Genomic DNA, 55782 nt, shown 5'->3' with positions numbered 1-55782 from the left:
CGAGGATTACCTGCCCGACGTGCATGCGCGGCTGATCCTCTACAAACGCATCGCCAACGCCGCCGACGAAGATGGCCTGAAAGAGCTGCAAGTGGAGATGATCGACCGCTTCGGCCTGCTGCCGGATGCAAGCAAGAACCTGATACGCATCACCCTGATGAAATTGCAGGCGGAAAAGCTCGGGATCAAAAAGGTCGATGCCGGCCCACAAGGCGGGCGTATCGAGTTTACTGCTGACACCTGCGTAGATCCGCTGACCCTGATCAAGCTGATCCAGGGCGCGCCAAACCGTTACAAATTCGAAGGCGCGACGATGTTTAAAATCCAGGTGCCCATGGAGCGCCCGGAAGAACGCTTCAATACCTTAGAGGCGCTGTTCGAGCGCCTGACTCCCTCTACCTAAAGGACTGACCCATGCGCGCATTCCGCAACCTGGCTCTACTGCCGCTAATCCTGCTGGGCCTGCTCAGCAGCACTGCCGCCCTGGCTGATCGCCTGTACCAGGTTGAAGTCATCGTATTCCGCCAGGCCGCCACGCCAATTTCCGCCGGCCAGCTGCCGCCCGACAACTGGGCACAGAACGCACTGCCGGTGGATGGCAGCAACAGCCGCAGCACCGCACTGAATGCCGAAGCCGGCAAACTCAGCCCTTCCAGCGGTTATCAGGTATTGCTGCACAAGGCCTGGTCGCAGAGCCTGGGCGAGTCGAACAGCAGCGTCGCCATCAGCACTGGCAATGAGCAGTTCGGCCACTACCCCGTCGAAGGCACCCTCAGCCTCAAGGCCGGCCGTGTGATCGAGCTGGACAGCGACATCTGGGTCAACCAGATCGACGCCAGCGGCATCATCACGGACAGCGAACGCATCAAGCAGAACAGCCGCCTGAAAAGCGGCGAGCTGACCTTTGTCGATAATGGCAGCCTCGGCATGCTGATTCGCGTCAGCCCACTCTAAAAACACAGACACAAAAAAAGGCCGCGTAATGCGGCCCTTTTTTTGTTGCTGCACTGCCCCACTCAGCTAGCCAGCACCCGCGCCAATACGGCCTTAACCGTGCCCATGCCTTCTTCCAAAGCGCGTTCGATTTCCGCCATGGTGATCAGCGCGCGGGACTTGCCTGCAGCCGGGTTTACCACCAGCGCCAGGCAGGCGTAGGGCAAGGCCAGCTCACGGGCCAACACTGCCTCCGGCATACCGGTCATGCCGACGATGTCGCAACCATCGCGCTCCATCCGTGCGATTTCGGCGGCGGTTTCCAGACGTGGCCCCTGGGTGCAGCCATAAACCCCATGATTGCTGAATGCACAGTGTTCGGCAGCCAGGGCATTGACCAGCTTGGTGCGCAGCCCGGCGTCATAGGGATGGCTGAAATCCACATGGGTGACATGCTCCAGCTCACCCTCGAAATAGGTGTGCTCACGCCCGTAGGTGTAATCGATAATCTGGTGCGGCAAGCAGAAGTGCCCGGTGCCCATGGCCGCGTGAATTCCGCCCACCGCGTTCACGGCGATAATCGCTTTGGCGCCCGCCTCACGCAGCGCCCAGAGGTTGGCGCGGTAGTTGACCTGATGCGGTGGAATGCGATGCGGATGCCCGTGACGCGCGAGAAACAACACCTCACGGCCGGCATAATCACCTTTGAGTACCGCAGCCGAGGGAGCGCCATAGGGCGTATCGATATGCAGTGCCGCCTTAATGGTCAGGCCGTCCAGCTTGGTCAGACCGGTACCACCAATAATCGCGTAAACCGTCATCCCTTACTCCTAGTCGATTAATTGCGCATCGCGCAGGCTGCCAAGTGCTGCCAGCCAGCGCGGGCTCTGTCGATACTCAATACCGGGGAAGGCTTGCCGACGCATGCGCGCCAGCCCTTGCGGCGGTTCAACCTTGAGACGCTGCAAGGCGCTCAAGGCCAGCTCAGCCGCTGCCCGGTCATTACACACCAGGCCCATGTCACAACCCGCAGCCAGCGCCGCTTCGATGCGGCAGGCCGCATCGCCGACCACATGGGCGCCGGCCATGGACAGATCGTCGCTGAAAATCACCCCATCAAAGGCCAGCTCGCCGCGCAGGATGTCCTGCAACCAGCGCCGGGAAAAACCCGCAGGCTGGCTGTCAACCTGAGGGTAGATCACATGTGCGGGCATCACCGCAGCCAACTGTCGACTCAATTGAGCAAAGGGCTGTAAATCGACTGCGCGAATCTGCTCCAGACTGCGCTCATCCACCGGGATGGCCACATGAGAATCTGCCTCAGCCCAGCCATGACCGGGGAAATGCTTGCCCGTGGCGGCCATACCCGCAGCGTTCATCCCACGGATAAACACGCCGGCCAGTAAAGTGGCGCGCGGCGCATCACTTTCAAAAGAACGGCTGCCAACCACCGCGCTGCGCTGATGATCGAGATCCAGCACTGGGGCAAAACTCAGGTCCAAACCAGCAGCCAACACTTCGGTGGCCATGACCCAGCCGCACTGCTCGGCCAGATGCTCGGCATTGGCGTTATCGGCCAACGCACGCATCGCCGGCAAGCGCACAAAGCCCTGGCGCAAACGTTGCACCCGCCCGCCTTCCTGATCCACCGCCAGCAGCAAGTCCGGCCGAACCGCGCGAATCGCAGCAGACAGCTCGCGCACTTGGCGCGGATCTTCGATATTGCGCGCGAACAGAATCAAACCAGCCACCTGAGGTTGACGCAGGATCTGACGATCCTCCGCTGTCAACCAGGTACCGGCGATATCCAGCATCAATGAACCTTGCATGGGTGCACTCACAACTCGTCCTTAAATAAGAGGCGCAACCGCCCACTCGGGGCAGGCCGCTTCGTCAATCTGTACCGCACAGTGAACCGGGACGCGCGCAAAGAGTTCCAGCAGATCGCTGTTGCGCAGGCGCACACAGCCATGCGACAGCGCCACGCCCATGGGCTCGCTGTCCGGCGTACCGTGTAGGTAGATATAGCGGCGAAAGGTATCGACTGCACCCAGACGGTTGCGTCCAGGCTCACACCCACTCAGCCAGAGAATGCGCGTAAGAATCCAGTCACGCCCAGGAAATTGCGCATGCAACTCGCTCGACCAGACCTCGCCGGTCCAGCGCCGTCCACGCAGCACGGCAGCATTTGGCAAACCCTCGCCAATCTTCGCCCGCACCTTGTGCAAACCACGCGGCGTACAGCCGGAACCATTGCGCTCACCAGCGCCATTCAGCGCGGTGGAAATACTCAGGCGCATCTGCAGCTGCCCGTTGGCAAAGCCATACAGGCACTGATCGGCGAGGGAAATATGCAGAAAATCGAGAGTAACCATGGGCGGCTAGCTTAGCGGATAGCATCCACCAAGCCCACCCGCCGAGATCAAACTTTGCTGGGGACAGCGGGGGTTTTGCTGCGCGGTTTGAGCTGGGCGCTGGCCAGGTCTTCATCGGTCAAACCGGTTTCAGAACGCATGCCTGCAGCCAAAAATGGCACCATCAGGCGCATCACCTGCTCAATCGAGGTGTTCACCCCGAAATCGGTTTCCGACATCGCTCGGAGGGCCTTGATCCCAGACATGCTGAACGCTGCGGCGCCCAGCATAAAGTGCACGCGCCAGAACAGCTCCAGCGGTGGGATACGCGGTGCGGCTTCGTGTACCAATTGCATATAGCGGCGGAACACCTTGCCGTATACCTCTTCTAGGTACTTACGCAGGTGACCCTGGCTCTGGCTGAAGGCCAGCCCCAGCAGACGCATAAAGATGGAAAGATCGTTGCCACTACGCGGCTTTACTGCCAGTGCCTGCTCGACCAACAACTCAAGCAGCTCTTCGAGGCTGACCTTGGTTTCCGACTTGGCCTGACGACGATCCAATTCACGCTCAAGGCTTACGCAAAAAGGCCCGAGAAAACGCGAGAATACCGCCTGAATCAAGGCCTTCTTCGAGCCGAAGTGATAATTCACCGCAGCCAGGTTCACCCCTGCTTTGCTGGTGATCAAACGCAGAGAGGTTTCTGCGAAACCTTTCTCCGCAAAAAGCTGCTCTGCCGCATCGAGAATGCGTTCAACGGTTTCCGACTGGGCCATGACTCTTTTCATCTGAACAAACACTTGTTTTAAACATACGTTTCAGCCGCCCGCCTTGTCAAGCCGGGCAAACCATCTTATGGCCGGGTGGTCACAGACACCCGCTAAAGGTAGAGGCCAACCCTTGCTGCGGATTCCGCGCTGACTCGGACACCCATTCCACGCACATCCGGACAGTGATTCCACGCTGATCCGGACACCCATTCCACGAGCATCCGGACACTGATTCCACAGCCATCCGGACACTTTCTGGCAGGCAGCTACGCAGGATTTATTCACTACCATTGGCCTCTTTTTCGAAGCAGAGAGGTCGTCGTGGAGCGTTTATCCATGCGTAAAATCCGTGAAGTGTTGCGCCTCAAGTTCGATTGCGGGCTGTCTGTCCGTAAGATCTCCCGCAGTCTGGGCATAGGTCACAGCAGTGCCGGTGATTACCTTTGCCGATTCACGGCCTGCGGCCTCTCCTGGCCGCTCCCTGCTGAGTTGTCCGACGCAGAGCTGGAGCGGCGCCTGTTCCCGCCACCGCCGGAGATCCCCTCTGAGCAACGACCAACTCCCGACTGGGCCTGGGTGCATGCCGAGCTGCGCCGACCAGGCGTGACCCTGGCGCTGCTCTGGCAGGAGTATCGGCTGGGCCAGCCACAGGGCTTCCAGTACAGCTGGTTCTGCGAGCACTACCGGGCCTGGGCCGGCAAGGTCGATGTGGTGATGCGCCAGGAGCACCGCGTCGGCGAAAAGCTGTTCGTCGACTACGCAGGTCAGACGATGCCGGTGATCGACCGTCACAGCGGCGAGATCCGCCAGGCGCAGGTATTCGTCGCGGTACTCGGTGCCTCCAGCTACACCTTCGCCGAGGCCACCTGGTCGCAGCAGTTGCCGGACTGGCTGGGCTCCCATGCCCGTTGCTTCGCCTTCCTCGGCGGGGTGCCGGAGATCGTGGTGCCGGACAACCTGCGCAGTGCGGTGAGCAAGGCCCATCGCTACGAACCGGACATCAACCCCAGCTACCGCGACTTGGCCGAGCACTATGGCGTGGCGGTGGTGCCGGCGCGGGCGCGTAAGCCCCGCGACAAGGCCAAGGCCGAGGTCGGCGTGCAGGTGGTCGAGCGCTGGATCCTCGCCGCCTTGCGCCATCGCCAGTTCTTCTCCCTGGACGAGCTCAACACGGCCATCGCCGTGCTGCTGGAGCGGCTCAACCAACGGCCGTTCAAGAAGCTGCCGGGCTCCCGGCAGTCGGCCTTCGCCAGCCTGGATCGCCCGGCTCTGCGCCCGTTGCCGGAGCAGCCCTACGTCTATGCCGAGTGGAAGAAGGCGCGGGTGCACATCGACTACCACGTCGAGGTCGATGGGCATTACTACTCGGTGCCCTACCAGCTGGTGAAGAAGCAGCTGGAGGTGCGCCTGACGGCCCGCACCGTGGAGTGCTTCCACGCCAACCAGCGGGTGGCCAGCCACGTACGCTCCCTGCACAAAGGCCGGCACAGCACGCAGACCGAGCACATGCCCAAGAGCCATCGCGAGCATGCCGAGTGGACGCCTCAACGGCTTATCCGCTGGGCCGAGCAGACCGGCCCGAACACCGCCGGCGTAATCAGCCACATCCTCGAACGGCGCGTGCATCCGCAGCATGGCTACCGCGCTTGCCTGGGCATCCTGCGCCTGGGCAAGCACCACGGCGAAGAACGGCTGGAAGCCGCCTGCCAGCGCGCCCTAAGCCTCGGTGCCTGTAGCTACAAAAGCCTCGAATCGATTCTGCGCCAAGGCCTGGAAAACCTGCCGCTGGCTCAACAGAACCTACCCCTACTACCGGACGACCACGCCAACCTGCGCGGCCCCGGCTACTACCACTGAACAAAGGAATCCCACCATGCTGCCTCACCCGACCCTGGACAAGCTGCAAACCCTGCGCCTGCACGGCATGCTCAAAGCCCTCGCCGAGCAACTGAAAACACCCGACATCGACAGCCTGAGCTTCGAAGAACGCCTCGGCCTGTTGGTCGATCGCGAGCTGACCGAGCGCGACGACAAGCGCCTGAGCAACCGCCTACGCCAGGCCCGGCTCAAGCACAACGCCTGCCTCGAAGACATCGACTACCGCGCCCCGCGCGGGCTGGACAAGGCGCTGATCCTGCAACTGCGCAGCGGCCAGTGGCTGCGCGACGGCCTCAACCTGATCATCGGCGGCCCCACCGGCGTCGGCAAAACCTGGCTGGCCTGCGCCCTGGCCCACCAGGCCTGCCGGGACGGCTGCAGCGTGCGCTATCTGCGCCTGCCACGGCTGCTGGAAGAACTGGGCCTGGCACATGGCGACGGCCGCTTCGTCAAGCTGATGAGCAGCTACGCCAAGACCGACCTGCTGATCCTCGATGACTGGGGCCTGGCACCGTTCACCACCGAACAGCGCCGCGACATGCTGGAGCTGCTGGACGACCGCTACGGCCAACGCTCAACCATCGTGACCAGTCAGATGCCGGTGGACAACTGGCACGAACTGATCGGCGATCCGACCCTGGCCGACGCCATCCTCGACCGCCTGGTGCACAACGCCTACCGGATCAACCTGAAGGGAGAGTCGATGCGCAGGCGGGCGAAGAAATTGACGACGCCGGGCACCTCAGACTAACAATGCATATCCTGCGTCGCTGCGCTCCGACTGCCTGTCCGGATGACCGTGGAACAGGTGTCCGGATCAGCGTGGGCTGAGTGTCCGAATGGCGTGGAATCCGCACCCTTGCTAGACGCCCCGTGAACAGCCTGAGTAACAGTGCGCTGCAACAGACGATATGAAGGACAATTGAGCAGAGATCAGAACACAAGGATTGCCAAGCGCCGATCACTGTATATAATCCCAGTCACTGTACAAAAAAACAGAGCCGACCATGTTAAAACTGACGCCGCGCCAAGCTGAAATTCTCGCCTTCATCAAGCAATGCCTTGAAGACAACGGCTACCCGCCTACCCGAGCGGAAATTGCCTTGAAACTGGGTTTTAAATCACCCAACGCAGCGGAAGAGCACCTTAAAGCCCTGGCCCGAAAAGGTGCAATTGAAATGACCCCGGGGGCTTCGCGCGGTATTCGCATCCCAGGCTTCGAACCCAATGCCGAGGAAGACGAGGGCTTGCCGGTGATTGGCCGCGTTGCCGCAGGCGCGCCGATTCTGGCACAGCAACATATCGAAGAGTCCTGCAAGATCAATCCAGATTTCTTCCACCCCAAGGCCGACTACCTGCTGCGCGTACGCGGCATGAGCATGAAAGACATCGGCATTTTCGATGGCGATCTGCTGGCCGTACACACCACCCGAGAAGCTCGTAACGGTCAGGTGGTAGTAGCGCGCCTGGACGATGAAGTGACCGTCAAGCGATTCAAGCGTGAAGGCAACAAGGTCTGGCTGATTGCCGAGAACCCAGAGTTCGCGCCAATCGAAGTAAACCTGGAAGAACAGGATCTGATTATTGAAGGTTTGAGCGTCGGCGTTATCCGCCGCTAGTGGAGGATCTATGCAGTTCCCGCATTCAGTGAACCGTACACAACTGCCTTTGTTCGATGCGTTCCTGGCATCGACGGTGACGCCATTACTTGCCGACAGCGCTGAGCTGCCCTGGCAGGATGATGAGACAGAGGCGTTCAGTGAACTGTCGCTGCGTGGTGCAGCAGGGCACTGCCTGAATCTTCTAGCGCCAGTTCTGCGTGAGCTTAGCGATAACCTCGACGAACGTTGGCTGACCCTGATCGCCCCGCCCTCAAGCCTGACCCAAGCCTGGCTACGCGAGGCCGGCCTCAACCGTGAACGCATCCTGCTGCTGCACCCACGCGGCGCACAAAGCGCGCTGGAATTGGCGCAACAAGCTTTGACGCTGGGCCGCAGTCATACCGTAGTCAGCTGGCTGCATCCACTTGAACGCCAGGCGCGACAACAACTTGAGCAAGCGGCCCGTCAGGGCAAGGCGCAAAGCCTGAATATAAGCCTGGGGTAGTTGGCCAGACGTCACGCACAATAAATGTGCGTGTCAGCCAGTGAACCTTAATGCAAGAAACGGCTAAGGCGAGCAGAACGCTCTAGCTCAGAGCCCTAAAGAACTCTGCACTCAATGCAGAACCCGTGGCTCCTCTTCATTCTGAAAGTTGTTTTCCGCCAAACGCCCCGCCATCTGCACTCCGACATTGAGCATGGCCTTGGCTACCTCGACATGCTGCCCCTGCAGAAAGGCTTTGGCATCGGCAGAGAAATCCAGCACCACCAGTGATTCTTCATCCTCTGCGCGACGCAGGGCAATGCGTCCGTCGGGCAATTCAACAATTTCCAGGAATGATGTAGGCATTGGCTTAGCTCTCCACGAAAGGCCGACAGTGTAACAGCCGACCCGGACTCGCCCTAGTCCGCCGGTCCAATCAGCCCCTTACCACTCGCTCAGGGTTTGCCGAAAGCGCTGCGCCAGAGCCTTCAGCTGCTGACGCCAGGCCTCAAGCGTCTCCTGCGCCAAGGGCACGACTTGCTCATCTAGACTGACCGCTGTGATCAGCGGCGTAGCGGGATCGAGCTTGGCCTTCTTGCCGGCCTGCGGCGGCTGAAACAGCTCGGCATAGGCTTTGAGCAGTTGCGCGACCCAGCTATCGGACGCCTGCGCCAACTCGACCAACTCACCCAGTTCCTGGCTTGGCGCCGCCTGCAACACGTCTTCAGTGAGGAAGCGCTCGGCACGCGGCGCGGCGCTGTCCGGCAAACGGTAATAACCGGCAATCTCATGACATAGGCCCAGCAAGGCACCGTACAGGTGAAATAACGCCGCCTCACGCTCAGCCTGGATCAAAGCCAAGGCATTCATGCTCTGGCCCTGTTCAGCTTTGCGCCAGGACTCCAGCGCCAGGCCGGCATAGAAAATTTTCTGATTGGTGCGGGTATAGAGTTCATTGGCCATTGCGGCGCCCTCCATAACGGATTGGATAAGCATACGCGCGCCAGCCAGCGGCGGGCGCGCGTTGTGCTCAATCAGCGGTTGATCAACTCTTGTCTTCGACTTTCCACTTGCCGCCATCAAAGAACGCACGCCAGCCGGTCGGCTTGCCGTCGACTTCGGTCTGCACGTACTGCTCCTTGGTCTTGCGGCTGTAGCGGATTACCGCAGCACGGCCTTGCGGGTCTTTCTTCGGCGCGTCGCAGAGGAAGTGGTACTTGGGATCGATCTCATCCTTGTGCGGGATCAGTTCCAACACCAGCGGTGCGCGGGTTTCGCGGTTTTTCGGGAACTGGCTGGCCGCCAGGAACAGACCGGAAGCGCCATCGCGCAAGATGTAGGTGTCGTTGACCTTCTCGCACTTGAGCTCCGGCATCTTCACCGGGTCCATTTTCGGCGGCGCCGCCTCACCGCTTTTCAGCAGCTTGCGGGTGTTCTTGCATTCGCTATTGGTACAGCCAAAGAACTTGCCGAAACGACCGGTTTTCAGCTGCATCTGGCTGCCGCACTTGTCGCACTCCAGGCTCGGGCCTTCATAGCCCTTGATGCGGTACTGGCCCTGCTCCACCTCATAACCCGCGCAATCGGGGTTATTACCGCAGATATGCAACTTGCGGGTTTCATCGAGCAGGTAGGCATCCATCGCGGTCGAGCAGATCGGGCAGCGGTGCTTGCCGAGCAGCACGCGTGACTCCGACTCACCCTCGTCGTCCGCAGCAATTTCATCGCCCGGCACCAGGTTGACGGTGGCCTTGCAGCGCTCTTTGGGCGGCAGTGCATAGCCGGAGCAACCAAGGAATACCCCCGTTGATGCGGTACGAATGGTCATCGGCCGGCCGCAATCGCGGCAGGCGATATTAGTAAGCGTAGGCTGGTTGGCACGCATGCCGCCCTCGCCTGCTTCAGCCACTTCGAGCTTTTTCTTGAAGTCGCCGTAGAACTCATCGAGCACATGCTTCCACTCGCGCTCGCCCTGGGCTACATCATCCAGATGCTCTTCCATGCCGGCGGTAAAGCCATAGTCCATCAGGTTGGCGAAGCTTTCGGACAAACGCTCAGTGACGATGTCACCCATCTTCTCCGAGTAGAAACGGCGGTTGTGCAATGCCACGTAGCCACGGTCCTGGATGGTGCCGATGATCGCGGCATAGGTCGACGGGCGACCGATACCGCGCTTTTCCATCTCCTTGACCAGGCTGGCTTCCGAGTAACGCGCCGGCGGCTTGGTGAAGTGCTGGCTGGGGTCGAGTTTGACCAGTTTGAGCACTTCGCCCTGATTCATTTCCGGCAGTACATCGTCATCGCCCGGCTTACTCAGCTGCGGCAATGCGCGGGTATAGCCGTCAAATTTGAGGATACGGCCCTTGGCGCGCAGCTCGAACTGCGCTGCTGTGACGGTCACGGTGGTCGACAGGTATTCGGCCGGCGGCATCTGGCAGGCTACAAACTGGCGCCAGATCAGCTCATACAGGCGCTCGGCGTCACGCTCCATGCCCGACAGCTGGGTCGGCTTGAGGTTGACGTCGGAAGGACGAATCGCTTCGTGAGCCTCCTGGGCCCCTTCCTTGCTGCTGTAGGCAATCGGGTTGGCGGGCAGGTACTTCTTGCCGAACTCGCCTTCGATAAAGTCCCGCACCATGCTCACAGCATCGGCCGAGAGGTTGGTCGAGTCGGTACGCATATAGGTGATGTAGCCGGCCTCATACAGACGCTGGGCCATCATCATGGTCTTCTTCACCCCGAAGCCCAGGCGGTTGCTCGCGGCCTGCTGCAGTGTGGAAGTGATAAACGGCGCCGAAGGCTTGCTGCTGGTCGGTTTGTCTTCGCGCTTGCTGATGCTGTAGCTGGAGGCTTTCAGCGTCGCCAGGGCCGCCATGGCCTGGGCCTCATTCAGCGGCTTGAAGGCTGCGCCGTTCTCACGAGCCACTTCAAAGCGCACATTGGCACCTTTGGCGGTGCCCAGATCGGCGTGCACTTCCCAGTATTCTTCGGGAACAAACGCGCGGATTTCTTTCTCGCGCTCGACCACCAGCTTCACCGCCACCGACTGCACACGGCCGGCGGACAGGCCGCGAGCGATCTTGGCCCACAGCAGGGGCGAAACCATATAGCCCACAACGCGGTCGAGGAAGCGCCGCGCCTGCTGGGCGTTGACTCGATTGATATCCAGCTCACCCGGCTTGGAAAACGCTTCCTGGATGGCTTTCTTGGTGATTTCGTTGAACACCACGCGCTTGTAGCGGCTGTCGTCACCACCGATGGATTCGCGCAGGTGCCAGGCAATGGCTTCCCCCTCGCGGTCCAAGTCGGTTGCGAGGTAGATGGTGTCAGCATCCTTGGCCAAACGGCGCAATTCCTCGACGACCTTCTCTTTGCCTGGAAGGATCTCGTACTTGGCTTTCCAGCCGTGTTCGGGATCAACCCCCATACGCGCAAACAGCTGACGCTTGGCTTTTTCCTTGGGCGACAGCGCCGGTACTTCACCTGCAGCGGCTTTGCCACGCTTGACCGGCTCTTTGGCGGTACTCGCCGAACCACTGGTGGGTAGGTCACGGATGTGGCCGATGCTCGACTTCACCACGTACTCGTTACCCAAGTACTTGTTGATGGTCTTGGCCTTGGCCGGGGATTCCACGATGACCAGCGATTTGCCCATGGATTGGAAAATTCCTGAAATTCGATAAATAAATGCGGGAGGCGCTGTACTGCCTGCTAGCGCGGCACCGCTATATATAGTGGTGGTCCGCCCGAGGTCAAGCGCAGCAATGGCCCGATGTCAGCTCAAGGCCGAGTAAACAGTGCGGTTTCAGCCTGAATCAAAGCAAAGCGTGGAACCGTCTCGCCGTCCACCTCGACGCTTTCGCAGAACATCTCCAACGGTCGCACCCACAGGCCAAACTCGCCGTACAGCGCCTGATAGACCACCATCGCCTGCTCCGTTTCCGAATGCTGGGCTACGCCAAACACACGGTATTCAGGGCCTTTGTAATGACGGTAGAGGCCAGGCTGTAGCTGCATGAGTGAATTCCTTGAAGATTTTTTGCGGAGAAACAAAAACCGGGGCACTTGGCCCCGGTTTTTCCATCTCTTACACCCAGTAAAGCTTAGAGGCGTTCGAAGACGGTGGTGATGCCTTGGCCGAGACCTACGCACATGGTCGACACACCGAAGGTGCCGCCATTCTGCTTCATCACGTTCAGCAGGGTACCGGAGATACGCGCGCCGGAACAACCGAACGGGTGACCCAGAGCGATAGCGCCGCCGTGCAGGTTGACCTTCTCTTCCATCTTGTCGAGCACTTTCAGGTCCTTCAGCACAGGCAGAGCCTGGGCGGCGAAGGCTTCGTTGAGCTCGAAGAAGTCGATGTCATTGATGGTCAGGCCAGCACGCTTGAGGGCTTTCTGGGTCGACGGTACTGGACCGTAACCCATGATCGCTGGATCAACACCAGCCACCGCCATGGCGCGAACCACGGCCATTGGCTGAATGCCGAGGTCTTGGGCGCGTTGGGCGCTCATGACGATCATGCAGGAAGCGCCGTCAGTGATCTGCGAGGACGTACCTGCAGTCACGGTGCCGCCTTTCGGGTTGAACGCAGGCTTCAGCGCCGCCAAGCTTGCCAGGGTGGTTTCCGGACGAATGGTTTCGTCGTAGTCGAACACCTTGAGGAAGCCGTTCTCATCAAAGCCTTGCATCGGGATGATTTCATCCTTGAACTTGCCTTCGACGGTGGCCTTGTGCGCCAGGCGGTGCGAACGCTCACCGAACGCGTCCTGCGCCTCACGGCTGATGCCATGCATCTTGCCGAGCATTTCTGCAGTCAGGCCCATCATGCCCGAGGCCTTGGCCGCGTACAGCGACAGGTGCGGGTTTGGATCAACGCCGTGCATCATGCCAACGTGGCCCATGTGCTCCACACCGCCGATGACGAACACGTCACCGTTGCCGGTCTGGATCGCCTGCACAGCAGTGTGCAGAGCGCTCATGGACGAACCGCACAGGCGGCTCACAGTCTGGCCAGCAGCAGTGTGCGGGATCTGGGTCATCAGCGACGCCATGCGCGCGATGTTCCAGCCCTGCTCCAGGGTCTGGTTAACGCAGCCCCAGATCACGTCTTCCACTTCAGCTGGATCCAGCTTGGTGTTACGTGCCAGCACGCCGCTGATCAGGTTGGCCGACATGGTTTCGGCACGGGTGTTGCGATGCATGCCGCCCTTGGAACGACCCATCGGGGTACGACCGAAGTCGACGATGACTGCATCTCTAGGATTCAGGCTCATAAATTCACTCTCGCTCTAGTCTGACCGCGATTAACCGAAAAACTTCTGGCCGTTAGCGGCCATTTCGCGAAGCTTGGCAGTCGGGGTGTACAGCGCGCCCAGCTCGGCGTATTTGTCGGCCAGGGCAACGAACTCGGCTACACCGACGGAATCGATGTAACGCAGCGCACCACCGCGGAACGGAGGGAAGCCAATGCCGTAGATCAGGCCCATATCGGCCTCAGCTGCGGTATCAACGATGCCGTCTTCCAGACAACGCACGGTTTCCATGCACAGAGGAATCATCATGAAGTTGATGATGTCTTCATCAGTCACTTCACGCTGCTCGGTGACGATGGACTTGAGCAGGTCATAGGCAACCGGATCGGAGACCTTCTTCGGCTTGCCGCGTTTGTCCATTTCGTAGGAGTAGAAGCCTTTGCCGTTCTTCTGGCCCAGGCGATCTGCTTCATACATCACGTCAACCGCAGTACGGCCTTCAACGGCCATGCGATCCGGGAAGCCTTCAGCCATTACGTCGCGGCCGTGGTGACCGGTGTCGATACCTACCACGTCGGACAGGTACGCCGGGCCCATCGGCCAGCCGAACTTCTCCATGACTTTGTCGATACGCACGAAGTCCACACCGAAACCGAGCAGCTTGGAGAAGCCGCCGAAGTACGGGAACAGCACGCGGTTGACCAAAAAGCCTGGGCAGTCGTTGACCACAATCGGGGTCTTACCCATTTTCTTGGCGTAAGCAACGGTAGTTGCAACAGCTACATCGCTGGACTTCTCGCCACGAATCACTTCAACCAGCGGCATCATGTGCACCGGGTTGAAGAAGTGCATGCCGACGAAGTTTTCCGGACGCTTGAGGGCCTTGGCCAGCAAGTTGATGGAAATGGTCGAAGTGTTCGATGCGAGGATTGCGTCTTCTTTGACCACGCCTTCCACTTCAGCCAGCACGATCTGCTTGACCTTAGGGTTCTCGACGACTGCTTCGACAACGATATCGACAGCACCGAAATCGCCATAGGACATGGTCGGACGAATAGCGGTGAGGGCTTCAGCCATCTGCGCCGGGGTCATACGACCCTTGGCAACACGGCCACCGAGCAGCTTGGAAGCCTCAGCCAGCCCCATCTGAATACCCTCTTCACGGATATCCTTCATCAAAATCGGGGTGCCCTTGGACGCAGACTGGTAGGCGATACCGCCACCCATGATGCCCGCGCCGAGCACGGCAGCCAGCTTCACGTCTTTGGCGATTTCGTCGTGCTGCTTAGACTTCTTCTTCAGTTCCTGATCATTCAGGAACAGGCCGATCAAGCTAGCAGCAACTGGCGTTTTAGCCAGTTTGACAAAGCCAGCAGCTTCCACTTCCAGCGCTTTGTCGCGACCGAAGTTGGCGGCTTTCTGAATGGTTTTGATCGCTTCAACCGGCGCCGGATAGTTCGGCCCGGCCTGGCCTGCGACGAAACCTTTGGCAGTTTCGAAGCACATCATCTGCTCAATCGCGTTGAGCTTGAGCTTTTCCAGCTTCGGCTGACGCTTGGCCTTGTAATCCAGCTCGCCGGAAATGGCGCGATTGATCAGGTCCAGGGCAGCGGCTTGCAGCTTGTCAGCAGCAACCACGGCATCCACTGCGCCCATTTTCAGGGCATCAGCAGCTTTATTTTCTTTACCACCGGCAATCCACTCAACGGCGTTATCGGTACCGATAACCCGCGGCAGACGCACGGTACCGCCGAAGCCTGGGTAGATGCCCAGCTTGACTTCCGGCAGGCCAACTTTGGCACTTTCGGCCATGACGCGGTAATCCGCAGCCAGGCACATCTCAAAACCACCGCCTAAAGCGATGCCGTTGATTGCGACAACAGTCGGAACATTGAGGTCTTCAAAGTCACTGAAGATCTTGTTGGCTTCGAGGTTGCCAGCCACCAGTTCTTCGTCCGGCAGCTTGAAGTTGTCGACGAACTCGGTGATGTCAGCGCCGACGATAAATACGTCTTTGCCACTGGTGACAATCACGCCCTTGATCGAACCATCAGCCTTGATCGCATCAACGGATTGACGCAGTTCATTGAGGGTAAGACGGTTGAATTTGTTGACGGATTCACCCTTGAGGTCGAATTTCAATTCGACGATGCCACTCTCAAGAGCCTTAACCGTGATGGCTTTACCTTCGTAAATCATCAACTGATCTCCACGGTATGGAAGCTGAACGGTACACATCGGAGCCAACCAGCAAGCTACTCCACGGCGTTGCCGCCTCAGAGTAGCCCCAATCAGCCTGGTACACCCACCGACGCGATAATCGGGCTGTAAAGGCGGTGCCTTTGCAGGCAAACGCTCAATTCATACGCCCGTTTGATTTGGGTGCGCACACCTTCAAGGAAAAGCCCCTACTTGTCAATTGGCCTGTGGAGGCGGCAAAGGCGTACAAAAAATTACGTTCAGGCCTACGCCAACGCACTTTCACCTCTGCAGCGAACAGGCGGTCATCTGCTGCGATATACGGTTACTTGGCCAACCCTGAAAACAAAAGTGTGATCCAGCGCATACCTAGCAAAATGATTTAGCTGCAGGTACAGTCGTCTCAATACGGTCGTTTTAGACAGCCCGTAGCCAAAACAAAAACAATTAGAGCCCAATCAAGGGCGCACGGAGTTCCCCCCATGTCGAGCCGCATGCTTGCCATTGTTTTGAGCACCCTGCTCACTATCACTCTCCCCCTTTTTAGCGCCGCGACCCAAGCTGCAGATACCGCCACCAGCCTGCTGAAACTGCACCAGCTGCGCCTGGCTGCACAAAAATCCCTTGGCGATTTTTATATGTTCAATGGCATGGAGGGTGACCAACGCTACGCGCGGATGATCAACGACTCGCTGAGCGAGGTGAATAGCCACCTGACGGCGCTGACTGAGATGCCCGGCGAAGGCGCGAAAGCGCTGCGCTCGCAGCTTGATCGGCAATGGAAGGATTATCAGATCGGTATCAACAACCTAATCAGTGCACTGAAGAGCCAGGGCTACACCGACCTGCAGCCGATAGCCGATCTGGCAGCCCGCAACCAGCAACTGATGGCCCTGAGCCAGGAGCTGTACACCAAAATCCAGCAAGAAGGCAGCTACAGCGTGCCCGCACTAACCCAGCGCAGCCGCGAGCAGAGCATTCTGATGCAGGGCATTGCCGTGGATTACGCCTCACGCAGCGCCTCGGTAGGCGCCACTTTTATAGGCGGCGGCGATGCACGCCCGATTGAGGAGCTGGTCAGTGAGTTCGCCGGCAAGATGGCGGCGCTGGAGAAAGACCCCAAGAATACGCCGCAGCTCAAGCAATCCTGGAAAGGGGTCACCACCAAATGGCGCTATATTGAAAAGTCGCTGATCAACTACAACGAAAATAGCGTGCCCTTTCTGGTCAACAAGTATTCCAACACCATCATCCAGGGCATTGAACAGATTTCCAGTCAGTACGCGGCCACCAATCTCTGATCGTCACCGCCGCCATCCGCATTCGCTTTACCGGCCTGCCTGGCCGTACTCCGGCCCAGTGCTTGCACTGGGCTTTCTTTTATTTACGCTTTGGCCTGGAGAAACGCGACAATTTTCTCCAGCGCTGCGCTAGCGCCTCGTTCGCCCCAGCATATTGCGAGCATCTGATCGGTTGCTTCGACCTTGAACGCATCGGCAGGCAGCGCCTGCAATTGCACCAGCAATGCCTGATCAGTGCAGGGCTCGCGCCATTTGTTGAGCCACTGCCCCGGTTCCATCTGCCAATAGCACCAACTGTCGACCTGGCCGCGTCGGCGCGCACGGTAATACTGCGGGCAAGTACCTGGCGGCCATTGCAGCAGCCAATGCGGCCACTCCTGGGGCGACAACTGCATTGCCACCCCCAAACGTCGCGCTTGCATACGCACATCCATCCGCCCACGCTGGTGGCGCGAGGGTGCCAACCAGGACAATGGGCTAAGCAAAATTGCTACAAACAAAAGCACAAACCAGGGACTCATATCGTTATCTCACCGGCAAAAGCCTGTCATCAGTGCTCAGGACGGCCATACTACAACCATTGATTCATTTGCAAGGAGACTTACCCCATGCCCTACCAACACATTCTGGTCGCCGTCGACCTTACCGAGGAATGCGACCCGGTTATGCACCGCGCGCAAAAACTAGCCGCCAGCAGCGGGGCCAAGTTGTCTGTGGTGCATATCGTCGAACCCATGGCCATGGCCTTTGGCGGCGACGTACCAATGGACCTGTCGATGCTGCAACAACAGCAGTTCGACCAAGCCCGCGAGCGCCTGGACAAGTTTGCCGACAAGTATCCCGACCTCAGCGCCGAACAGCGCCACCTGGCCTACGGTCAACCGCGCCAGGAAATCCATCGCCTGGCCGAAGAACAGCAATGTGACCTGATCGTCGTTGGCAGCCACGGCCGCCACGGCCTGGCGCTGCTGCTGGGCTCAACAGCCAACGACGTGCTGCACGGCGCGCCCTGCGATGTGCTGGCCGTGCGCCTGAAAAAAGCCGAGTAACGCGAGCTGCGGGTGAATAACGCGGCTGCGTTATTCACCGCTATCGGGCGAGCTCATGACCAGTGGGCGAATCTTCTGCAGCTGAGTTTCCAGCGAATAGGTCATGCTCGACGCCATGGAGAAGAAGGTCAGGAACGCCTTGAGGTTGGAGTCACCCTCGCAGGTTGCGTGAATGCGCTGCCAAAACGCCTGATTGACCAGCTGTAGTTGCTGAAACATACGCACCAGACCTCTCAGCTCCCAGTCAGGAGTACGCCCCTCGCGCAGGTTGAAGTACTGCTGCGTCAGGTACAACGACACCGTGCGCAAGATGAATTCCTGGCTATTAGCAAACGGCAGATGGTGCTGCGCCATCGGCTTGAGCTTACCCAGCACCGGACAGGCGCTGGTGGCCATGATTACCCCGAGCAACGCGCGCAAGCCCTCTTCTAGGCCCACCTGCTTGTTGTACTCGCGCTCAGGTGTACGCACCCACACAGCCACTTTCTTGAATGCCGGCAGGCCCTGAAAATCCTCGATGACCCGGTGCAAATCGACAGCCGCCGGACAATGGCTGAAGTTATCCTTGCTCAGCGGGCAGTTGCTGCACTGCTGATATTCGAGACGCGTCCAGGCCGGTGCGCTTTGCGCAGCCTCTGCCTCATACACCCGGTCCAGCTCGATCCTGTAACTGAACTGATGGTTGTCGTCGAGAGTGATGCGGTACTCGATGGCCATGTCTGTCTCCGCCAGAAATCTCAAAATCCTGTTTGAGCGCGTTACGTACTTAATACATCGGGCTTAGCCTTCCAGCTCGGCCCAACGCTCGACCAATTGCTCCAGCTCATGTTGCACGGCCTGCAGTTTCGCCAGCACCTCAGCGGTCTTTTCTGCTGGTTGCTGATAGAAACTCGGCGAGCCGATCTGCTCCTGCAAGCTGGCAACTTGCCCCTCCAGCGCATCGATCTGCCCTGGAATGGCTTCCAACTCGCGCTGCAGCTTGTAACTGAGCTTTTTCTTGCTGGCCTCAGCCACCACAGGTTCCGACGCAACCGGCGTCGGGACAACTGCAGAGGCTAGTTCAGGCTTGCCGGCTTTGCTTTCGCCCACGCCAAGCAGACGCGCTGAGCCGCCTTGACGCAGCCAATCCTGATAACCACCGACGTATTCGCGAACGCGCCCTTCACCCTCGAACACCAGGGTGCTGGTCACCACGTTGTCGAGGAAGGCCCGGTCGTGGCTAACCATCAGCACGGTGCCAGGGAAGGTCAGCAGCACTTCTTCAAGCAGCTCCAGGGTTTCCACGTCGAGGTCGTTGGTCGGTTCGTCCAGCACCAGCAGGTTGGCCGGTTTACTGAACAGCTTGGCAAGCAAAAGACGTGCCCGCTCACCGCCGGACAACGCCTTGACCGGTGTACGCGCACGCTGCGGGCTAAACAGGAAGTCACCCAGGTAGCTCAGTACATGGCGGTTCTGCCCGTCGATCTCGATAAAGTCGCGGCCTTCGGCGACGTTGTCGATTACGGTCTTTTCCAAATCGAGTTGGTGACGCAATTGGTCAAAATAAGCCACATCGATGCGCGTGCCTTCGGCCACTTCACCGCTGGTGGGCTGCAAACCGCCAAGCATCAGCTTGAGCAAGGTGGTTTTACCGGTGCCGTTGGCGCCGAGCAGGCCGATGCGGTCACCGCGCTGCAACACCATGGAGAAGTCCTTGATCAGGAACGGCCCACCCGGATGCGCAAAGCTGACGTTTTCCAGCACCATCACCTGCTTGCCAGATTTTTCTGCAGTTTCCAGCAGAATATTGGCTTTGCCGGTGCGCTCACGGCGCTCGCTGCGTTCAACGCGCAAGGCTTTCAGGGCGCGCACGCGGCCTTCGTTACGGGTGCGGCGGGCCTTGATGCCCTGGCGAATCCACACTTCTTCCTGGGCCAGGCGCTTGTCAAACAGTGCGTTGGCGGTTTCTTCGGCAGCCAGGGTGGCTTCCTTGTGCACCAGGAAGCTGGCGTAGTCGCCGTTCCAGTCGATCAGGCCGCCACGGTCCAATTCGAGGATGCGCGTGGCCAGGTTTTGCAGGAAGGAACGGTCGTGGGTAATAAACAGCACCGCGCCTTGGAAATCAGTCAGTGCTTCTTCCAGCCAGGCAATTGCGCCGATATCCAGGTGGTTGGTGGGCTCGTCGAGCAGCAACAGATCCGGCTCGGACACCAACGCCTGGGCCAGCAGCACCCGGCGACGCCAGCCACCAGACAGCTCAGCCAGGGTCTTGTCAGCCGGCAGTTGCAGGCGGCTCAGGGTGCTGTCGACCAGTTGCTGCAAGCGCCAGCCGTCACGGGCTTCGAGGTCTTGCTGGACATGCATCAGCTTGTCCAGATCGGCTTCAGTGACACAGTTCTGCGCCAAGTGGTGGTACTGCGCGAGTAATTCACCCACTCCGTCCAGACCTTGGGCGACCACATCAAACACGGTGCGATCGTCGGCCAGAGGCAATTCCTGCGGCAATTCGCCGATCTTCAGGCCAGGCGCGCGCCAGACAGCGCCGTCATCGGCCTTCTGGTCACCTTTAACCAGCTTCATCATGCTCGACTTGCCAGTGCCGTTGCGGCCAATGATGCACACCCGTTCGCCACGGGCGATCTGCCAAGACACCTTGTCCAATAGCGGCATTGCACCGTAGGCCAGGGAAATATCGGTGAACTTGAGCAGGGTCATGGCACGCCTCAACAAAAAACGACGGGTGAACGCTGGTAAAACCGCAGCCGAGCAACGTAATTCGTTGCATTCAGGGCGCAGCGGCAACCTGAAACACCCAGAAAATCATCTGCAGCTGCCCTGAGGCACCCGCAAAACAGGGCGCGCATTCTAACCGAGAAGCGCACCGACCAAGCAGGCAATTTAAGCGCCAGGTGCGGTAAATTCTGCCCAGGCGGCAAGCGCTCTAGCACGCTCACCAAGGCTCAAGCAGCGATGAGTGCCGACAATTACGCGTTGAAACGCTTTGCGCCTTCACCCTCCATAGGCAAACGACTAAGCTAGGGCCATACGCACTATTTGCCTGGAAGTGTTATGCGCGGTCCCCTGTTCTGCCTGTTGTCCTGCCTGTTGGTTTCCACCCTGAGCGTCACTGCGGCGCAGGCCGCCACCCTGACGCAACAACGTCAATATTACGACCAAGCCAAAGCTGCGCTGGCCAAGGGCGACAAAGACCCTTACCAGCGTTACGCCAGCGCCCTGCGTGACTACCCGCTGGAGCCTTACCTGGCGTATGACGAGCTGACCGCCCGGCTGAAATGGGCGAGCAATGACGAAATCGAGAAATTCCTCGCCGAACATGGCGACTTGCCGCAGATCAGCTGGATGAAACTACGCTGGCTGCGCTGGCTGGCCGAGCGCGGCGAATGGCAGACCTTTGTCAATTACTACGACCCGGCGCTAAACTTCACCGAACTCGACTGCCTATATGGCCAATACCAACTGAGCCACGGCATGCGCGCCGAAGGTAACGCCACTGCTGAAAAGCTCTGGCTGGTGGGCAAATCCCAGCCCAATGCCTGCGACCCGCTGTTCACACGCTGGGCCGCTGAAGGCCAGCTCACCGAACAGAAACGCTGGCAGCGCGCAAAACTGGCGGCCGAAGCCCGCAACTACGGCCTGGTGACCCACCTGATCAAAACCATGCCGACCCTGGGCAATCACGGCAAAAACCTGCTGGAAGTGGCGCAGAAACCTGAGCTGCTGAAACAGACCTCACGCTTTACCCAAACCGATCCAGCAATGGCCGATGTAGTGGGTCTGGGCCTACGCCGCCTGGCCCGTCAGGACCCGGAAAGCGCACTCAAGCTGCTCGACAGCTATGCCCAACGGATGAAGTTCTCCAGTGAGGAACAGGTTGCCATCGCCCGCGAAATCGGCCTGACCCTGGCCAAGCGCTTTGATGTCCGTGCCCTGCAAGTCATGGCCAAGTACGACCCCGAGCTGCGTGATAACACCGTAAGCGAATGGCGCGCCCGCCTGCTGCTGCGCCTGGGCCGCTGGGATGAAGCCAACCAGCTGACTCGCCGGATGCCAGCAGAACTGGGCAACACCAATCGCTGGCGCTACTGGCAGGCGCGCAGCCTGCAACTGGCGCAACCCAATAGCCAGGAGCCCAAGGCGCTGTATCAATCCTTAGCCAAGGAACGTGACTTCTACGGCTTTATGGCCGCCGACCAGGTGCAAGCCCCCTACCAACTGAATAACAAACCGCTGGCCCTGAGCCCGCAAACCATCAAGAAAGTCCGCAACTCAGCGGCGATTCGCCGTGCCCTGGAATTCCACGCCCGTGGTCAGGTCGCCGATGGCCGCCGTGAGTGGTACAACGTCAGCCGCCTGTTCAGCCGTGATGAAATGGTCGCCCAGGCGCGTCTGGCCTATGAGATGGGCTGGTACTTCCCGGCAATCCGCACCATCAGCCAGGCGCAGTATTGGGACGATCTGGAGGTGCGCTTCCCAATGGCGCACCGCGAACACTTGGTGCGCGAAGCAAAAAACCGCGACATTCACTCCAGCTGGGTGTTTGCCGTCACCCGCCAGGAAAGCGCCTTTATGGCCGACGCCAAATCCCACGTCGGCGCGATGGGCCTGATGCAGCTAATGCCGGCCACCGCCAAGGAAACCGCCAAGCGCTTTGGCATTCCACTGTCATCACCACAGCTAGCCTACCGCCCGGAAGTCAATATCCAGCTGGGTGCCGCCTACCTGAGCCAGATCTACGGCCAGTTCAACGGCAACCGCGTACTCGCCTCCGCCGCCTACAACGCTGGCCCAGGCCGTGTTCGTCAGTGGCTGCGCGGTGCGGATCACCTGTCGTATGACGTGTGGATCGAGAATATTCCGTTTGATGAAACCCGCCAGTACGTGCAGAACGTGCTGTCCTACTCGGTGATCTACGGCGAGAAGCTCAACGCGCCGCAGCCACTGGTAGCCTGGCACGAGCGTTACTTCGATCAGTAACGGCCTGCTAAACGCACGCTCAACAGCAACTGCTGAGCGTGCATTTCCGCCCTACTCCAGCACCTGCACCGGCATATCCAGCCGCAAGTAGCCCTCACCACAGGCGATCAGGTTCTGCCCGAAAAACACCTCGCCCTCGCGCTCACGATAGGTTTTCAAGGTGGTCAGCGGTTCACGATCGGCGCTGCGCTCGCCGGTCTGCGGGTCGAGAGTAGTCATGATGCAGCGTGAGCACCCCTTGAGCACACGAAACTCCAGCTCACCGATGCGGATACGCTTCCAGCTGTCTTCGGCATAGGGCTCGCTGCCGCTGACCACCAGGTTCGGCCGGAAACGCAGCATCGGCAACGGCCGGCCGACCCGCGCCGACAGATCATCCAGCGAGGCCTGACCGATCAGCAGCAAAGGAAAGCCATCGGCAAACGCCACCTTGTCGCCCACCTCGGCATAGGCCGTATCGACCTGCCGTGCACGCGGCTCTGACACCTGCACCAAGCGGCACGCGCGGCCGAGCAGCTGGCTCAACCATTGCGCAGCCGCATCTCCGGCATCCGGCACCTGCAGGCTGTCGCGCCAGATGGTTACGCCACGCAGCGGCGCCTGCTCATCCGGCACCGCCACCTGCAGATCAGCCATACCCGGCGCACTCAGCTGCAGGTGCGTACTGCTCAGCCAGCGCGCCTGCAGCTGAGTCATCTGCGCCAGCAGGCGTTGGGTAAGGAAGCGCCCGCTTTCAGCATCGACTACCATCCAGCGACGATCACCCTGCACGCCCAAGGCGTCCAGCATCGTTTCATACAAGGCCTCGCCCGCCGCCGATTTCAGTGGATAACGGTACAACCCGGAGAGATGCAACATGAGCCCAGCTTCCCTTTGGCAAAACGCCCTTATACGAGCAACCCGCTTTAGCCACAAGCCCGCCTTGGCCCTACCCCTGCTGCTTGTGCTTAGCGCTTGCAGCGGCACCGCGCCAGATAACCTGGGCATCCATAACGGTCAACTGGCCGCTTGCCCGGATTCACCGAACTGCGTTAGCAGCCAGGCCAGCGATGAGCGACACGCCATTGAACCACTGCCGTTGAAAGGCTCTACCGAAGAAACCCAGGCACGCCTCAAGACGTTGCTCAGCGAAGAGCCACGCGTGAGTTTGGTGGAGGAAACGCCGGGTTATCTGCGTGCAGAATTCAGCAGCAAGCTGATGCGTTTTGTCGATGATGTGGAGTTTATGATCGGCGCGGCCGCTGTGGATGTACGTTCAGCGTCACGCCTGGGTCATGCGGACTTCGACGTCAACCGCAAGCGCATCGAACACCTGCGCCAGCGCCTGAGCGAATAACACGCCGCTCTGTCGGATTTATTCCTGCGGGTGGATCAGTGCCAAACGCTCGTGCACCACATCCACCAGCTTGTCCGGCTGAAATTTGGAGAGGAAGTTGTCGCAACCGACCTTCTTCACCATGGCCTCGTTAAAGCTGCCGGATAACGAGGTGTGCAGCACCACATAAAGATTCTTGAGGCGCGGGTCGTTGCGGATTTCGGTGGTCAGACGGTAGCCATCCATTTCCGGCATTTCCGCATCGGTGATCACCATCAGCAGCTTTTCGTGCACATCGACCCCTGCGTCGGCCCAGCTCTTGAGCAGGTTCAGCGCGCGCAGGCCATCGCTGGCGGCGTGGCAACGGATATCCAGTTGCGCCATGGTGCCCTTGAGCTGACTCATAGCCACGTTGGAATCATCCACCAGCAGCACTTCGCGCCCTTTGGCGAACTCCAGCAGCGGGTCGGCGAGTTTTTCCGGGGAGACCTTGGTGCTCATCGGGCTGATTTCCGCCAACACCTTTTCCACGTCGATCACTTCGACGATCAGGTCTTCGACCTTAGTGATTGCGGTCAGATAATGCTGACGTCCGGCACCACCGGGCGGGGGCAGGATGGATTCCCAGTTGAGGTTAAGAATGCGCTCCACCCCCCCCACCAGAAACGCCTGCACCGAGCGGTTGTACTCGGTGACGATGATAGTGCTGTGCTCATCCGGCACGATGGGGCGCATGCCGATGGCCTGGGACAGATCAATCACCGGCAAAGTCTGCCCGCGCAGGTTGACCACGCCGCACACAAACCGGTGACGCTGCGGCATCAGGGTCAGCTTGGGCATCTGCAGGACTTCCTGCACCTTGAATACGTTAATCGCAAACAACTGCCGACCCGCCAGGCGGAACATAAGAATTTCCAGGCGGTTCTCACCCACTAGCTGGGTGCGTTGGTTCACTGAGTCGAGAATGCCGGCCATCATGCGCTCCTGTTCACTTATCGATCTAGCCTAGCTCAAATAGCCATGCCTGGGTGTATCGGCCATCTACCGCGCATCTAAAGGCAGATGGCGCGACGCCATCATGCGATAAGCGCAGCGGCGAGGCTAGCCAGACGGCAGCCACCGCGTGGTTTAGCCCACCAGCAGCGGCGAGTTTTTCGGCATATGCACGCGCAGCGCGTTCGGCATTGCCGCAAAGCGCAGTTTGCGACTTTCCATCGGCTCACCATCCAGGTTGAGGTCCAGGCCTTGCGGCGCCTCGACCTCCAGCCAAGGCAGCCGCACGCTTATGGCCACACTCTGCAAACCATTGATCCCACCAGACAGCAGAGTGCCCAGGGTGCCGACCACATCAGCCGCCGCCGGAACAATGCACACATCCAGCAGGCCGTCATTGACCCGCGCCTGCGGACATAGCATGTGTCCGCCGCCGGCCTGGCGGCCATTGCCGATACCGAGGGCGAGAAACTCGCCCTCCCACTGAAAATCCGGCCCGGTAAAGCGGCCGAAGGACGACTGCACGTCGGCAAAGCGAGTCAGGCCCGTCAAAAAGTAAGCCGCGCCGCCGAGCACGCGCTTGAGATCCTCCGAGGTATTGGCAGTGACGTTGGAACCAAAGCCGCCCGTGGCCATATTAAGAAATACCTGACCGTCAACCTCGCCCAGATCAATCAGCTGCGCAGGCGTATCCAGTAACGCCAGGGCGACCTGCGGATCAAGGGCAACCCCTGCGGCACAAGCAAAATCGTTGGCCGTACCCAGTGGCAACAGCGCCAGGCTGGCCTTGGTTTTTGCCAACGCCATGGCTTCGGCCACCTCGCGCTGGGTGCCATCGCCACCGCCGGCAATCAGGGTGGGGTAACCGGCCTGCAAGGCTTCATTAACCAGACGCTGCGCATCACCGGCCTCCCAGGTAACCCGTACATCCAACTGCCAACCCTCTTCACGACGCGCCTGCACGGCAGCACGCACATCAGCATTAAGGGCTTGCTTGCCATGCAGAATCAGCAGCGCTTTACGTTCTTGCATTCCCGACATCCTATTCACGCTTCCAGGTAAAGACTCTGCGATATGGCTTGAGTTGCACCCACCTACAAGCAGCGGGACAAAACATCAATAAATAAGATTATTAAGCTCAATATTTACGCATTTTCAATCGTATTAATTTATTGGATCATCCGTCCATCGCCCACGAACACTGCCGTCAAAGGCCGATGTTCTCAATGAGGATACGCAGATGATCGAAGTACGCCCCTTCGCCGAGCTCGGCGGTGCCCATCATGGCTGGCTGAATGCCCGTCATCACTTTTCCTTTGCCCAATACCATGAGCCGGCGCGTATGGGCTGGGGGCCGCTGCGAGTCTGGAACGATGATGAAATTGCACCGCACACGGGTTTTCCAACCCATCCGCACCGTGATATGGAAATCATCGCCTATGTACGCCAAGGCGCCATCACCCACAAGGACAACCTGGGTAACCATGGCCGTACCGAAGCCGGTGATGTGCAGGTAATGAGCGCCGGCACCGGGATTGCCCACAGCGAATACAACCTGGAAGACAGCACCACCAAGATCTTCCAGATCTGGATTCAACCCAACCAATCGGGCCTGCCGCCCTCCTGGGGCGCCAAGCCGTTCCCCAGAGGTGAACGCGCCGGCACCTTCGTCACCCTGGCCAGCGGTTTTGCCGAAGACCGGGACGCCCTGTCGATCCGTAGCAATGCACGGATGGCCGCCGCGACTCTGCAAGCGGGTCAGAGCACCGAGTACCCGATTGGCGCTGCGCGCAGGGCTTATCTGGTGGCCGCCAGCGGCAGCATCGAGGTCAACGGCGTAACTGCCCAGGCCCGTGATGGCGTGGCAATCGATGATGTCGAGGTGATCCGAGTGACGGCCCTCGACGACAGTGAAATCATCCTGGTGGATGTGGCCTAGAACGGCTCAAGCGCAGTCGGCTTACAGCTACCCAGGGCGCCTGGTAGCCATTCACTGGATTTGACATCGCTCAACCCGGCTCCGGCGTGCTGGATTGCGGCGGCTGGCTCCTTGGCAGCCAGACAGTGAATGCTGACCCCTTGCCAAGCTCGCTTGCGACCTCCAGGCGGCCATGATGCTTGGCCACAATGCTGTAAGACACCGACAGTCCAAGCCCAGTGCCCTGCCCCACGGGCTTGGTGGTAAAGAAAGGTTCGAACAGCCGTGCCAGATGCTCTGGGGCAATACCACTGCCACTATCGCGTACCCGCACAAACACCCAATCCTCCTGGGTGCCGGTTTCCAGCCAGATAGTGCCCGGCTGCTCAATGGCATGGGCGGCGTTGATGATCAAGTTCATAAACACCTGGTTGAGCTGCGAACCCAAGCACTGCACCAATGGCAACTCACCGTAGCTTTTCATCACCTCGGCTTTGAACTTGATCTCGTTCGAGATGACGTTGAGCGTGCTGTCGAGCCCTTTGTGCAGATCGGCCATCTGCCAATCGCCCGAGTCGATATGGGAGAAATCACGCAAGTCCTGAACAATCTGCTTGACCCGTTCCAACCCCTGACGTGACTCGCGCAGAAGGTCGACCATGTCCTTCTGCAAAAAAGCGTAGTCCAGGGTTTGGTCGGCCTGCTGCAGTTGCGTACGCAGCCTCGCATCCGGGTGCTGGGCTGCCGCGTCCTGATAGGTTTTGATCAGGCCAAACAGATCATCCACATAACTGCTCAGGCTGCTGAAATTGGAGTAGACATAGCCCACTGGGTTATTGATCTCATGGGCCACACCCGCCGCCAACTGACCAATAGCCGCCATTTTTTCCGATTGCAGCAGTTGCGCCTGAGCATCTTCGAGTTTACGAATCAGCCGTGCTTGTTCGCTTTTCTCCTCATTCAGTAATTGGTTGAGGCGCTCCAGCTCCAATTGCTGCGCGGCGATGTCGGTTGCATCGGAAATAGTCAGGCACACATATTTGACGACCCCGCCCTCAATAACCGGCAAGAAGGTGCAGTTCTGATACATCAGCTCGGTCAAGCCGGTAATAGGCCGACTGCCAGGGAAGTTAAACAGATGTGGACGTTGCTGCCATGAGGTGAACGCAAGATTCTGCAGGGCGAAAACCCCATCCATTTTCTTCTGCACCCACAGCCGCGGTAATTCCGGAACAACCTCGAAGAGCACCAGCCCCCTGACCTCATCGCTGTCCTTGCCGCTGTGGATCGCCATGAAGTCATTCCAGAATACGACCCGGTATTGGCTATCAAGCAAGAGCACACCGAGGTTGATGCTCTGTAATACCGCCAATAATTCCGCATGCAGCACGTCGTCTAGTGCAGAGGTCATTGCGCATCCTTATTCAGCTGATCCGGGCACTCTGAATGGCTGGCAGACGTTGCTCTCAGTGGTTTACAAGCCTCACAGCACCCCACAGAAGGTTAACGCTAGCCCGATAGACGCCTAAATATCGCTCAAAAGCTGATCTATCACCTCAATCACGGTCGCCGCCGTATCTTCGGTGATACACACCAACAGGTCGCAATAGAAACTGTGGGTCGCAACCTCGAAATGAATTTCCAGCACCAGCGCTTCGTGACCACGTAGCGCCTGTTCCCCCAGCACGCTGTGCAGCGAACGACCATGCGCCATCATAGAGGGCGAACCGTAGCTGACCTTGATATCGACCTGTTGTGCCAAACCATTGATACAGGCACCCGTGAGAATATTGGTCACATCCAGCATCAACTCGTCCTGAATGCTGTTTTTTTCCATATCTTCATAGCCCATCAAACCGGCTAACTGCTCAGCACCATTTTCACCAAAACACACCATTACCTCGCCACGCAGCCGCCCCAGGAAGGACTGACGGGTGATGATTGCCGGTTGGCCGGCAAGTATCAGCTGCTCCAGCAAACTGGCATTGGTTAAAGCCACGGAATGGATAAGTGGCACCGACAAGGTGACAAAGGTTTCGGTTAAACGCGCCAAACGGTCGGCAGCCTGCCCCATGGCCACGTTCATCAGCTCTTGCAGGGCATCACGTTGCTCTTCGTTCAGGTTCGCCAGTTGACTGCTCATCTAGATCAACCCTATTTCATACAGTGCCGCCTGCATGGCCTCGGGAGTGATCGGTTTTTTGACAAAGGCCGCCGCTCCGAGATCGCGCACACGCTGCTGGGCCTGCGGTTGAATATCGGCGCTGATGACGATAACTACCGCATTGGCATCCTCGCTTTTGAGGAGTTCCAGAGTGCGAAAACCATCCATCACCGGCATGGTCAGGTCGAGAAAGATCACCTCGGCGTGGCCGGCATGATAAGCCGCCAACGCCTCTTCACCATTGGCGGCCTGGGTCACCACTACATCCAAACCCGCAGGTAGGGCCTTCATCACCAGTTTTCGTGACATGGCCGAGTCGTCCACTATCAGAATTTTCAATCTGCACTCCTTTGACTCTTATTGGTTTCGCGGCATTAGCCGCAACAGTCCCTAACTCGACAAGCTGCGCCGCTGATTACCTAATGGTCGTGCCACTTCAACTTTAGACGAGCAAAACGTTTTCGGCCTGCACGATTGTATTTCCCCACAGGCTCGGCTCGAGCGACTACACAAGCACCGTCAGGACCGCTGCGCAATCCACTTACAAGTCGCGGACTAGCAGGGTTTTGAAAAACGTGGCGAGGCAGCCAGATAAGACACTACGCCAGCAACAGCCTGCGGCTTGACCGATGCACAGCAGACCGTAAACAGGTGCTCAGCGGACATTCGTGGCCGCGTGTCGGTGCAAAGCCTGGGCGCGTTACGCCGGGTAGCCGGTGATTTTGCGAATGGCCTGATACAGCGGCTTAAGCTGCTTGTACATGCGCTGATAAACCTGCGTGTACAGCTGCTGATAAGTGCGCTGCGCCTCGGGGTTAGGCTCGAAAACCTGACCAACCCGAGTCATCGCGGCAATCGCCGTGGGGTAATCTGGGTGCAAGCCCAAGCCCACCGCACAGTTGATCGCCGCGCCCAACCCGCTGGTTTCATACAGATGCGGACGCTCGGCAGGCAGACCGAAGATATCGGCGGTCAGCTGCATCGCCGCATCGCTCTGCGAGCCGCCGCCGGATACGCGCAAGCGGGTGATGCGCGTGCCGGAACGCTTCTCGATCTTCTCCTTGCCCTGGCGCAGGGCATAGGCCAACCCTTCCAGAATCGCTCGATAAATATGCGCACGGGTGTGCACGTCGCCAAAGCCGATGATTGAGCCTTTGGCCTCCAGCCCTGGTTCGCGGATGCCTGGCGACCAGTAGGGTTGCAGCATCAGGCCCATGGAGCCGGCGGGCACGCTGTTGACCAGTTCATCGAACAACGCCTCAGGCTCGACGCCCAGTTCCTTGGCGCGTTGCATCTCGCGCAGGCCAAACTCCTGCTTGAACCAGCTGACCATCCAGAAACCGCGATAGATCATCACCTCGGTATTGAAGTGGTCGGGAATCGCCGAGGGGTAAGGCGGAATCAGCGGGATGGTTTCCAGGTACTTGCTGCGGGTGGTGTTGATGGTCGCCGTGGTGCCGTAGGACAGACAGGCCGTGCTCGCCTCCACCCCGCCAGCACCGAGCACCTCGCAGGCCTTGTCGGCACCGGCGGCAATCAGCGGCAGCCCCTCGGGAATGCCGGTATGGCGGCTGGCCGCCGCACTGATATGCCCCAGCAGCTCACCCGGCTTGCACAGCTGCGGCAATTGCTCACGGCGCACCGGCATCGCTTGCCATTTCCAGTCACCCGGTTTGGCCCACTGCAGGCGCTTGTAGTCGAACGGCAGGTAGGCCACGCAGCTGGTCAGGGAATCGACAAACTGACCACACAGCCGGTGAGTGAGAAAGCCCGAGAGCAGCAACACCTTGTGGGTATTGGCCCAGATTTCCGGCTGGTGCTGCGCGATCCAGTTGACCTCGGCCTGGGCGCGGAAGTAATCCACCGTGGCCTGCAAACCCGCCAGTTTGAACAACCAGCCCCAGGGCCCGGTGATCCGCCCTTCGACCTTGGCCTGGCGCTGATCCAGCCAAAGTATGGCCGGGCGCAGCGGCTTGCCCTGGGCATCAACATTGATCAGGGTGCCGCGTTGGGTGGTGAGCGACACTCCCTTGATCAGGCTGCGGTCGATATCCACCTGCTGCCACAACTGAGCGCAGGCCTGGCCCAGGCTGGCCCAGTAATATTCAGGGTCCTGCTCGGCCCAACCAGGCTGCTTGGAGTAATAGGCCTCAAGCTCCACCTTGCCCTTGCCGAGCAGGTTGCCCTGAAGATCGAACAACAGCGCCCGGATGCTTTGGGTTCCGTTGTCGATGGCCAGCAGGTAGCTTTTGTCGCTCAAGACGCAATCCTTCTGGTTGTAGCCGGATGCAATCCGGGATAGTCGCTCCCGGATTGCATCCGGGATACTGGCTGATGGGTATCGCTGCGCTCAACCCATCCTACGGTCGCACACAAACCAGCTGGGTAGGATGGGTGGAGCCTGGCGATACCCATCAACTCCCTTCCGGCAGGCTGTAACACTGCTGCCAGAGTTGCAGGTACGCCTGCTCTTCCTGCTGCCAGCGCCCGTCACTCCACCCCAGCCGGGTCTGACATAGCGCGCGGATACGCGGTAATTCAGCGGCAGCACCCTGAGCCAGTAGCAAGCCAAGACGAGTGCGGCGCAGCAGCAGGTCATCCAGGTGCAGCACCAGCTCCTGCTCGGCGGCCCAGGCCAGCTCGGCCCAGAGCGTGTCCGTGCCCGCCACCTGCTCGACACCCAACTCGTCGATCAACGCCAGCAATTGCGGCAGCGCCCGGCCATAACGGCCAATCAGGCGCTTCTGCTGCGCCGGGCTGAGCATTGGCATCGGCTGGCTGGGTACCGGCGCAAAGGTCGCCGCGCCTTGATCCTCTACAGTACGCCCGACCATGGGGGCGCAGGCCTGCAGTACCTCCAGCGCCAGCAGGCGGAAGGTGGTCAGCTTACCGCCGGCCAAGGTTACGCAGCCGGGCTCAACCCATAGTGCATGCTCGCGCTTTTCATCCGAAGGCTTGCGCCCTTCACTGCCATCCGTGACCACCGGGCGCACCCCGGCCCAGGTCGATAACACATCTGCCGCGCTAATACCGACAGCCGGAAACTGCTGAGCACAGGCCGCCAGCAGGTAGCCCATTTCATCCGGGCTGATCCTCGCTTCTTCGGCCAATGGCGCCGGGTGATCCAGATCGGTGGTGCCGATGACCGTCGCGCCTTCCCAGGGGAAGACAAACACCGGACGTTTGTCCGCCGCGTGCATAAAGCTAAAGGCATGCGCCACCGGTAGCCGCCAGGCCGGCACCAGCAGATGGCTGCCGCGCAACGGACGGATATGTTCTAGCCCGATTTTTTGCCGTAACTGATCAGCCCAAGCACCGGTAGCCTGCGCCACGGCGCGGCTATTAAAGCCGTAGCGCTGCCCTGTTTCGCTGTCTTCGGCGAGCAGGCCGGTCACCTGCCCATCCTCGCGCCGCAGCTCGACCACGCGCATGCCGTTGAGCGCTTCACCGCCCTCGGCACGGGCCTCACCCAGCACCCGCTGCACCAGGCGCGCATCGTCAGTCACCGCATCAAAAAACCGCGTACCGCCCAGCAGGCCGTCTTCCTTAAGGCCAGGCGCCAGATAGCGCAGTTGCTGCAACGGGTAGTACAGGTGATTGCGCTTGCCGGCCAGGGCGTCATACAACGCCAGCAGGCCGCCGAATACGCGAGGGCCAGGAAAGCCGTCCTGGTAATGGGCCATGATAAAACTCAAGGGTTCGACCAGCCCCGGCGCCTCCTGCAGCAGACGCTGGCGCTCGCGCACCGAATCACGGGTCAAGCCAAACTGGCCTTTGGCGATATAACGCAGCCCACCGTGGACCATCTTCGAGGAACGACTGGAGGTGCCCCAGGCAAAGTCGCGCTGTTCCAGCAACAGGCATCTCCAGCCGCGCCGCGCCGCTTCACGCAGAATCCCGGCACCGCTGATGCCGCCGCCGACGACGATCAAGTCCCAGTCGCGGGCGGCAAGCCCAGGCAGTGCCTGCTCACGCCAGGCGGCGTTCCACTGAGTCATCATCAATCCTGCAGCAGCACGCCGGGAGCCAGGCGCTGTTCAGGGTCGAAATGCCCGGCCAGCGCTTTGAGGGTGGCCATGCCCAACTCGCCCTTTTCCACCGGTAAATAAGGCGCATGATCGCGACCAACACCGTGCTGGTGGCTGATGGTGCCGCGATTTTCCGCGATGGTCAGGCTGGCGGCATGCTTGAGTTTCTGCCAGCGCGCCATGGCCTCGGCATAAGTGCTGCCGGGACGGAACACGTAGGTGGTGTAGATGCTCGACCCTTCGTTATAAACGTGGGATAGGTGAGTAAACACATGCACCTGCTCGCCCTCCTCACTTAGGCCATTGCGCAGACTGGTTTCGACCTTGTTCAGCAGGCTGTCGACGTTGCTCCAGTCGGTGGCGGTTTCCAGGGTGTCCACCGCATAACCGGCTGCCCACAGGCCGTGGCGCAGATAAGGGAAACGGAAGCGGTTTTCTGCCCACTTCTTGCCCAGCAAAGTGCCGGTAAACACGCCGTCAAAACCCTTCAGCAGTTTCTTTGCCTGTTTCAAGGAGGCGGCGTTCTGCGTGCGGCTGCCGGTCACGCCGAAGGTCAGCATGCACTTGCCTTCGCGCGCGCCGCGCAGGGCCAGGTATTTCTCCAGCCAGGCGATCTGCTGCGGATGGCCGGCCAGGGCCAGCTGAGTCTTGGTTTCGATAGCGTTGGACAGGCGCAGCATCGACAGCGGCACCCGCGCCTGGGCCAGGCTGCGAATGGCGCTCAGCGCCTGCTGCCAGCTGGGCAGAAACACCGCATAGAAATTTTCCTGCTCGGCCAGGCGGGTGATACGCACCTTGACCTCGGAAATGATGCCGAAGCGCCCTTCCGAGCCCATGAGTATCTCGCGTAGATCAGGGCCGGCGGCGGATGCCGGGAAAGTTGGAATCTCCAGGGTGCCGGCAAAAGTCTCGACCTTACCGCCAGCAAACAGCTGCTCGATGCGCCCGTAGCGCAGCGACTGCTGGCCGCTGGAACGGCTAGCGACCCAACCGCCGAGGGTCGACAACTCCCAGGACTGCGGGAAATGACCCAGGGTGTAGCCCTGGGCGCGCAACTGGCTTTCCACCTGCGGGCCTGTGGCACCGGGGCCGAAGGTGGCGATCAGGCTGTCGTGGTCGATTTCGATCAGCTTGCCCATGCGTTCCAGCGACAGGGTCAGCACCGGCTTGATGCCGACCTGAGGGTTGATATGCCCAGCCACCGAGGTGCCGCCGCCGTAGGGAATTACGATCAGATCCTGCTGGCTGGCCCAGGCCAGCAGCTCGCGGATCTGCTCGGCGCTCTCCGGATAAGCCACGCCATCGGGAAACACGCCAAAATCACCCGAGCGCATCGCCAGCCAGTCCGGCAGGCTCTGGCCACGGGCATGGCGCACGCGGTCTTCGGGCGCAAGACAGATCAGCGGATGGGCCTGCAGACGCGAAGCCGGCACCTGGGCCAGCACCTGTTCCAGGCTGGCATCGGCAAGCAACTGGCCAGGGCCGACCAGTTCGGCCAGAAAAGCCTCGCCATGGGCCGGCAGTTCCACCACTGTTGCTTCATCACCCCAGCCATTCCAACGTCGCATCTGTGTCTCCCGGATATTTCAGTCACCCTCGATGGCTGCCTATACTAGCTGGCTGCCCAGGAGCGTCACTGTCGAATCGGGCCAGGCGATATCGCCAATCAAGACATTCAGAATATGCACTCAGAATAAGAATAGGCCCATGGAAAACCTCGGCTACACCTCAGTCCCCGCCCTGCTCAAGTATCTGCGCCATGCCGAACAGTTGGGCCTGGATATCGATCAGGCACTGGCAGCCGCCGGCATCAAGACCGAGGACCTGGCCGACAACGGCAGGCGCATACCCAGCGAAACCCACGAACGCTTGCTTGCGCACTTGCTGCGCACATCCAATGACCCGCTCTTCGGCCTGCATTGCGCCCGTTTTGTGCAGCCCGGCTCCTGGAGCGTGCTGGGCTATATCACCATGAACTGCGCGACCCTCGGTGAGGCCATGAGCCGCATCGTGCCTTACGAAAAACTGGTGGGCGATATGGGCATCAGCCGGGTCGAGGCGGCCAGCGACCACGTTCGCCTGATCTGGACCTGCCGCCATCAGGCCGAACCGATCCGCCGCCATCTGGTGGAAAACGTGCTGGCCTCCTGGCTGCTGTATGCACGCTGGATCTCCGACTCGGACAGTTCACCGCGAGAGGTGTGGTTCGAACATCCTCTGCCTGAGGGTGTCGAGATTGCCGAGTACCAGGCGATTTTCGGCTGCCCGATTCATTTCGAGCAGAGCTGCAATGCCCTGATCGTGCCGCTGGAGTACCTCGCCGTGCCGCTGCGCCAGGCCGACGCCAACCTGCTGCGCACCCTGGAAGAACACGCCCTGACCCTGATGGCCGGGCTGGACGACAACGAGCCGCTGCCGCAGCGAGTAAAGAACGCCCTGCGCCTGCTGCTCAAGGATGGTTTGCCGCGCAAGGAACGGGTGGCGGAGAAATTCAATATGACGGTGCGCACCCTGCAACGTCATCTGCAACTGGCCGGCACCAGTTACCAGCAGATTCTCGATGAGCTGCGCCAAGAACTGGCCGAGCACTATTTGCTGCGCAGCGACCTGGCGATTCAGGATATCGCCAGCTACCTGGGCTTTACCGAGTCGCGCTCCTTCCACCGCAGCTTCAAAGGCTGGACCGGGCAGACCCCAGGGGAATTTCGCGAGAGTCGGCGCAATACGTAGGATGGGTGGGCCCGCCTAGGTTAGCCGCAGGCGCCATCCATTGGGCAACATGGGTATCGCTACGCTCAACCCATCCTACGCGCAGACCTCGGGGTCTTCGCGAGAACCGGCGCAAACAGTAGGATGGGTTAGCCGCGCAGCGGCGTAACCCATCATTGGCCATATGCCTAGCCGAGAATTTCGCTTAGCGGAATAAACCTTAGGCTATCGCCTTCGACCAGCGTTGCACCCTCCAGCACCTCAGCAAAGCCCTCAGCCCAGGCGGCGCTTCGCAGCACACCGGAGCTTTGATTTGGGTAAGGCACCACCCTGCCATCTTCCAGGCGCGCGCGCAGGTATTCGCGGCGCTTGCCAGCTTTACTCCAAGCGAAACCGGCCGGCATCGGAAAGCCCAGGGGCTCGACCCGCTGCACACCCAAACGGCGCAGCAGGTAAGGCCGCGCCAGCAGGCCGAAGGTCACCAGGGTCGAGGCCGGATTACCCGGCAGGCCGATCACCGGTACGCCACGAAACTGGCCGCAGGTTAGCGGCTTGCCCGGCTTTATCGCCAGCTTCCACAGCGCCAGCTCACCCTCTTCGCGCAGGGCAATACCAAGAAAATCCGCCTCACCCACCGACACGCCGCCGGTGGAGAGAATCAGGTCAACATCACTCAGCGCGCCCAGCGCCGCACGGGTCAGTTCCAGGTCATCGAGCAGAATGCCGCCGTCCACCACCTCGCAGCCCAGACGCTGCAGCCAGGCAATCAATAAGCGGCGATTGCTGTTGTAAATCTGCCCAGGGCCCAGGGGCTGGCCCGGCTCGACCAGCTCATCACCCGTGGACAGTACCGCCACGCGCGGTCGCCTACGCACAGTCAATTCAGCGCAGCCCAGGGATGCAGCCAGGCCCAGTTCGATCGGACCCAAACGCGTGCCCGCCAGCAGCACAGAATCGCCAATACGGGTTTCCTGGCCCTGGGCGCGCACGTTCTGGCCGAGTTTGAGCGGCTGGCTAAAAGCAACGCGACCGTCTTCACCGAGCACAGCGTTTTCCTGCATTTCTACGGTGTCGGCACCCGCTGGCAACGGCGCGCCGGTAAAGATCCGCGCGCAGCTGCCGGGCTGCAAAGGCTGTGGCGCGCTGCCGGCCTGGATGCGCTGACTAACGACCAGAGGCTCGTCATTCCAATCGGCCAGGCGCAGGGCATAACCGTCCATGGCGCTGTTGTCCCAGGGGGGCAGATCCAGGGTGGCAGTCAGCGGTTTGGCTAGCACCCGGCCAGCGGCGTCGCTCAGGTTGACCCGCTCGGTTTCCACAATCGCGCTGGCCTCGGCCTGCGCCAGCAAACGCGCCAGCGCAGCCTCAACGGGCATCAGCCCTGGCTGGTCACAACTGCTCATCCACGGCTCTCGCAGGCGGCCACCGACTTGAGATGGGGGACGAAGTTGCACGGGCGATGACGGTTATCCAGTTGCTCGCCAAGGATGCCGTCCCAAGCGGTGCGGCAGGCATTGGTCGAGCCCGGCAGACAGCACACCAGGGTGCCGTTCGAAAGCCCCGCCAGGGCGCGGGATTGAACGGTGGAGGTACCAATATCCGCCACGGAAATCTGCCTGAACAGTTCGCCAAAACCATCGACCTGCTTGTCGAGCAAACAGCTCACCGCTTCCGGGGTGCTGTCGCGACCGGTAAAGCCGGTGCCGCCGGTGATCAGCACCACCTGTACCTGGTCTTCGGCAATCCAGGTCGCGACCTGGGCGCGGATCTTGTACAGATCGTCCTTGAGCAAAACCCGGGCAGCGAGCTGGTGGCCGGCGGCCTGCAGGCGGTCGACAAACAGCTGGCCGGAGGTGTCGGTGCCCAGGTCACGAGTGTCACTGACGGTCAACACCGCGATATTCAAGGGCACGAAATGTGCCTCGGCCTTGTGGTTCATGGCAGGCTTCCAGTTATGGGCGATAATGCCCGCCGTTATACCACAGGCCCGTTTTCGTAGACCGTGTATAACCGCCCCAGCCACCCTGCCCCGCTGTTCTGTTTTGCTGCTCTCAGGCGGGCTGGTGCGCGCGCAGTCGTGGTGCGCCAAGGCGAATTTTTCGAATCGCTGTTCAGCGTTATTACCCGCGCACTGCATGCTGGCCTGGAAATGGCCTGGCAAGTCGGCGAACGCAGCCCACAACGCTGGTTACGCGGTCTTAATCCATTGACAGTGGAGTGCCCACTCGGTGACCCTCGCCTGGCTAACTTCAACACGCCCGATTTGCTGACGACACGCGAACACACATCGACAAGGGAACTTGGCCGGTGAATTTTCGTCACAAGCAGGGTAAAAACCTCTACCAATCAAGGAGAAACCCATGACTCAGCGGATTATTCCAGCAGTGCTGCTTACCTTGGGCCTGGTCGCGCTGACAGGTTGCGCGTCCCCAACAGTCATTACCCTCAATGATGGCCGTGAAATTCAGACCATCGACGAGCCGAACTTTGACGAGGAGTCGGGCTTCTACGAGTTCGAACAACTCGATGGCAAACGCGCCAAGGTCAACAAGGACCAAGTGCGTACCGTCAAAGAGCTGTAATGAAGATAACCCAGGCGTTGCCAGGCAACTTTTGCCCAGCGCCTGGGTTCTGAGCGATACATTCAAAGTGCTTGGCCAATAGAAAAAATTTGAAACCAACCGCTTGTGCGGTAAAACTTTCTCAGTAAAAATCTTGACCCATTCGGAGTGTAGCGCAGCTTGGTAGCGCGTCTCGTTCGGGACGAGAAGGTCGCAGGTTCGAATCCTGTCTCTCCGACCACTTCCCTAAAAAACCCGCTTAATCGCGGGTTTTTATGCCTGTGAGAAAGCCTATTGCAAGCTTTCAAACGCATGCACCAACGCCTTGCTCAGGTCCACGGTGGAGAACTTGGTCAGCACATCATTGGCGCCGACTGCCTTGGCTTTTTCGGTGTTCATGATGCTATCGAGCGAGGTGTGCAGCAGCACATAGATCTGCCCGATATCCGGCTTCTTGCGCAGTGTGCGTACCAGGTCGTAGCCGTCCATTTCCGGCATTTCGATATCCGATACCAGCACCTCGATGGGCTCCCCGGCGTCGAATTGCCTCTGCAGTAGCTCAAGTGCGTCGGCGGCGCTGCGCACCATTTGGCAATCCAATGCCAGCTTGCGCAGGGTAATCATGGTCTGATGCAGCGCCACATGGGAGTCGTCCACCACCAGCACACGGCGCCCCTTGAGCAGCGCGCGTTCGCGCTCTGAGAGCATCTGCTCGTCGAGCTCCTCGACGATCATCGGCGCGAGTTCATGCAGAACTTTTTCAATATCAAGAATCTGCACAATCTTGCCGTCGATCTGCGTCACCCCGGTAATAAAGGCTTTGCTGCCGGAACCTGCAGGCGGCGGACGAACATCGCGGGTATAACACTGCACGATGCGTTCCACGCTTTGCACATGCAGGCCCTGACGCGAGCGACTAAGTTCGGTGACGATCAGGCAACCGTCGTTGTTGCCGGGCACACCGTGCTCGCCGATAGCTTTGGCCAGATCGATCACCGTCAGCGCCGAACCGCGCAGGGTGGCCACGCCCCGCACGTGGGGATGGCGACTGGGCAGTTTGGTCAGCGTCGGACAGGGAATGATTTCCTGGACCTTGAGTAGGTTGATCCCCAACAAGCGGCCGCTATGCAAACGAAATAACAGCAGCGATAAGGCATCTCCAAGCACCATGCTCTTTTTCCTTTACTCAATCATTAACCGCCGCACACCCGTCAAGCATCAGGCGCTACGCAGGAATTCGACAATCTGTTCGGCTTCGAATGGCCAGTTCAACTCGGCCCCGGTATCGCTACGGCGCAGTACCGGAATACGCAGAGCGTAGTCCTCGACCCAGTGCTCATGCTCGGCAATATCGACCAGTTCGACCAGCAGGCCGTGCTCGACAAAAGGCATCAGCAGCGCTTCTGCCACCTCACAGAGGTGGCAGCCGAGCGTACCGAACAATTGGCATTCCGGGAGCATCTGCATACCTCCACTGACGACTGAAGGTGCAGTTTAGCACTGCCCCTGAATCAGGCGTCGGAGGACTTGCTGTTATCCAGGGCGGGGTTGAGCAGGCTCTGCAGACCATCAAGCAAACGGCTGTTGAGCTGCTCGGCCTTGTCCAGGCGACCGCTGTCGAAACGCTCATCCAGCGAGAAGCCGCCTTTGAGCAGATCCAGCAGACTACCCTTGCCGGTGCCTTCTTCAGCCACCTGATTGACGCTGCGTAGCGCCTCGAGCAGGCCCTGGGCGTAGTCGATCAACGAGCTATTGACCGCGCTGGCAGCCTGGCCGCCGTCTTGCGCCACGGCGCTGTAGGCATCGGCTGCCTGACGCACAGTAGTTTGCGTCAACCGCAGGGACATGGACGCCAATTGCTCGCCGTCCATATCCAAGGCCATGGCGCGGTCGAAGGCGCCGGACAGATCGCCGGAGTAGAACGTGTCGGACAGCTCCTGCACCTGGCCGAAGAGTTTCTCTAGCGCAGCGCGCTCTTCGTCATCCAGCTCGCCTTCAACGCTAACCTGCCAGGCGCCAATCTGCACACTGCCAGACTGGCTACTGGCAACCACCGAGCTGCCGTTACCATTGCTACTGGCCACTACTCCCGTTTGCGAATAGCTGGCCGAGGCCTGAGCAATGGAAATACGCAGGCGATCACCATCACGGGTGGTCACCTCCATATCAAAGGTTTCCGCTTGGGCTGCAAAGCGCTCGCTGGAGGCGGTGAGCTTGGTCGAGCCCTCAACCAGCGCGGCATCAGGATTAAAGCGCTTGTTCAGGTCGTTAAAACCGTCCTGAATTTTCTGGTAAGTGTCGTCGATATCACTCGCCACCTTGCCTTGCAGCACGCCCATACCGTCGAGAATCTTGCGCGCCTCGGCGAAGCCCTTCTCCACGCCACTGCGGGCCTGACCGAGGAACTTCTGTAGCTTGTCGGTATCGGCACCGGCGGCTTGCTCACTTTGCAGGCGCTGCTCGATAAAACTGAGAATGCGCCCGGCAACTTTTTCCGGGGTGTAGTCATTGGCCTTACCGGCCAGCGCTCCTGGCTCCAGCCCAAGGCGTTCGGCCAGACGATTGGCAAGGACTGCCTGCGCGTCAGCAGCATTGCGCACAACCGGTTGAGCAGTGGCGGAGGTAGGACGTGATGCGGAGGATAACTGTGGGGCCAGGGGGTTCATGGCAAAGTTCCTAGGCGGTGTATCTGACTGGTTGGCGGCCGTGTGAGGTGAAACTTTAGCCTAGCAGCGAATAACCCGATCAACGGCACCTACCCATGCTCGAGCGACTGCGGCAACAAAAAAGCCCGGAACAGTCCGGACCTTTTGTGTTGCCGCGTAGCTATTAATCCTGGCTGACAGCACCAATCTTGTGCACCGAGAGGTCGGCACCGTAGTACTCCTCCTCCTGGCTCAGGCGAATACCCACGGTGGCTTTCAACACACCGTACACCAGTACACCGCCAATCAAGGCTACCACCACGCCCAGCGCGGTGCCGATAAACTGACTGGCCAGACTCACGCCACCCAGACCGCCCAGTGCCTCTTGGCCGAAGATCCCGCAGGCGATACCGCCCCACACGCCGCACAGACCATGCAACGGCCAGACGCCGAGCACGTCATCAATCTTCCATTTCACCTGGGTCGCGGTAAACGCCCAGACGAACAACCCACCAGCAATGGCGCCCGTGACAAGTGCACCCACCGGATGCATCAGGTCGGAGCCTGCGCACACCGCCACCAGACCAGCCAGCGGGCCGTTGTGCAGAAAGCCTGGGTCATTACGGCCAACAACCAAGGCCGCCACCGTGCCGCCCACCATCGCCATCAGGGTGTTGACCGCCACCAGGCCGCTAACGCTGCCCAGGGTCTGCGCGCTCATCACGTTAAAGCCGAACCAGCCGATGATCAGAATCCACGAGCCCAGCGCCAGAAAGGGAATATTCGACGGGGCAAACGCCACCAGACGCCCATCGCGATAACGCCCATCCCGGCGCCCCAGCAGGATTACCGCGCCAAAGGCCAGCCAGCCGCCCATCGCATGCACCACCACCGAACCAGCAAAGTCATGGAAGGTTGCGCCAAACTGCGTCTCCAGCCAGGCCTGCACGCCGTGGTTGCCGTTCCAGATCATCCCCTCGAAGAAGGGGTAGATAAAGGCCACAATCAGCACCGTGGCACACAGCTGTGGGCCGAACTTGGCACGCTCAGCAATACCACCGGAAATGATCGCCGGGATGGCTGCTGCAAAGGTCAGCAGAAAGAAGAACTTCACCAGGGCGTAGCCGCTGCCTTCAGTCAGCACACTGGCCGGTTCAAGGAAGGTCACGCCATAGGCGATCCAGTAGCCAACAAAGAAATAGGCCAGGGCCGACACGGCAAAGTCGGAGATGATCTTCGACAAGGCGTTAACCTGGTTCTTCTGCCGCACCGTGCCCACTTCGAGAAAGGCAAAGCCGGCGTGCATAGCCAGCACCATCACGGCGCCGAGCAGAATAAACAGGGTATTGGAGCCGTGAATCAGGGTTTCCACAGCACTGTTGATGTTTTCCATCGGCAAAGAAAACTCCGTCGTGGGAAAAGCACCAAAACGGATCAAAACCCAACAAATGCGCACCATACAGCAGCATTTATCGCAATCCGCTTTACCGAGACAGGGTTTATTTAGCACCAAGCCGGTGCTCACCAAACCTTGCCTCGAGGCACTTATTCCATAGTTATTAATGACTTATTGATGCACCACGGCGTCCTGGCCAGAACCCTTGCAGCCCCATAAAAGAGCGTACTTGCAAGAGCGCGCACCAGCGCAATGCAAGCGCTGTACCAGCAGATAGGCCAGCAGCATCCGCAGCGCGCCGAAGAAAAAAGGAACCACTGCCCCACAGAGGACTCGAACCCCCTACACTGCACCGTCACTAAGGAGAGACACCATGGCTCGTAAGACCCCCGTATCGTCCAGCTCGGATCAATTACTCGACGAGTTTCAGGCGCTGGTGCGCGACACCGAAAGCCTGCTGCAGCATTCCGCCAGCATCGCTGGCGAACAAGCCGAAGAGCTGCGTGAGCAGATCCGCAGCAGCCTGGGCCGCGCACGCAACACCCTGCATAATGCCGAAGACGCTCTGCATGCACGCGGCAAGGCCGCTATTGAAGCCACCGAAGGCTATGTGCAAACTCACCCGTGGCAAACCCTCGGCATTGCGGCCGCCATTGGCCTGCTGCTGGGCATGCTGATTACCCGGCGCTAAAGAGAGCCTTTAATGGATGCAACATCGCCTACCCCATCAAGTCGTGGCAGTTCGCCACGGCGATTTGCCGGCGCCTTGCTGGGGTTGCTGCAGGGCCACATCGCGCTATTTGGCGAAGAGCTTAAAGAGCAGCAAAGCCATACTGTGAGCCTGCTGGTATTAACCAGCCTAAGCCTGTTGTTCGGCCTGCTGCTGATTATCGGCCTCTCCGCCGCGTTGCTGATTGCCTTCTGGGATAGTCACCGCCTATTGGTTATCAGTGCTCTGTGCGCCGTCTATGCCCTGGGCATGCTGGGTGCACTGATCACACTGCTGCAGCGTGTCCGCAATGCACCTGCGCCTTTCAGCGCCAGCCTTGAAGAACTGGCCCGCGACCGTGAGCAACTGCTGCCATGACTATGCCCGACCTACCCGCCAAGGCCTCGCGCCGCGAGCTGCGCAAAACCCTGCTGCGCATGCGTTTGGAAATGCACCGCCAGGAACTGCGCCACGAAGCCCTGGTGATGCTGCAACCACTGCGCCAGGCGCAACACTGGCGCAATCACTGGCGCGAAGAAATGGGCAATAGCAACGCACCACTCTGGGTCGCTGGTGGCGCACTACTACTGGCCACCATTGGCATCCGCCGTGGCCAATGGCGACGCTGGCTGCGCATCGCCCTGGTCGCCTTCCCGCTACTGCGGCGCAACCCAGCGCGTGCGAACACACCGACGGGCACGACCAAAGAAACCCACGCAGGGGATTAAACTGACCACGATTTTGCTTAGACACTTAGCTACACCGCCCAGAGGGCGTTTTGCTGGCTAAGGAACTGCGCAGTGTTAACCCCCCCTTGCGGCTGCACATCTTCCAATGCAACCGCCAACCTGAAGTAGCGCGAACACATCTGGCATAGTGATGCGCGTTATGTCGGGAATAACGGGGCCTGGCGGCCGCACTTCTATCAACTGCTGGCAAAGACTGGCAAAGGCTAGAAAGGGCGCCGACTGATTCTCTCCAGCACCTACTGCGACGCCACCACCGACCAGAACTGCCTGATTGCCTGACTGCCGGGCAATTTATCGACAACGGCAAACGCCTGCTGCTCGATATCGACGCAGCCGGGTATTGACACAGCAGCACCTTGCATCGCTGGCATAGAACCCCGAAGCTAGCAGGCATTAGCCAGGTAACGGCGAGGATCTACCTTGGATTGGCAAACCCTGCTCAACCGTGAACGACTCGGCAAGCCGACGCACAGCGTCGCCGAACTGGGCCGCACCCCGTTTCATAAAGACCATGACCGCATCATTTTCTCCGGCGCCTTTCGCCGCCTGGGGCGCAAGACCCAGGTGCACCCGGTGTCGAGCAACGACCATATCCACACGCGCCTAACCCACTCGCTGGAAGTCAGCTGCGTCGGCCGCTCCTTGGGTATGCGTGTCGGTGAAATGATCCGCGATGCCCTGCCGGCCTGGTGCGAGCCCAGCGACCTGGGCATGGTCGTGCAATCGGCCTGCCTGGCCCACGATATCGGCAATCCGCCTTTCGGCCATTCTGGTGAAGACGCCATTCGCCACTGGTTTCAGCAGGCCGCCGGGCGCGGCTGGCTGGATTCGATGAGCGCGGCTGAGCGAGGCGACTTTCTCAGTTTCGAGGGCAATGCCCAGGGCTTTCGGGTGCTCACCCAGCTGGAATACCACCAGTTCGACGGCGGCACGCGGCTGACCTATGCAACGCTGGGCACCTACCTGAAATACCCCTGGACCGCTCGGCACGCCGAGGCACTGGGCTACAAGAAACACAAATTCGGTTGCTACCAGAGCGAGTTGCCACTGCTTGAGCAGATCGCCGGCAAGCTCGGCCTGCCGCAACTTGAAGAACAACGCTGGGCGCGTCATCCACTGGTCTACCTGATGGAGGCGGCGGACGACATCTGCTACGGCCTGATCGACCTGGAAGACGGCCTGGAAATGGAGCTGCTCGATTACAGCGAGGTCGAGGCGCTGCTGCTCGACTTGGTGGGCGATGACCTGCCAGAAACCTACCGCCAGCTCGGCCCGGACGATTCCAAGCGGCGCAAGCTGGCGATCCTGCGCGGCAAGGCCATCGAACACCTGACCAATGCCGCCGCCGAGGCTTTTGTCGAACAGCAGGATGCCCTGCTTGCCGGCACCTTGCAGGGCGACCTGGTCGAGCATATGCACGGCACCGCCAAGCGCTGCGTGCAGAGTGCCAAGGACATGGCCCGACAGAAGATCTTTCAGGACAAACGCAAGACTTTGCACGAGATCGGCGCCTACACCACCCTGGAAATTCTACTCAATGCCTTCTGCGGCGCGGCGCTGGAGCAGCATGGCGGACGCACGCCGTCCTTCAAGAACCGGCGTATTCTCGACCTGCTCGGCAACAACGCGCCCGACCCCAACTGGCCGCTGTACCGCTCATTCCTGCGCATGATCGACTTTATCGCTGGCATGACCGACAGCTACGCTACTGAAATGGCCCGCGAAATGACGGGCCGTTCAAGCCCGGTATAAGCCATGAATAGCCTACTGCGACAAACCTTCAGCTGGCATGCCGGCCCGCCTGCCTGGGGCCCGGCGATGGTCGCCGGCTTCGGCTGCGCGCTACCGTTGCTGCTTGGTTTGTTCAGCGCTCATCCGGGCTTTCTGTGGGCCTCTGCGGGTGCCTTCCAGGCGGCCCAGGCCAACCCGCTGCACCGCCTGGGTATGCTGCGCATGCTGATGCTCTGCGGCCTGGGCGCCTGCAGTGCAGGGCTGGGCTTCTGGTCGGCCGATCATCCCTACGCAAGCTTTTTTATCTTCGCCGCATTTGGCTTTCTGCTCGCCTGGCTGCAACGCTTTGGCAGCGAAGCCGGCAAGCTGGGCATCGGCCTGGCCATCTGCCTGTGCCTGGGCCAAGGCCAGCAAGGCCTGGGCTCGCTGAGCAACCCCTACGCCATCGCCATGCTGTTTATCCTCGGCGGGCTCTGGGTAATGCTGCTGGCCTTCGGCCTGCGCGGTATGCATGGCCTACGCATGTGGCCGTACATGCCGCGCTTTATCAGCATCTTCAAAGTACTTAAACGCCACGCCAAACGCTTGCCACAACAGAAATGGCGCCTGCATGCGCTGGGCTGCACCCTGGCATTCGCCCTTTCCGGCCTGATCGTCAACCTGGCCGAACTGCACCGCGGCTACTGGCTGACGCTGACCGTGGTCACCACCTTGCAACTGGATTTTCAAGGCAGCCTGGTACGCGCCGTGCAATCGATAGTCGCCAGCCTGGCTGCGGCCGGGCTTCTGATTCTGCTCGGCCATAGTATGCAGAACCCAGCGCTGATGGTCGCCACAGTGCTACCACTGATAGCCCTCAGCCGCGCCCTGCAAGCCAATCATTACGGCCTGTTTGTGCTACAGACCACGGTGTGTTTCGTGCTGTTGGCCGAAAGCCTGGCGCATGACTGGCAACTGCCGCAGGTGCGTCTGTTCAACAGCCTGATCGGCGTAGCCCTGGCCCTGCTCGTAGCGTTGCTGGTGTATGGCCTGGAACGCTGGCTGGAGCATCGGCACAACCTGCAAAAAGCCAAGCACAGTACAGGCCCAATTTAGAGCTGCTGCAACACAAAACCTGCATCCGCGCAACGGCAAAGCGCGTGAGGCTCCACTATGCTTTGCGCTTGGCCAGGGCACACAAGGGCATGCGCGGATGCAGCAGACAGCAAAGTCTAAGGCAAGGTCTAAGGAACGACGCTTTTCGCTTCACATCCATATCAGCGCGCTGTTCACTCTACTGCTGCTAGGCTCGGGAGTGGTGCTGGGGTTGTTCAATTACCAGCAGACCAGCAACATCATCCTCAGCAGCAGCGACCAGCTGTTCAGCCAGATGCGCAAGGAAGTCCAGGCGGATCTGCGCAACACCTATCAACCGATTCGCTACATGCTCAACCTGCTCGCGCGCAACGAGCAGATCAATGGCCGTGACCGCCATGAACGCATGATCATGCTGCCGATTTTCAGCCAGGCGCTGCGCGACAACCCCAAGCTTGCGTCGATTTATGTGGGCTATGGCGACGGCGGTTTCTTTATGGTGCGGCCGCTGCGCAGCGAGAAACTGCGACAGATTTTCTTTGCCCCCGACAATGCCGAATATCAGGTGTGGAGCATCGACCGCATCAGCGAACAGCGCCTGGACTCCGAATACCTGTTCTTTGACGCGCAGCTGCAGCCGATCAGTCGCCGGCAGAACCTCAAGGAAACCTACGACCCGCGCAACCGCCCCTGGTACCAGGGCGCACAAAAAAACCAGGAACACTTCACCACCGCGCCCTACGCCTTCTTCTCTACCGGAGAAATCGGCACCACCATTGCCCGCAAAAGCAGCGAAAAAACTGTAGTGGGCGCCGACCTGACCCTCGACGACCTCTCCGCCACCCTGGCCGCGCACCGCCTTACGCCTTCCACCGAAGTAGTGCTGTACAGCCCCGATGGCAGCGCGGTCGCCTACCCGGACAGCACGCGCCTGGTGATCCCTGGGGCGACACTGCAATTGGCGCAGGTCAAGGATCTCAGCCCGGTACTCGCCGAATTCCTCCGCCTGGGGCTCAATAAAGATCGCCAGGGCACCGTGCGTCTGAACAAGCAACGCTGGCAAATCGCCTACAGCCAGTTCGCTGAAGGCGGCCCGCAAGGGCTACGCCTGGCCTTACTGGCTCCGGAAAGCGAACTGCTGGCCGATGCCTACCGCATCCGCTGGCAGGGCGCGGTATTGACCCTCGGCATTCTGCTGCTGTGCATCCCGCTTGGCTGGCTGCTCTCCAACATTCTGGTCAAGCCGCTGCGCCTGCTGGTAGGCGAAGCCGAAGCCATCCGTAGCTTTAATTTCGATTACCCGGCCAGCGGCCGCTCCTTCGTCAAGGAAGTCGATCAGTTGGCGGTGTCGATGAGAAAGATGAAGGACACCATCTCCAGCTTTCTCGATATTGCCGCCACGCTTTCGGCGCAAACCCGCTTCGATGCCCTGCTGCGTCGGGTGCTGCGCGAAACCATCGACCTCAGCGAAGCCAGCGGCGGCCTGCTCTATCTACGCGACAGCAGCAGCGGCCGCCTGGAACCGCACGGTCTGTTTATTAACGAGCTGGAGCACAATCTGGAAGAGCACCGCATCCCGAGTTTCGACCCAAGCGATCCCGCCCTGCCCAGCTGGCTCGCGCAGACGGCAACCGGCGGCCCTAGTGTCACCGTGTCGCTGGGCTTCGAGCATGCGCAGGGTTTCCAGAGCCTGCTGCACAGCCTCGACAGCCCGCGCGCGCACTTGGTCTGCACTGGCCTGCGTAACCGCCAGGGCCAGACGTTAGGCGTATTGGTTTTGCTGCACCGCGACACCGGTGATGAAGCAGACCTGGCCATGCTGCGCCCCGAACGGATTGCCTATGTCGAGGCCGTCTCCGGCGTAGCCGCGCTGTGCATCGAGAGCCAGCGCCTGCTTGATCAACAGAAGAAACTGCTCGATGCCTTTATCCAGCTGATCGCCGGCGCAATCGACGCCAAAAGCCCCTACACCGGCGGGCACTGCCAGCGCGTGCCGGAAATCACCCTGATGCTCGCCCGTGCGGCTGAAGCAAGCGAGGACGCTGCATTTCGCGACTACCAACCCAGCGAAGAAGAATGGGAAGCGCTGCATATCGCCGCTTGGTTGCACGACTGCGGCAAGGTCACCGTGCCCGAGTACGTGGTGGACAAGGCCACCAAGCTGGAGACCATTTACGACCGCATTCATGAAGTGCTCAAGCGCGATGCCTGGATCAGCTATTGGGAGAACCTCAGCCAAGGTGGCGATGCCAGTAATCTAAGTCAGCAGCGTGATGAGCGACTCGCCGAACTGGATGATGAGTTTGCCTTTATCGCCCGCTGCAACCTGGGCGGTGAGGCGATGGCCGAGGCTGATCTTGAGCGCCTGCACAGCATCGCTGCACGCACCTGGACGCGCACCCTGGATGATCGCCTGGGGGTGTCCTGGGAAGAGAACCTGCGCCAGTCGCGCACACCCGCGCAGCCGTTGCCGGTTCAGGAAGCGCTGCTCAGCGACAAAGCCGAACACCTGATCGAGCGCCCCGAAAGCGAGCTGATCAGCGACGATAACCCCTGGGGCTTCAAGCTGGACGTGCCGCACTACAAACACAATCGCGGCGAGGTTTATAACCTCAGCATCGGTCGCGGCACTCTGACTAACGAAGAGCGCTTTATCATCAACGGCCATATGGTGCAGACCATCCGCATGCTCAGCCACCTGCCCTTCCCGCCACATCTGGCCAACGTTGCCGAGATTGCCGGCGGCCACCATGAAAAAATGGACGGCACCGGCTACCCGAAACGCCTGAAACGTGAGGACATGAGCCTGCCGGCGCGGATGATGGCGATTGCCGATATCTTCGAAGCGCTGACTGCCGTGGATCGCCCCTACAAGAAGGGCAAGCTGCTGTCCGAATCACTCACTATCATGGCGGGCATGTGCAAAGGCGCGCACATCGACCCCGAGTTGTTTGGACTGTTTGTGCGGGAAAAGATCTACCTCAGCTACGCCGAACGCTTTCTACGTCGCGAGCAGATTGATCAGGTCGATCATGCTGCGCTGCTGGCCAAGGCTGGCCTGAGCGGCTAACAAGGAATTACGGAAGGGAAAAGCAACAGGGCATGCGCGATGCATGCCCTGCTTACAGGTAAAAAGCCGATTCACGATCTCGCGAGCTAGAGTCAGGCAAGGCGAGAATGGCCGAGGGAGCGGAGTTTACGTGAGGTAAATGAGCATCCCGAGGCCATTTTCAACGCAGCCTGGCCGACGCGCAGCAGATCGTGAACGGGTCTTAGGCCTGATTGATCGAATTGTCTGGGTACCAGACGTCAATCAGCGGGCTGGCGGTGAAATCCACCAGCTCGTCACGGCCTTTAAGCCAGGCTTCAACAGCGGCGCGCTGCTCTTCATTGACCGAGCCACGCTTGGCCAGACACACCAGACCGAAGTCATCGCCGCCGACATAGCCCAGGCCGTTAGCGACCATGGCATCACGCAGGAACTGCTCAAGGAAGCTGTCGATGGCATCATCGGCCAGGTCTTGCTTGAAGTTCAGGTTCAGCTCAAAACCCAGCTCCTGGAATTCATCCACGCAGAGTTTTTTGCGCAGACGGCGGGAACGGTTAGTAGCCATGGAACAATCCTCAAAAGTGATAACGCGCGGCACTCTAGCAGTTTCGCGGCCTGCGTGCCCGCCTGGAAGACGACAGGTCGCTCGATAACCCGCAGAAAAGCCCGGCCAATCGCATTTACTGCCACTCAGGCGCAACTGTCTTGGGGCATAATTGCCAACACTATCTCAACCCGCGACGGTATCTCCTTACATGCCTCGCGTCACCTTTGTCCCTCAGCTGGAGGGTAGCCGCCCATGATCAAAACCCTGCGTCACCTGGCCATCGCCGGCTTGTTATTGCCCGTTTGCCTACCACTGGCAGCCGCCACGAGCGGTATTTCAAACAAGGTTCAACAATCGCTGAAAGCCAACAAGATCAGCAGTCAGTCGCTGTCGGTCGCCACCGTGCCGCTCAACGGCCCCGGCAGCAGCACCTTTTTCAATGCCGATATCTCGATTAATCCAGCCTCCACCATGAAGCTGGTTACCACCTATGCAGCCTTGGAACTGCTCGGCCCTACCCACCAGTGGAAAACCGAATTCTTCACCGACGGCCAACTGAAGGATGGCGTGCTCAACGGCAACCTGTACCTCAAGGGCGGCGGCGATCCCAAGCTGAATATGGAAAAGCTCTGGCTGCTGCTGCGCGACCTGCGCGCCAACGGCGTGCAGCAGGTCAATGGCGATCTGGTGCTCGACCGCAGCCACTTCGTGCAACCGCAGCTACCCAGCTTCAATGACGATGGCGGCGACGCCAACAAGCCATTCCTGGTCGCCCCCGACTCGCTGCTGGTCAACCTCAAGGCGCTGCGTTTTATCGCTCGCACCGAAGGCGGCAAGGTGCATATCGCTGCCGAGCCGCCGATTGCCACTGTCCGCATCGACAACCGCGTCAAAGCCCTGCCAGCGGCCAAATGCCCGAGCTGGCCGGATGTGCGCTACAACCCGGTGACCGAGTTCGACGGCACCACGGTGATTGTCAGCGGCCAGCTGGCCGAGGGCTGCAGCTCGCAGACCTACCTGTCGCTGCTTGACCACCCGAGCTACGCCGCTGGCGCCATCCGCGCCATCTGGCAGGAACTGGGCGGCAGCATCATGGGCAAGGATCGCCTCGCCCCGGTGCCGGAGAAAGCCCGCCTGCTGGCCCGCGCCTACTCGCCGGACCTGGCCGAGATCATCCGCGACATCAACAAATACAGTAACAACACCATGGCCCGGCAGCTGTTCTTGAGCCTCGGCGCGCAGTTTCGCAACTCCGCCGACCAGGACGACAGCAAGGCCGCGCAACGGGTAATTCGCAGCTGGCTGGCACGCAAAGGCATTACCGCGCCGCACCTGGTGATGGAGAACGGCTCCGGGCTTTCACGCGCCGAAAGGGTTAGTGCGCGGGAAATGGCCACCCTGCTGCAAGCCGCCTGGAAGAGCCCCTACGCCGCCGAGTTTATGGCCTCACTGCCGCTGGTAGCGATGGACGGCACCATGCGCAAACGCCTGCACCGCACCCCGCTGGTGGGCGAGGCGCGGATCAAGACCGGTACGCTGAACAACGTGCGCGCCATCGCCGGTTTCAGCCGCGACAGCAATGGCAACAGCTGGGCCGTGGTGGCCATCCTCAACGACCCACGCCCGTGGGGCGCCTCATCGATTCTTGATCAGGTGTTATTGGATCTTTATAAGCAGCCAAAACTTAGCGCCAAACGCTGAGCGGCGCTGCAGGCACACAAGGCGATGCAACTGCTGGCTCTCATCAAATAAAAAATAATTTATTGTTTTATACAGAAATTAAATCCGCACAAAGACCTGTAGGAGCGGGCCATGCCCGCGAAATCCATCGCGGGCATGGCCCGCTCCTACAAGTTGCCTACAAGCCGATAGACACGATTGCCTACAGTTTGCCGCGCGACAGCACAGCGTCACCCTATTCCATCTCCCCACACAGCTGGGCCGCACGTAACAACGCGGCGGTCAGGCTGTGGCGCTCCCACTCCTCCAACCCGGCAAAACGCTCGACAAACTCCGGCGGCAGCAAGCTCGGCGCTTGTTGCAGCAGCGTGCGGCCCTGTTCGCTAAGCAGCAGCCACTGACGACGGCGATCCTGATCATCGCGCTGACGTTGCAACAGGCCCTTTTCTTCCAGCCGATCGAGCATGCCCGACAGAGTTGCTGCCGTCAGGCTGACGCGGCCACTCAAGTCGCTGGCCGTTAGGCGTTTCTCACCCGCCAGCACCTGCAGAATCAGCAATTGCATCGGCGTTAGCCCACCGAAGCGGCCGAGGCGTTTGGCATGCACCTCACCGGCTTGCTGCAAGCGCCGCAACGCCTGAAACAGTGGCAGTTCGAAGGCTGAAACAGATGACCAATCTATTTCAGTAGAAACTTTTTTATCCGCCATAAAAGCCTTTTTAATTCGATATAAAACTTTGACATAAAAGCATTATTTTGTTTTGGTGTGAAAAGGTTAGGCAGCCCCAAACCACTCCCCAACGGCAATACCGGTAAGGAATTATGTGCGCAATCGCTGGAGAATTACGTTTTGATCAACGACCGGCCGACCTGGCCGCAGTCGAGCGAATCACCCACCACATGGCCGCCCGTGGCCCCGATGCCCATGGCTTTCACAGCCAGGGTCCGCTAGCCCTCGGCCACCGCCGCCTGAAGATCATGGACCTGGCCGAAGCCTCCGGCCAACCGATGGTCGACAGTGCGCTGGGCCTGACGATGGTGTTCAACGGCGCCATCTACAACTACCCAGAACTGCGCGAAGAGCTGAAAGCCCTCGGCTATCGCTTCTTCTCCGATGGCGATACCGAAGTGCTGCTCAAGGGCTACCACGCCTGGGGCACCGACCTGCTGCCCAAGCTCAATGGTATGTTTGCCTTCGCCATCTGGGAGCGCGACAGTCAGCAACTGTTCATCGCCCGCGACCGCCTCGGCGTCAAGCCGCTGTATCTGTCACGCACCGCTGAGCGCCTGCGCTTTGCCTCCAGCCTGCCAGCGCTGATGGCCGGCGGTGATATCGGCAAAACCCTTGACCCCGTCGCGCTCAACCACTACCTGAACTTCCACGCTGTGGTGCCCGCCCCGCGCACCCTGCTGGCCGGGGTGGAAAAACTGCCGCCAGCCAGCTGGATGCGTATCGATGCCCAGGGCAACTGTGAACAGCAAACCTGGTGGAACCTGACATTCGGCCCGCAGCGCGATGAAATCGCCTTCGGCCTGGAAGAATGGCAAGAGCGCGTACTGGACGGCATGCGCGAGGCGGTATCAATCCGCCAACGCGCCGCCGTGGATGTCGGTGTGTTGCTCTCCGGCGGCGTTGACTCGAGCATGCTGGTTGGCCTGCTGCGTGAAGCCGGGGTAGACAACCTGTCGACCTTCTCCATCGGTTTTCAGGATGCTGGCGGTGAGCGCGGCGACGAGTTCCAGTATTCCGACCTGATCGCCGAACACTTCAACACCCGCCACCATCAGTTGCGTATCGGTGAGCACGAGATTCTCGAACAGCTGCCGGCGGCCTTTCGCGCCATGAGCGAGCCGATGGTCAGCCATGACTGCATCGCCTTCTACCTGCTGTCACGCGAGGTGGCCAAACACTGCAAAGTGGTGCAGAGCGGCCAGGGCGCTGACGAACTGTTCGCCGGCTACCACTGGTACCCGCAGGTGGACGCCGCCGAGGATGCCTTCAGCGCCTACCGGGCAGCGTTCTTCGACCGCGATTACGACGAGTACGCCGCCTGCGTGCAACCCGCCTGGCTGACCGGCGATATGGCCGGCGACTTCGTCCGTGAGCATTTCGCCCAGCCCGGTGCGGTGGCAGCGGTGGACAAGGCACTGCGCCTGGACAGCACGATTATGCTGGTCGATGACCCGGTCAAACGGGTCGACAACATGACCATGGCCTGGGGCCTGGAGGCGCGCACGCCGTTCCTCGACTACCGCCTGGCCGAACTCTCGGCACGTATTCCGGGGCGCTTCAAGCTGCCCGATGGCGGCAAGCATGTGCTCAAGGAAGCCGCGCGCCAGGTCATCCCCAGCGCGGTAATCGACCGGCCCAAAGGTTACTTCCCGGTGCCGGGTCTCAAGCACTTGGAGGGCGCAACCCTAGGCTGGGTACGCGATCTATTGCTCGACCCGAGCCAGGATCGCGGTCTGTTCAACCCGGCCATGCTTGATCGCCTGCTGAGTGATCCGCACGGCCAGCTGACACCGCTGCGCGGCTCCAAGTTGTGGCAGCTGGCAGCGCTGAATCTCTGGTTGAACGAACACGGCCTGTAGACCGCTGCGGTGGATGAGCACAGGCGCATCCACCGCAGTGCCTCAACCCTGAAATACGCAATCTGCTCACGGCAAAGGAAACTCTCCAATGCGTGCCACTGCCTTTAACCAACGCCTGCTGCGCGGCCAAGCGCCCTCTTACGAGCGCCTGCAAGCGCGCCTGGCCGAGGATCACAACGCCCCACAGAGCGAGCCGCAAGCCGTGCACTGCGGCTGGGGCCGCCTGTTGCTCGGCCACACCTACCCGGATGCAGCCGCTCTGGCCAGTGACCTGCTGAGCGAACAACCCGGTGAGCGCGATATCGCCCTGTATGTCGCGGCCCCGCATCAAGTGCTGGCGCAAGCGCCGCAGCAGCTGTTTCTCGACCCCTCCGACACCCTGCGCCTGTGGTTCACCGACTACCGCCCGGCACGCCGTGGCTTTCGCGGTTACCGGGTGCGACGCGCGCAGAACGCCGAGGACTGGCAGGCGATCAACACCCTGTATCAGCTGCGCGGCATGCTGCCGATCGAGCCCGACAAACTCACCCCCCGCCACCTGGGCGGGCCGGTGTACTGGCTGGCCGAAGATGAAGACAGCGGCGCGGTGATCGGCAGCGTTATGGGCCTCAATCACCACAAGGCCTATCAGGACCCGGACCACGGCAGCAGCCTATGGTGCCTGGCGGTCGATCCGCACTGCAGTCGGCCGGGGGTCGGCGAGGTGCTGGTACGCCATCTGGTCGAACATTTTATGAGCCGTGGGCTCAGCTACCTGGACCTGTCCGTGCTGCACGACAACGAGCAGGCCAAAGGGCTGTACGCCAAGCTGGGCTTTCGCGAGCTGCAGACCTTTACCATCAAGCGCAAAAACGGCATCAACGAAGCGCTTTTTATTGGCCCCGGCCCGCATACGCCGATGAACCCCTACGCGCGGATCATCGTCGATGAAGCCCTGCGCCGTGGCATCGAAGTGCAGGTCGACGACGCCGATGCCGGGCTGTTTACCTTGAGCCACGGCGGCCGACGCATTCGCTGCCGCGAGTCGCTGAGCGACCTGACCAGCGCCGTCAGCATGACCTTGTGCCAGGACAAACGCCTGACCCATCGCACCCTGACCCAGGCCGGGCTTCACCTGCCAG

At 60.1% G+C, this 55782-nt stretch carries 53 protein-coding genes, 1 tRNA gene and 1 pseudogene (2 of these 55 only partly in view); 25 read left to right on the top strand and 30 right to left on the bottom strand.

Annotated features, from left to right (window positions below):
* Both mfd and AC0T4W_RS07575 read left to right on the top strand, forming a co-directional pair.
* On the top strand, positions 1-403 hold the final stretch of the coding sequence (gene mfd, locus AC0T4W_RS07580) for a transcription-repair coupling factor (protein ID WP_476318179.1). Its footprint begins 3035 nt before the window's first position; 403 of the gene's 3438 nt are visible here — the last part of the coding sequence; its start codon lies beyond the left edge, outside the window; its stop codon occupies positions 401-403.
* A gap of 11 nt (positions 404-414) precedes the next feature.
* On the top strand, positions 415-954 hold the full coding sequence (locus AC0T4W_RS07575; RefSeq protein ID WP_476318176.1) for a CsiV family protein: 540 nt from the start codon (positions 415-417) through the stop codon (positions 952-954).
* 62 nt (positions 955-1016) lie between these two features.
* Here the strand turns inward: AC0T4W_RS07575 and AC0T4W_RS07570 are convergent, their stop codons facing one another.
* From AC0T4W_RS07570 to AC0T4W_RS07555, 4 genes are read right to left on the bottom strand one after another with little or no spacing between them, the layout of a single operon-like run.
* Complete coding sequence (locus AC0T4W_RS07570; RefSeq protein ID WP_476318173.1) at positions 1017-1754, bottom strand: S-methyl-5'-thioinosine phosphorylase; 738 nt, start codon at positions 1752-1754, stop codon at positions 1017-1019.
* A gap of 9 nt (positions 1755-1763) precedes the next feature.
* The gene (nagZ, locus tag AC0T4W_RS07565) at positions 1764-2762 is read right to left on the bottom strand and encodes a beta-N-acetylhexosaminidase (protein ID WP_476318170.1); all 999 of its coding nucleotides are present in this window, start codon (positions 2760-2762) and stop codon (positions 1764-1766) included.
* 21 nt (positions 2763-2783) lie between these two features.
* A complete protein-coding gene (locus AC0T4W_RS07560; RefSeq protein ID WP_476318167.1) occupies positions 2784-3308 on the bottom strand; it encodes a L,D-transpeptidase family protein in 525 nt (174 codons plus the stop codon).
* Between the two features lie 47 nt (positions 3309-3355).
* Positions 3356-4063 (bottom strand): TetR/AcrR family transcriptional regulator, encoded by a 708-nt coding sequence (locus AC0T4W_RS07555; protein ID WP_476318164.1) that lies wholly within the window; start codon positions 4061-4063, stop codon positions 3356-3358.
* Between the two features lie 330 nt (positions 4064-4393).
* Here AC0T4W_RS07555 and istA point away from each other — a divergent pair, with 330 nt between their 5' ends.
* From istA to sulA, 4 genes are all read left to right on the top strand, one after another.
* A complete protein-coding gene (istA, locus tag AC0T4W_RS07550) occupies positions 4394-5914 on the top strand; it encodes an IS21 family transposase (RefSeq protein WP_476318161.1) in 1521 nt (506 codons plus the stop codon).
* A gap of 16 nt (positions 5915-5930) precedes the next feature.
* Positions 5931-6686 (top strand): IS21-like element helper ATPase IstB, encoded by a 756-nt coding sequence (istB, locus tag AC0T4W_RS07545; protein ID WP_476314780.1) that lies wholly within the window; start codon positions 5931-5933, stop codon positions 6684-6686.
* Positions 6687-6942: 256 nt separating this feature from the next.
* The gene (gene lexA / locus AC0T4W_RS07540; protein ID WP_476318158.1) at positions 6943-7554 is read left to right on the top strand and encodes a transcriptional repressor LexA; all 612 of its coding nucleotides are present in this window, start codon (positions 6943-6945) and stop codon (positions 7552-7554) included.
* Between the two features lie 10 nt (positions 7555-7564).
* A complete protein-coding gene (sulA, locus tag AC0T4W_RS07535; RefSeq protein WP_476318155.1) occupies positions 7565-8041 on the top strand; it encodes an SOS-induced cell division inhibitor SulA in 477 nt (158 codons plus the stop codon).
* A gap of 111 nt (positions 8042-8152) precedes the next feature.
* On the opposite strand, the gene AC0T4W_RS07530 is transcribed toward sulA, so the two are convergent.
* From AC0T4W_RS07530 to fadB, 6 genes are all read right to left on the bottom strand, one after another.
* Positions 8153-8386 carry a hypothetical protein gene (locus AC0T4W_RS07530; protein WP_476318152.1) on the bottom strand — a complete coding sequence of 78 codons (234 nt, stop codon included), beginning with the start codon at positions 8384-8386 and terminating at the stop codon, positions 8153-8155.
* A gap of 78 nt (positions 8387-8464) precedes the next feature.
* Positions 8465-8983, bottom strand: coding sequence for a DUF6586 family protein (locus AC0T4W_RS07525; protein WP_476318149.1), 519 nt, complete (start codon positions 8981-8983; stop codon positions 8465-8467).
* An 82-nt stretch (positions 8984-9065) separates the two neighbouring features.
* Positions 9066-11675 carry a type I DNA topoisomerase gene (gene topA, locus AC0T4W_RS07520; protein WP_476318146.1) on the bottom strand — a complete coding sequence of 870 codons (2610 nt, stop codon included), beginning with the start codon at positions 11673-11675 and terminating at the stop codon, positions 9066-9068.
* A gap of 125 nt (positions 11676-11800) precedes the next feature.
* Positions 11801-12037, bottom strand: coding sequence for a DUF1653 domain-containing protein (locus AC0T4W_RS07515; RefSeq protein WP_090387350.1), 237 nt, complete (start codon positions 12035-12037; stop codon positions 11801-11803).
* An 86-nt stretch (positions 12038-12123) separates the two neighbouring features.
* The gene (gene fadA, locus AC0T4W_RS07510; RefSeq protein WP_476318142.1) at positions 12124-13299 is read right to left on the bottom strand and encodes an acetyl-CoA C-acyltransferase FadA; all 1176 of its coding nucleotides are present in this window, start codon (positions 13297-13299) and stop codon (positions 12124-12126) included.
* Between the two features lie 30 nt (positions 13300-13329).
* On the bottom strand, positions 13330-15477 hold the full coding sequence (gene fadB / locus AC0T4W_RS07505; RefSeq protein WP_476318139.1) for a fatty acid oxidation complex subunit alpha FadB: 2148 nt from the start codon (positions 15475-15477) through the stop codon (positions 13330-13332).
* Between the two features lie 482 nt (positions 15478-15959).
* Here fadB and AC0T4W_RS07500 point away from each other — a divergent pair, with 482 nt between their 5' ends.
* The gene (locus AC0T4W_RS07500) at positions 15960-16778 is read left to right on the top strand and encodes a hypothetical protein (RefSeq protein ID WP_476318136.1); all 819 of its coding nucleotides are present in this window, start codon (positions 15960-15962) and stop codon (positions 16776-16778) included.
* A gap of 83 nt (positions 16779-16861) precedes the next feature.
* Here the strand turns inward: AC0T4W_RS07500 and AC0T4W_RS07495 are convergent, their stop codons facing one another.
* The gene (locus AC0T4W_RS07495; protein WP_476318133.1) at positions 16862-17299 is read right to left on the bottom strand and encodes a hypothetical protein; all 438 of its coding nucleotides are present in this window, start codon (positions 17297-17299) and stop codon (positions 16862-16864) included.
* 87 nt (positions 17300-17386) lie between these two features.
* Here AC0T4W_RS07495 and AC0T4W_RS07490 point away from each other — a divergent pair, with 87 nt between their 5' ends.
* Positions 17387-17827 (top strand): universal stress protein, encoded by a 441-nt coding sequence (locus tag AC0T4W_RS07490; RefSeq protein ID WP_476318130.1) that lies wholly within the window; start codon positions 17387-17389, stop codon positions 17825-17827.
* Between the two features lie 30 nt (positions 17828-17857).
* Here AC0T4W_RS07490 and AC0T4W_RS07485 read toward each other — a convergent pair whose 3' ends face one another.
* Together AC0T4W_RS07485 and AC0T4W_RS07480 are read right to left on the bottom strand one after the other, a co-directional pair.
* Complete coding sequence (locus AC0T4W_RS07485; RefSeq protein ID WP_476318127.1) at positions 17858-18544, bottom strand: DUF6901 family protein; 687 nt, start codon at positions 18542-18544, stop codon at positions 17858-17860.
* A gap of 63 nt (positions 18545-18607) precedes the next feature.
* Complete coding sequence (locus tag AC0T4W_RS07480) at positions 18608-20521, bottom strand: ATP-binding cassette domain-containing protein (protein ID WP_476318125.1); 1914 nt, start codon at positions 20519-20521, stop codon at positions 18608-18610.
* Here AC0T4W_RS07480 and AC0T4W_RS07475 point away from each other — a divergent pair.
* Complete coding sequence (locus AC0T4W_RS07475; protein ID WP_476318123.1) at positions 20520-20645, top strand: hypothetical protein; 126 nt, start codon at positions 20520-20522, stop codon at positions 20643-20645. The two genes, AC0T4W_RS07480 and AC0T4W_RS07475, sit on opposite strands and share 2 nt — an antisense overlap.
* Positions 20646-20875: 230 nt before the next feature.
* A complete protein-coding gene (locus AC0T4W_RS07470; RefSeq protein ID WP_476318120.1) occupies positions 20876-22801 on the top strand; it encodes a transglycosylase SLT domain-containing protein in 1926 nt (641 codons plus the stop codon).
* 51 nt (positions 22802-22852) lie between these two features.
* Here AC0T4W_RS07470 and AC0T4W_RS07465 read toward each other — a convergent pair whose 3' ends face one another.
* Positions 22853-23659, bottom strand: coding sequence for an MOSC domain-containing protein (locus AC0T4W_RS07465; protein WP_476318117.1), 807 nt, complete (start codon positions 23657-23659; stop codon positions 22853-22855).
* Between AC0T4W_RS07465 and AC0T4W_RS07460 the strand changes: the two genes are divergently transcribed.
* Positions 23658-24137: a DUF1499 domain-containing protein gene (locus tag AC0T4W_RS07460; protein WP_476318115.1), complete on the top strand. Its 480-nt coding sequence runs from the start codon at positions 23658-23660 to the stop codon at positions 24135-24137. The two genes, AC0T4W_RS07465 and AC0T4W_RS07460, sit on opposite strands and share 2 nt — an antisense overlap.
* 18 nt (positions 24138-24155) lie before the next feature.
* On the opposite strand, the gene AC0T4W_RS07455 is transcribed toward AC0T4W_RS07460, so the two are convergent.
* Complete coding sequence (locus tag AC0T4W_RS07455; RefSeq protein ID WP_476318112.1) at positions 24156-25091, bottom strand: chemotaxis protein CheV; 936 nt, start codon at positions 25089-25091, stop codon at positions 24156-24158.
* A 153-nt stretch (positions 25092-25244) separates the two neighbouring features.
* Complete coding sequence (gene yegS, locus AC0T4W_RS07450; RefSeq protein WP_476318109.1) at positions 25245-26141, bottom strand: lipid kinase YegS; 897 nt, start codon at positions 26139-26141, stop codon at positions 25245-25247.
* Between the two features lie 208 nt (positions 26142-26349).
* On the opposite strand from yegS, the gene AC0T4W_RS07445 reads away from it, so the two are divergent.
* Positions 26350-27048: a pirin family protein gene (locus AC0T4W_RS07445; RefSeq protein WP_476318106.1), complete on the top strand. Its 699-nt coding sequence runs from the start codon at positions 26350-26352 to the stop codon at positions 27046-27048.
* 70 nt (positions 27049-27118) lie between these two features.
* Here AC0T4W_RS07445 and AC0T4W_RS07440 read toward each other — a convergent pair whose 3' ends face one another.
* The 6 genes from AC0T4W_RS07440 to AC0T4W_RS07415 form a co-directional block, all read right to left on the bottom strand.
* Positions 27119-28438 (bottom strand): ATP-binding protein, encoded by a 1320-nt coding sequence (locus AC0T4W_RS07440; protein ID WP_476318104.1) that lies wholly within the window; start codon positions 28436-28438, stop codon positions 27119-27121.
* Positions 28439-28552: 114 nt separating this feature from the next.
* Entirely contained in the window at positions 28553-29170 is a 618-nt protein-coding gene (locus AC0T4W_RS07435) for a chemotaxis protein CheC (RefSeq protein ID WP_476318102.1), read from the bottom strand.
* Positions 29171-29530 carry a response regulator gene (locus tag AC0T4W_RS07430; protein ID WP_476318100.1) on the bottom strand — a complete coding sequence of 120 codons (360 nt, stop codon included), beginning with the start codon at positions 29528-29530 and terminating at the stop codon, positions 29171-29173.
* 361 nt (positions 29531-29891) lie between these two features.
* Positions 29892-31451: an FGGY-family carbohydrate kinase gene (locus tag AC0T4W_RS07425; protein ID WP_476318098.1), complete on the bottom strand. Its 1560-nt coding sequence runs from the start codon at positions 31449-31451 to the stop codon at positions 29892-29894.
* A 154-nt stretch (positions 31452-31605) separates the two neighbouring features.
* Positions 31606-33189, bottom strand: coding sequence for a glycerol-3-phosphate dehydrogenase/oxidase (locus AC0T4W_RS07420; RefSeq protein ID WP_476318096.1), 1584 nt, complete (start codon positions 33187-33189; stop codon positions 31606-31608).
* A gap of 2 nt (positions 33190-33191) precedes the next feature.
* Complete coding sequence (locus AC0T4W_RS07415) at positions 33192-34787, bottom strand: FAD-binding oxidoreductase (protein ID WP_476318093.1); 1596 nt, start codon at positions 34785-34787, stop codon at positions 33192-33194.
* Between the two features lie 139 nt (positions 34788-34926).
* Here AC0T4W_RS07415 and gliR point away from each other — a divergent pair, with 139 nt between their 5' ends.
* Positions 34927-35949, top strand: coding sequence for an AraC family transcriptional regulator GliR (gene gliR / locus AC0T4W_RS07410; protein ID WP_476318090.1), 1023 nt, complete (start codon positions 34927-34929; stop codon positions 35947-35949).
* Between the two features lie 167 nt (positions 35950-36116).
* Here gliR and AC0T4W_RS07405 read toward each other — a convergent pair whose 3' ends face one another.
* Both AC0T4W_RS07405 and moaB read right to left on the bottom strand, forming a co-directional pair.
* Positions 36117-37331 carry a molybdopterin molybdotransferase MoeA gene (locus tag AC0T4W_RS07405; RefSeq protein WP_476318088.1) on the bottom strand — a complete coding sequence of 405 codons (1215 nt, stop codon included), beginning with the start codon at positions 37329-37331 and terminating at the stop codon, positions 36117-36119.
* The gene (gene moaB / locus AC0T4W_RS07400) at positions 37328-37867 is read right to left on the bottom strand and encodes a molybdenum cofactor biosynthesis protein B (RefSeq protein WP_476318085.1); all 540 of its coding nucleotides are present in this window, start codon (positions 37865-37867) and stop codon (positions 37328-37330) included. The genes AC0T4W_RS07405 and moaB overlap by 4 nt, the downstream gene beginning before the upstream one ends.
* Before the next feature lie 421 nt (positions 37868-38288).
* Here moaB and AC0T4W_RS07395 point away from each other — a divergent pair, with 421 nt between their 5' ends.
* On the top strand, positions 38289-38510 hold the full coding sequence (locus tag AC0T4W_RS07395; protein WP_476318082.1) for a YgdI/YgdR family lipoprotein: 222 nt from the start codon (positions 38289-38291) through the stop codon (positions 38508-38510).
* A gap of 143 nt (positions 38511-38653) precedes the next feature.
* Positions 38654-38730: transfer RNA gene (locus AC0T4W_RS07390), tRNA-Pro, on the top strand.
* Between the two features lie 50 nt (positions 38731-38780).
* Here AC0T4W_RS07390 and AC0T4W_RS07385 read toward each other — a convergent pair.
* The 4 genes from AC0T4W_RS07385 to AC0T4W_RS07370 form a co-directional block, all read right to left on the bottom strand.
* Positions 38781-39659: a chemotaxis protein CheW gene (locus tag AC0T4W_RS07385; RefSeq protein WP_476318079.1), complete on the bottom strand. Its 879-nt coding sequence runs from the start codon at positions 39657-39659 to the stop codon at positions 38781-38783.
* A gap of 48 nt (positions 39660-39707) precedes the next feature.
* Entirely contained in the window at positions 39708-39950 is a 243-nt protein-coding gene (locus AC0T4W_RS07380; RefSeq protein WP_476318075.1) for a glutaredoxin family protein, read from the bottom strand.
* A 50-nt stretch (positions 39951-40000) separates the two neighbouring features.
* The gene (locus tag AC0T4W_RS07375) at positions 40001-41155 is read right to left on the bottom strand and encodes a DUF5610 domain-containing protein (RefSeq protein ID WP_476318072.1); all 1155 of its coding nucleotides are present in this window, start codon (positions 41153-41155) and stop codon (positions 40001-40003) included.
* Positions 41156-41318: 163 nt separating this feature from the next.
* Positions 41319-42527, bottom strand: coding sequence for an ammonium transporter (locus AC0T4W_RS07370; protein WP_476318069.1), 1209 nt, complete (start codon positions 42525-42527; stop codon positions 41319-41321).
* 376 nt (positions 42528-42903) lie between these two features.
* Between AC0T4W_RS07370 and AC0T4W_RS07365 the strand changes: the two genes are divergently transcribed.
* From AC0T4W_RS07365 to AC0T4W_RS07335, 7 genes and pseudogenes are all read left to right on the top strand, one after another.
* Positions 42904-43221, top strand: coding sequence for an ElaB/YgaM/YqjD family protein (locus tag AC0T4W_RS07365; RefSeq protein ID WP_476318066.1), 318 nt, complete (start codon positions 42904-42906; stop codon positions 43219-43221).
* Positions 43222-43233: 12 nt separating this feature from the next.
* Entirely contained in the window at positions 43234-43617 is a 384-nt protein-coding gene (locus tag AC0T4W_RS07360) for a phage holin family protein (protein ID WP_476318063.1), read from the top strand.
* Positions 43614-43967 (top strand): hypothetical protein, encoded by a 354-nt coding sequence (locus tag AC0T4W_RS07355; protein WP_476318056.1) that lies wholly within the window; start codon positions 43614-43616, stop codon positions 43965-43967. The genes AC0T4W_RS07360 and AC0T4W_RS07355 overlap by 4 nt, the downstream gene beginning before the upstream one ends.
* A gap of 147 nt (positions 43968-44114) precedes the next feature.
* Positions 44115-44332: pseudogene (locus AC0T4W_RS07350) on the top strand (EAL domain-containing protein); the annotation flags it as partial.
* A 76-nt stretch (positions 44333-44408) separates the two neighbouring features.
* Entirely contained in the window at positions 44409-45740 is a 1332-nt protein-coding gene (locus tag AC0T4W_RS07345) for a deoxyguanosinetriphosphate triphosphohydrolase (protein ID WP_476318053.1), read from the top strand.
* 3 nt (positions 45741-45743) lie between these two features.
* Positions 45744-46814: an FUSC family protein gene (locus AC0T4W_RS07340; RefSeq protein WP_476318050.1), complete on the top strand. Its 1071-nt coding sequence runs from the start codon at positions 45744-45746 to the stop codon at positions 46812-46814.
* Between the two features lie 97 nt (positions 46815-46911).
* Positions 46912-49863 (top strand): HD domain-containing phosphohydrolase, encoded by a 2952-nt coding sequence (locus AC0T4W_RS07335; RefSeq protein WP_476318048.1) that lies wholly within the window; start codon positions 46912-46914, stop codon positions 49861-49863.
* A 202-nt stretch (positions 49864-50065) separates the two neighbouring features.
* On the opposite strand, the gene AC0T4W_RS07330 is transcribed toward AC0T4W_RS07335, so the two are convergent.
* Positions 50066-50407, bottom strand: coding sequence for a YggL family protein (locus AC0T4W_RS07330; protein WP_476318045.1), 342 nt, complete (start codon positions 50405-50407; stop codon positions 50066-50068).
* A gap of 234 nt (positions 50408-50641) precedes the next feature.
* Between AC0T4W_RS07330 and dacB the strand changes: the two genes are divergently transcribed.
* Positions 50642-52090, top strand: coding sequence for a D-alanyl-D-alanine carboxypeptidase/D-alanyl-D-alanine endopeptidase (dacB, locus tag AC0T4W_RS07325; RefSeq protein ID WP_476318042.1), 1449 nt, complete (start codon positions 50642-50644; stop codon positions 52088-52090).
* A 214-nt stretch (positions 52091-52304) separates the two neighbouring features.
* On the opposite strand, the gene AC0T4W_RS07320 is transcribed toward dacB, so the two are convergent.
* Complete coding sequence (locus AC0T4W_RS07320) at positions 52305-52778, bottom strand: MarR family winged helix-turn-helix transcriptional regulator (protein WP_476318040.1); 474 nt, start codon at positions 52776-52778, stop codon at positions 52305-52307.
* A 113-nt stretch (positions 52779-52891) separates the two neighbouring features.
* Between AC0T4W_RS07320 and AC0T4W_RS07315 the strand changes: the two genes are divergently transcribed.
* Together AC0T4W_RS07315 and ngg are read left to right on the top strand one after the other, a co-directional pair.
* Positions 52892-54661 (top strand): N-acetylglutaminylglutamine amidotransferase, encoded by a 1770-nt coding sequence (locus tag AC0T4W_RS07315; RefSeq protein WP_476318037.1) that lies wholly within the window; start codon positions 52892-52894, stop codon positions 54659-54661.
* A gap of 88 nt (positions 54662-54749) precedes the next feature.
* A protein-coding gene (gene ngg / locus AC0T4W_RS07310) for an N-acetylglutaminylglutamine synthetase (protein WP_476318034.1) crosses the window boundary here: on the top strand, positions 54750-55782 show its 5' portion. Its footprint extends 704 nt past the window's final position; the window shows 1033 of its 1737 coding nt (coding positions 1-1033); it begins with the start codon at positions 54750-54752; the stop codon falls past the right edge of the window.

This window comes from Pseudomonas sp. C7.1 (assembly GCF_056312395.1).
Note: the sequence above shows the minus strand (reverse complement) of the source record. Positions and strands in the feature narration are given on the sequence as shown.

What these genes read in the sequence shown, in the direction of transcription:
- lexA (WP_476318158.1), top strand. Translation starts at nt 6,943, where the DNA reads ATGTTAAAACTGACGCCGCGCCAAGCTGAAATTCTCGCCTTCATCAAG.
- AC0T4W_RS07340 (WP_476318050.1), top strand. Translation starts at nt 45,744, where the DNA reads ATGAATAGCCTACTGCGACAAACCTTCAGCTGGCATGCCGGCCCGCCT.
- AC0T4W_RS07315 (WP_476318037.1), top strand. Translation starts at nt 52,892, where the DNA reads ATGTGCGCAATCGCTGGAGAATTACGTTTTGATCAACGACCGGCCGAC.
- AC0T4W_RS07435 (WP_476318102.1), bottom strand. Translation starts at nt 29,170, where the DNA reads ATGAGCAGTCAACTGGCGAACCTGAACGAAGAGCAACGTGATGCCCTG.
- fadA (WP_476318142.1), bottom strand. Translation starts at nt 13,299, where the DNA reads ATGAGCCTGAATCCTAGAGATGCAGTCATCGTCGACTTCGGTCGTACC.
- sulA (WP_476318155.1), top strand. Translation starts at nt 7,565, where the DNA reads ATGCAGTTCCCGCATTCAGTGAACCGTACACAACTGCCTTTGTTCGAT.
- AC0T4W_RS07475 (WP_476318123.1), top strand. Translation starts at nt 20,520, where the DNA reads ATGGCACGCCTCAACAAAAAACGACGGGTGAACGCTGGTAAAACCGCA.
- istB (WP_476314780.1), top strand. Translation starts at nt 5,931, where the DNA reads ATGCTGCCTCACCCGACCCTGGACAAGCTGCAAACCCTGCGCCTGCAC.
- AC0T4W_RS07485 (WP_476318127.1), bottom strand. Translation starts at nt 18,544, where the DNA reads ATGGCCATCGAGTACCGCATCACTCTCGACGACAACCATCAGTTCAGT.
- AC0T4W_RS07335 (WP_476318048.1), top strand. Translation starts at nt 46,912, where the DNA reads ATGCAGCAGACAGCAAAGTCTAAGGCAAGGTCTAAGGAACGACGCTTT.
- AC0T4W_RS07380 (WP_476318075.1), bottom strand. Translation starts at nt 39,950, where the DNA reads ATGCTCCCGGAATGCCAATTGTTCGGTACGCTCGGCTGCCACCTCTGT.
- AC0T4W_RS07395 (WP_476318082.1), top strand. Translation starts at nt 38,289, where the DNA reads ATGACTCAGCGGATTATTCCAGCAGTGCTGCTTACCTTGGGCCTGGTC.
- fadB (WP_476318139.1), bottom strand. Translation starts at nt 15,477, where the DNA reads ATGATTTACGAAGGTAAAGCCATCACGGTTAAGGCTCTTGAGAGTGGC.
- topA (WP_476318146.1), bottom strand. Translation starts at nt 11,675, where the DNA reads ATGGGCAAATCGCTGGTCATCGTGGAATCCCCGGCCAAGGCCAAGACC.
- AC0T4W_RS07415 (WP_476318093.1), bottom strand. Translation starts at nt 34,787, where the DNA reads ATGCGACGTTGGAATGGCTGGGGTGATGAAGCAACAGTGGTGGAACTG.
- AC0T4W_RS07525 (WP_476318149.1), bottom strand. Translation starts at nt 8,983, where the DNA reads ATGGCCAATGAACTCTATACCCGCACCAATCAGAAAATTTTCTATGCC.
- AC0T4W_RS07355 (WP_476318056.1), top strand. Translation starts at nt 43,614, where the DNA reads ATGACTATGCCCGACCTACCCGCCAAGGCCTCGCGCCGCGAGCTGCGC.
- AC0T4W_RS07360 (WP_476318063.1), top strand. Translation starts at nt 43,234, where the DNA reads ATGGATGCAACATCGCCTACCCCATCAAGTCGTGGCAGTTCGCCACGG.
- dacB (WP_476318042.1), top strand. Translation starts at nt 50,642, where the DNA reads ATGATCAAAACCCTGCGTCACCTGGCCATCGCCGGCTTGTTATTGCCC.
- AC0T4W_RS07570 (WP_476318173.1), bottom strand. Translation starts at nt 1,754, where the DNA reads ATGACGGTTTACGCGATTATTGGTGGTACCGGTCTGACCAAGCTGGAC.
- moaB (WP_476318085.1), bottom strand. Translation starts at nt 37,867, where the DNA reads ATGAACCACAAGGCCGAGGCACATTTCGTGCCCTTGAATATCGCGGTG.
- AC0T4W_RS07480 (WP_476318125.1), bottom strand. Translation starts at nt 20,521, where the DNA reads ATGACCCTGCTCAAGTTCACCGATATTTCCCTGGCCTACGGTGCAATG.
- AC0T4W_RS07515 (WP_090387350.1), bottom strand. Translation starts at nt 12,037, where the DNA reads ATGCAGCTACAGCCTGGCCTCTACCGTCATTACAAAGGCCCTGAATAC.
- AC0T4W_RS07370 (WP_476318069.1), bottom strand. Translation starts at nt 42,527, where the DNA reads ATGGAAAACATCAACAGTGCTGTGGAAACCCTGATTCACGGCTCCAAT.
- AC0T4W_RS07530 (WP_476318152.1), bottom strand. Translation starts at nt 8,386, where the DNA reads ATGCCTACATCATTCCTGGAAATTGTTGAATTGCCCGACGGACGCATT.
- AC0T4W_RS07500 (WP_476318136.1), top strand. Translation starts at nt 15,960, where the DNA reads ATGTCGAGCCGCATGCTTGCCATTGTTTTGAGCACCCTGCTCACTATC.
- AC0T4W_RS07575 (WP_476318176.1), top strand. Translation starts at nt 415, where the DNA reads ATGCGCGCATTCCGCAACCTGGCTCTACTGCCGCTAATCCTGCTGGGC.
- AC0T4W_RS07375 (WP_476318072.1), bottom strand. Translation starts at nt 41,155, where the DNA reads ATGAACCCCCTGGCCCCACAGTTATCCTCCGCATCACGTCCTACCTCC.
- AC0T4W_RS07495 (WP_476318133.1), bottom strand. Translation starts at nt 17,299, where the DNA reads ATGAGTCCCTGGTTTGTGCTTTTGTTTGTAGCAATTTTGCTTAGCCCA.
- AC0T4W_RS07465 (WP_476318117.1), bottom strand. Translation starts at nt 23,659, where the DNA reads ATGTTGCATCTCTCCGGGTTGTACCGTTATCCACTGAAATCGGCGGCG.
- AC0T4W_RS07555 (WP_476318164.1), bottom strand. Translation starts at nt 4,063, where the DNA reads ATGGCCCAGTCGGAAACCGTTGAACGCATTCTCGATGCGGCAGAGCAG.
- AC0T4W_RS07560 (WP_476318167.1), bottom strand. Translation starts at nt 3,308, where the DNA reads ATGGTTACTCTCGATTTTCTGCATATTTCCCTCGCCGATCAGTGCCTG.
- AC0T4W_RS07420 (WP_476318096.1), bottom strand. Translation starts at nt 33,189, where the DNA reads ATGACTCAGTGGAACGCCGCCTGGCGTGAGCAGGCACTGCCTGGGCTT.
- AC0T4W_RS07445 (WP_476318106.1), top strand. Translation starts at nt 26,350, where the DNA reads ATGATCGAAGTACGCCCCTTCGCCGAGCTCGGCGGTGCCCATCATGGC.
- AC0T4W_RS07385 (WP_476318079.1), bottom strand. Translation starts at nt 39,659, where the DNA reads ATGGTGCTTGGAGATGCCTTATCGCTGCTGTTATTTCGTTTGCATAGC.
- AC0T4W_RS07460 (WP_476318115.1), top strand. Translation starts at nt 23,658, where the DNA reads ATGAGCCCAGCTTCCCTTTGGCAAAACGCCCTTATACGAGCAACCCGC.
- AC0T4W_RS07365 (WP_476318066.1), top strand. Translation starts at nt 42,904, where the DNA reads ATGGCTCGTAAGACCCCCGTATCGTCCAGCTCGGATCAATTACTCGAC.
- AC0T4W_RS07330 (WP_476318045.1), bottom strand. Translation starts at nt 50,407, where the DNA reads ATGGCTACTAACCGTTCCCGCCGTCTGCGCAAAAAACTCTGCGTGGAT.
- AC0T4W_RS07405 (WP_476318088.1), bottom strand. Translation starts at nt 37,331, where the DNA reads ATGAGCAGTTGTGACCAGCCAGGGCTGATGCCCGTTGAGGCTGCGCTG.
- nagZ (WP_476318170.1), bottom strand. Translation starts at nt 2,762, where the DNA reads ATGCAAGGTTCATTGATGCTGGATATCGCCGGTACCTGGTTGACAGCG.
- AC0T4W_RS07490 (WP_476318130.1), top strand. Translation starts at nt 17,387, where the DNA reads ATGCCCTACCAACACATTCTGGTCGCCGTCGACCTTACCGAGGAATGC.
- AC0T4W_RS07320 (WP_476318040.1), bottom strand. Translation starts at nt 52,778, where the DNA reads ATGGCGGATAAAAAAGTTTCTACTGAAATAGATTGGTCATCTGTTTCA.
- AC0T4W_RS07455 (WP_476318112.1), bottom strand. Translation starts at nt 25,091, where the DNA reads ATGGCCGGCATTCTCGACTCAGTGAACCAACGCACCCAGCTAGTGGGT.
- AC0T4W_RS07470 (WP_476318120.1), top strand. Translation starts at nt 20,876, where the DNA reads ATGCGCGGTCCCCTGTTCTGCCTGTTGTCCTGCCTGTTGGTTTCCACC.
- istA (WP_476318161.1), top strand. Translation starts at nt 4,394, where the DNA reads ATGCGTAAAATCCGTGAAGTGTTGCGCCTCAAGTTCGATTGCGGGCTG.
- gliR (WP_476318090.1), top strand. Translation starts at nt 34,927, where the DNA reads ATGGAAAACCTCGGCTACACCTCAGTCCCCGCCCTGCTCAAGTATCTG.
- AC0T4W_RS07440 (WP_476318104.1), bottom strand. Translation starts at nt 28,438, where the DNA reads ATGACCTCTGCACTAGACGACGTGCTGCATGCGGAATTATTGGCGGTA.
- yegS (WP_476318109.1), bottom strand. Translation starts at nt 26,141, where the DNA reads ATGCAAGAACGTAAAGCGCTGCTGATTCTGCATGGCAAGCAAGCCCTT.